The 56,087-nt window shown below is 60.6% G+C and carries 58 protein-coding genes (2 of these 58 cut by a window edge); 6 read left to right on the top strand and 52 right to left on the bottom strand.

Annotated elements, in window-relative coordinates:
- The 7 genes from glgA to JFN93_RS20345 all read right to left on the bottom strand — a co-directional run.
- A protein-coding gene (gene glgA / locus JFN93_RS20375) for a glycogen synthase GlgA (protein WP_199385989.1) crosses the window boundary here: on the bottom strand, window positions 1–239 show its 5' portion. It extends 1,216 nt beyond the left edge of the window; only the first 239 of its 1,455 coding nucleotides appear in the window; the start codon lies at window positions 237–239; its stop codon lies beyond the left edge, outside the window.
- An 85-nt stretch (window positions 240–324) separates the two neighbouring features.
- Entirely contained in the window at window positions 325–1,350 is a 1,026-nt protein-coding gene (galT, locus tag JFN93_RS20370; RefSeq protein WP_199385988.1) for a galactose-1-phosphate uridylyltransferase, read from the bottom strand.
- Window positions 1,351–1,376: 26 nt separating this feature from the next.
- Window positions 1,377–3,560 (bottom strand): glycoside hydrolase family 57 protein, encoded by a 2,184-nt coding sequence (locus tag JFN93_RS20365; RefSeq protein WP_199385987.1) that lies wholly within the window; start codon window positions 3,558–3,560, stop codon window positions 1,377–1,379.
- A gap of 54 nt (window positions 3,561–3,614) precedes the next feature.
- Window positions 3,615–6,125 (bottom strand): mannose-1-phosphate guanyltransferase, encoded by a 2,511-nt coding sequence (locus JFN93_RS20360; RefSeq protein ID WP_199385986.1) that lies wholly within the window; start codon window positions 6,123–6,125, stop codon window positions 3,615–3,617.
- A gap of 169 nt (window positions 6,126–6,294) precedes the next feature.
- On the bottom strand, window positions 6,295–6,666 hold the full coding sequence (locus JFN93_RS20355; protein WP_199385985.1) for a response regulator: 372 nt from the start codon (window positions 6,664–6,666) through the stop codon (window positions 6,295–6,297).
- Entirely contained in the window at window positions 6,644–8,287 is a 1,644-nt protein-coding gene (locus JFN93_RS20350; RefSeq protein WP_199385984.1) for a GAF domain-containing sensor histidine kinase, read from the bottom strand. Before JFN93_RS20350 ends, JFN93_RS20355 begins: the two co-directional genes overlap by 23 nt.
- Window positions 8,288–8,555: 268 nt before the next feature.
- On the bottom strand, window positions 8,556–9,239 hold the full coding sequence (locus JFN93_RS20345; RefSeq protein ID WP_199385983.1) for a Crp/Fnr family transcriptional regulator: 684 nt from the start codon (window positions 9,237–9,239) through the stop codon (window positions 8,556–8,558).
- 154 nt (window positions 9,240–9,393) lie between these two features.
- Here JFN93_RS20345 and lptF point away from each other — a divergent pair, with 154 nt between their 5' ends.
- Genes lptF through JFN93_RS20330 form a run of 3 tightly spaced genes read left to right on the top strand, consistent with a single transcriptional unit; the run spans window position 9,394 to window position 12,610 of the window.
- The gene (lptF, locus tag JFN93_RS20340) at window positions 9,394–10,557 is read left to right on the top strand and encodes an LPS export ABC transporter permease LptF (protein WP_199385982.1); all 1,164 of its coding nucleotides are present in this window, start codon (window positions 9,394–9,396) and stop codon (window positions 10,555–10,557) included.
- The gene (lptG, locus tag JFN93_RS20335) at window positions 10,554–11,630 is read left to right on the top strand and encodes an LPS export ABC transporter permease LptG (protein ID WP_199385981.1); all 1,077 of its coding nucleotides are present in this window, start codon (window positions 10,554–10,556) and stop codon (window positions 11,628–11,630) included. Before lptF ends, lptG begins: the two co-directional genes overlap by 4 nt.
- Before the next feature lie 44 nt (window positions 11,631–11,674).
- A complete protein-coding gene (locus tag JFN93_RS20330; RefSeq protein ID WP_328754469.1) occupies window positions 11,675–12,610 on the top strand; it encodes an IPT/TIG domain-containing protein in 936 nt (311 codons plus the stop codon).
- 179 nt (window positions 12,611–12,789) lie between these two features.
- Here JFN93_RS20330 and JFN93_RS20325 read toward each other — a convergent pair whose 3' ends face one another.
- The 7 genes from JFN93_RS20325 to JFN93_RS20295 form a co-directional block, all read right to left on the bottom strand.
- A complete protein-coding gene (locus JFN93_RS20325; protein ID WP_199385980.1) occupies window positions 12,790–13,212 on the bottom strand; it encodes a VOC family protein in 423 nt (140 codons plus the stop codon).
- A gap of 24 nt (window positions 13,213–13,236) precedes the next feature.
- Window positions 13,237–13,962 carry a cytochrome c biogenesis CcdA family protein gene (locus tag JFN93_RS20320; protein ID WP_199385979.1) on the bottom strand — a complete coding sequence of 242 codons (726 nt, stop codon included), beginning with the start codon at window positions 13,960–13,962 and terminating at the stop codon, window positions 13,237–13,239.
- Between the two features lie 16 nt (window positions 13,963–13,978).
- Window positions 13,979–14,503 (bottom strand): TlpA disulfide reductase family protein, encoded by a 525-nt coding sequence (locus JFN93_RS20315; RefSeq protein WP_199385978.1) that lies wholly within the window; start codon window positions 14,501–14,503, stop codon window positions 13,979–13,981.
- Window positions 14,500–15,864, bottom strand: a complete 1,365-nt coding sequence (locus JFN93_RS20310; RefSeq protein WP_199385977.1) for a sigma-54-dependent transcriptional regulator — start codon at window positions 15,862–15,864, stop codon at window positions 14,500–14,502. The genes JFN93_RS20315 and JFN93_RS20310 overlap by 4 nt, the downstream gene beginning before the upstream one ends.
- A gap of 280 nt (window positions 15,865–16,144) precedes the next feature.
- Complete coding sequence (locus JFN93_RS20305) at window positions 16,145–16,390, bottom strand: hypothetical protein (protein ID WP_236021841.1); 246 nt, start codon at window positions 16,388–16,390, stop codon at window positions 16,145–16,147.
- Between the two features lie 146 nt (window positions 16,391–16,536).
- Complete coding sequence (locus JFN93_RS20300) at window positions 16,537–17,505, bottom strand: polyprenyl synthetase family protein (protein ID WP_199385975.1); 969 nt, start codon at window positions 17,503–17,505, stop codon at window positions 16,537–16,539.
- 361 nt (window positions 17,506–17,866) lie between these two features.
- A complete protein-coding gene (locus JFN93_RS20295) occupies window positions 17,867–18,334 on the bottom strand; it encodes a hypothetical protein (RefSeq protein WP_199385974.1) in 468 nt (155 codons plus the stop codon).
- Between the two features lie 504 nt (window positions 18,335–18,838).
- Between JFN93_RS20295 and JFN93_RS20290 the strand changes: the two genes are divergently transcribed.
- A complete protein-coding gene (locus JFN93_RS20290) occupies window positions 18,839–20,428 on the top strand; it encodes a glucose-6-phosphate isomerase (protein ID WP_199385973.1) in 1,590 nt (529 codons plus the stop codon).
- 196 nt (window positions 20,429–20,624) lie between these two features.
- Here the strand turns inward: JFN93_RS20290 and rsmI are convergent, their stop codons facing one another.
- The 15 genes from rsmI to JFN93_RS20215 form a co-directional block, all read right to left on the bottom strand.
- Window positions 20,625–21,476 carry a 16S rRNA (cytidine(1402)-2'-O)-methyltransferase gene (rsmI, locus tag JFN93_RS20285; RefSeq protein ID WP_199385972.1) on the bottom strand — a complete coding sequence of 284 codons (852 nt, stop codon included), beginning with the start codon at window positions 21,474–21,476 and terminating at the stop codon, window positions 20,625–20,627.
- 138 nt (window positions 21,477–21,614) lie between these two features.
- Complete coding sequence (locus JFN93_RS20280) at window positions 21,615–22,436, bottom strand: NAD+ synthase (protein WP_199385971.1); 822 nt, start codon at window positions 22,434–22,436, stop codon at window positions 21,615–21,617.
- Entirely contained in the window at window positions 22,436–23,287 is an 852-nt protein-coding gene (locus JFN93_RS20275) for a nitrilase-related carbon-nitrogen hydrolase (RefSeq protein WP_199385970.1), read from the bottom strand. The genes JFN93_RS20280 and JFN93_RS20275 overlap by 1 nt, the downstream gene beginning before the upstream one ends.
- 223 nt (window positions 23,288–23,510) lie before the next feature.
- Window positions 23,511–23,948: a DUF4149 domain-containing protein gene (locus JFN93_RS20270; protein WP_199385969.1), complete on the bottom strand. Its 438-nt coding sequence runs from the start codon at window positions 23,946–23,948 to the stop codon at window positions 23,511–23,513.
- 153 nt (window positions 23,949–24,101) lie between these two features.
- A complete protein-coding gene (locus tag JFN93_RS20265) occupies window positions 24,102–24,479 on the bottom strand; it encodes a YraN family protein (protein WP_199385968.1) in 378 nt (125 codons plus the stop codon).
- A 94-nt stretch (window positions 24,480–24,573) separates the two neighbouring features.
- Complete coding sequence (locus tag JFN93_RS20260; protein ID WP_199385967.1) at window positions 24,574–25,266, bottom strand: ribonuclease HII; 693 nt, start codon at window positions 25,264–25,266, stop codon at window positions 24,574–24,576.
- A 199-nt stretch (window positions 25,267–25,465) separates the two neighbouring features.
- Complete coding sequence (gene rplS / locus JFN93_RS20255) at window positions 25,466–25,822, bottom strand: 50S ribosomal protein L19 (RefSeq protein WP_199385966.1); 357 nt, start codon at window positions 25,820–25,822, stop codon at window positions 25,466–25,468.
- A 76-nt stretch (window positions 25,823–25,898) separates the two neighbouring features.
- On the bottom strand, window positions 25,899–26,465 hold the full coding sequence (locus JFN93_RS20250) for an RNA methyltransferase (RefSeq protein ID WP_199385965.1): 567 nt from the start codon (window positions 26,463–26,465) through the stop codon (window positions 25,899–25,901).
- Complete coding sequence (trmD, locus tag JFN93_RS20245) at window positions 26,462–27,187, bottom strand: tRNA (guanosine(37)-N1)-methyltransferase TrmD (protein ID WP_199385964.1); 726 nt, start codon at window positions 27,185–27,187, stop codon at window positions 26,462–26,464. Before trmD ends, JFN93_RS20250 begins: the two co-directional genes overlap by 4 nt.
- Window positions 27,184–27,705, bottom strand: a complete 522-nt coding sequence (rimM, locus tag JFN93_RS20240; protein WP_407931894.1) for a ribosome maturation factor RimM — start codon at window positions 27,703–27,705, stop codon at window positions 27,184–27,186. Before rimM ends, trmD begins: the two co-directional genes overlap by 4 nt.
- Window positions 27,702–27,932: a KH domain-containing protein gene (locus JFN93_RS20235; protein ID WP_199385962.1), complete on the bottom strand. Its 231-nt coding sequence runs from the start codon at window positions 27,930–27,932 to the stop codon at window positions 27,702–27,704. Before JFN93_RS20235 ends, rimM begins: the two co-directional genes overlap by 4 nt.
- A gap of 50 nt (window positions 27,933–27,982) precedes the next feature.
- The gene (gene rpsP / locus JFN93_RS20230; RefSeq protein ID WP_199385961.1) at window positions 27,983–28,249 is read right to left on the bottom strand and encodes a 30S ribosomal protein S16; all 267 of its coding nucleotides are present in this window, start codon (window positions 28,247–28,249) and stop codon (window positions 27,983–27,985) included.
- Between the two features lie 95 nt (window positions 28,250–28,344).
- The gene (gene ffh, locus JFN93_RS20225; protein WP_199385960.1) at window positions 28,345–29,703 is read right to left on the bottom strand and encodes a signal recognition particle protein; all 1,359 of its coding nucleotides are present in this window, start codon (window positions 29,701–29,703) and stop codon (window positions 28,345–28,347) included.
- A gap of 329 nt (window positions 29,704–30,032) precedes the next feature.
- A complete protein-coding gene (gene yedF / locus JFN93_RS20220; RefSeq protein ID WP_199385959.1) occupies window positions 30,033–30,611 on the bottom strand; it encodes a sulfurtransferase-like selenium metabolism protein YedF in 579 nt (192 codons plus the stop codon).
- Window positions 30,608–30,871: a DUF3343 domain-containing protein gene (locus JFN93_RS20215; protein ID WP_199385958.1), complete on the bottom strand. Its 264-nt coding sequence runs from the start codon at window positions 30,869–30,871 to the stop codon at window positions 30,608–30,610. Before JFN93_RS20215 ends, yedF begins: the two co-directional genes overlap by 4 nt.
- Window positions 30,872–30,965: 94 nt before the next feature.
- Here JFN93_RS20215 and JFN93_RS20210 point away from each other — a divergent pair, with 94 nt between their 5' ends.
- A complete protein-coding gene (locus JFN93_RS20210) occupies window positions 30,966–31,223 on the top strand; it encodes a hypothetical protein (RefSeq protein ID WP_199385957.1) in 258 nt (85 codons plus the stop codon).
- Window positions 31,216–31,683 (top strand): DUF721 domain-containing protein, encoded by a 468-nt coding sequence (locus tag JFN93_RS20205; RefSeq protein WP_199385956.1) that lies wholly within the window; start codon window positions 31,216–31,218, stop codon window positions 31,681–31,683. Before JFN93_RS20210 ends, JFN93_RS20205 begins: the two co-directional genes overlap by 8 nt.
- Window positions 31,684–31,801: 118 nt before the next feature.
- On the opposite strand, the gene JFN93_RS20200 is transcribed toward JFN93_RS20205, so the two are convergent.
- The 23 genes from JFN93_RS20200 to resB all read right to left on the bottom strand — a co-directional run.
- A complete protein-coding gene (locus JFN93_RS20200; protein ID WP_199385955.1) occupies window positions 31,802–32,557 on the bottom strand; it encodes a tRNA1(Val) (adenine(37)-N6)-methyltransferase in 756 nt (251 codons plus the stop codon).
- 91 nt (window positions 32,558–32,648) lie between these two features.
- Entirely contained in the window at window positions 32,649–35,090 is a 2,442-nt protein-coding gene (locus JFN93_RS20195; RefSeq protein ID WP_199385954.1) for a YfhO family protein, read from the bottom strand.
- A gap of 84 nt (window positions 35,091–35,174) precedes the next feature.
- The gene (locus JFN93_RS20190; RefSeq protein WP_199385953.1) at window positions 35,175–36,386 is read right to left on the bottom strand and encodes a glycosyltransferase family 4 protein; all 1,212 of its coding nucleotides are present in this window, start codon (window positions 36,384–36,386) and stop codon (window positions 35,175–35,177) included.
- A 313-nt stretch (window positions 36,387–36,699) separates the two neighbouring features.
- Window positions 36,700–37,680 carry a glycosyltransferase family 2 protein gene (locus JFN93_RS20185; RefSeq protein ID WP_199385952.1) on the bottom strand — a complete coding sequence of 327 codons (981 nt, stop codon included), beginning with the start codon at window positions 37,678–37,680 and terminating at the stop codon, window positions 36,700–36,702.
- A 2-nt stretch (window positions 37,681–37,682) separates the two neighbouring features.
- Window positions 37,683–38,831: an acyltransferase family protein gene (locus JFN93_RS20180; protein ID WP_199385951.1), complete on the bottom strand. Its 1,149-nt coding sequence runs from the start codon at window positions 38,829–38,831 to the stop codon at window positions 37,683–37,685.
- Window positions 38,832–38,944: 113 nt separating this feature from the next.
- A complete protein-coding gene (locus JFN93_RS20175; protein WP_199385950.1) occupies window positions 38,945–40,102 on the bottom strand; it encodes a glycosyltransferase family 4 protein in 1,158 nt (385 codons plus the stop codon).
- A gap of 26 nt (window positions 40,103–40,128) precedes the next feature.
- A complete protein-coding gene (locus tag JFN93_RS20170) occupies window positions 40,129–40,980 on the bottom strand; it encodes a glycosyltransferase family 2 protein (protein ID WP_199385949.1) in 852 nt (283 codons plus the stop codon).
- Between the two features lie 87 nt (window positions 40,981–41,067).
- Window positions 41,068–42,252 (bottom strand): glycosyltransferase family 9 protein, encoded by a 1,185-nt coding sequence (locus tag JFN93_RS20165; RefSeq protein ID WP_199385948.1) that lies wholly within the window; start codon window positions 42,250–42,252, stop codon window positions 41,068–41,070.
- A 146-nt stretch (window positions 42,253–42,398) separates the two neighbouring features.
- Window positions 42,399–43,100, bottom strand: a complete 702-nt coding sequence (locus JFN93_RS20160) for a class I SAM-dependent methyltransferase (protein ID WP_199385947.1) — start codon at window positions 43,098–43,100, stop codon at window positions 42,399–42,401.
- A 53-nt stretch (window positions 43,101–43,153) separates the two neighbouring features.
- Window positions 43,154–43,951, bottom strand: a complete 798-nt coding sequence (locus JFN93_RS20155) for a class I SAM-dependent methyltransferase (RefSeq protein ID WP_199385946.1) — start codon at window positions 43,949–43,951, stop codon at window positions 43,154–43,156.
- 12 nt (window positions 43,952–43,963) lie between these two features.
- Entirely contained in the window at window positions 43,964–44,581 is a 618-nt protein-coding gene (locus tag JFN93_RS20150; RefSeq protein ID WP_199385945.1) for a class I SAM-dependent methyltransferase, read from the bottom strand.
- The gene (locus JFN93_RS20145; protein ID WP_199385944.1) at window positions 44,581–45,591 is read right to left on the bottom strand and encodes a glycosyltransferase family protein; all 1,011 of its coding nucleotides are present in this window, start codon (window positions 45,589–45,591) and stop codon (window positions 44,581–44,583) included. Before JFN93_RS20145 ends, JFN93_RS20150 begins: the two co-directional genes overlap by 1 nt.
- Window positions 45,592–45,616: 25 nt before the next feature.
- Window positions 45,617–46,987 carry a flippase gene (locus tag JFN93_RS20140; protein WP_199385943.1) on the bottom strand — a complete coding sequence of 457 codons (1,371 nt, stop codon included), beginning with the start codon at window positions 46,985–46,987 and terminating at the stop codon, window positions 45,617–45,619.
- Window positions 46,987–48,117: a non-hydrolyzing UDP-N-acetylglucosamine 2-epimerase gene (gene wecB / locus JFN93_RS20135; RefSeq protein ID WP_199385942.1), complete on the bottom strand. Its 1,131-nt coding sequence runs from the start codon at window positions 48,115–48,117 to the stop codon at window positions 46,987–46,989. Before wecB ends, JFN93_RS20140 begins: the two co-directional genes overlap by 1 nt.
- A 171-nt stretch (window positions 48,118–48,288) precedes the next feature.
- Window positions 48,289–48,735, bottom strand: coding sequence for a hypothetical protein (locus JFN93_RS20130; RefSeq protein ID WP_199385941.1), 447 nt, complete (start codon window positions 48,733–48,735; stop codon window positions 48,289–48,291).
- 43 nt (window positions 48,736–48,778) lie between these two features.
- Complete coding sequence (locus JFN93_RS20125) at window positions 48,779–49,387, bottom strand: winged helix-turn-helix transcriptional regulator (protein ID WP_199385940.1); 609 nt, start codon at window positions 49,385–49,387, stop codon at window positions 48,779–48,781.
- 9 nt (window positions 49,388–49,396) lie between these two features.
- The gene (locus JFN93_RS20120; protein WP_199385939.1) at window positions 49,397–49,978 is read right to left on the bottom strand and encodes a hypothetical protein; all 582 of its coding nucleotides are present in this window, start codon (window positions 49,976–49,978) and stop codon (window positions 49,397–49,399) included.
- Between the two features lie 172 nt (window positions 49,979–50,150).
- On the bottom strand, window positions 50,151–51,329 hold the full coding sequence (locus JFN93_RS20115) for a glycosyltransferase family 4 protein (protein WP_199385938.1): 1,179 nt from the start codon (window positions 51,327–51,329) through the stop codon (window positions 50,151–50,153).
- The gene (locus JFN93_RS20110) at window positions 51,322–52,266 is read right to left on the bottom strand and encodes a glycosyltransferase family 2 protein (protein ID WP_199385937.1); all 945 of its coding nucleotides are present in this window, start codon (window positions 52,264–52,266) and stop codon (window positions 51,322–51,324) included. The genes JFN93_RS20115 and JFN93_RS20110 overlap by 8 nt, the downstream gene beginning before the upstream one ends.
- Before the next feature lie 122 nt (window positions 52,267–52,388).
- Entirely contained in the window at window positions 52,389–53,390 is a 1,002-nt protein-coding gene (locus tag JFN93_RS20105; RefSeq protein WP_199385936.1) for a glycosyltransferase family 2 protein, read from the bottom strand.
- Window positions 53,371–54,378: a cytochrome c3 family protein gene (locus JFN93_RS20100; RefSeq protein ID WP_199385935.1), complete on the bottom strand. Its 1,008-nt coding sequence runs from the start codon at window positions 54,376–54,378 to the stop codon at window positions 53,371–53,373. Before JFN93_RS20100 ends, JFN93_RS20105 begins: the two co-directional genes overlap by 20 nt.
- A 37-nt stretch (window positions 54,379–54,415) precedes the next feature.
- Window positions 54,416–55,264 (bottom strand): c-type cytochrome biogenesis protein CcsB, encoded by an 849-nt coding sequence (gene ccsB, locus JFN93_RS20095; protein ID WP_199385934.1) that lies wholly within the window; start codon window positions 55,262–55,264, stop codon window positions 54,416–54,418.
- A 50-nt stretch (window positions 55,265–55,314) separates the two neighbouring features.
- Window positions 55,315–56,087, bottom strand: the 3' portion of a protein-coding gene (gene resB, locus JFN93_RS20090; RefSeq protein WP_199385933.1) for a cytochrome c biogenesis protein ResB. The gene runs 589 nt beyond the window's last position; the window shows 773 of its 1,362 coding nt (coding positions 590–1,362); its start codon lies beyond the right edge, outside the window; the stop codon is at window positions 55,315–55,317.

Here is a 56,087-nt window from a genome sequence, read left to right as displayed (position 1 = left end):
CCCAGGGACGCCTGGCGCAGGAACCCCTTCCGCTCGGTGTCGCCGACGACGACCGAGGCGCTCTTTCTCCCCTTGCGGACCGCCATCCCCCCTTTCTCAACCGTGGAGTAGAAAGGCATCATGATCCGCACGTCGTGGCCGTGCGCCTTCAAAGTCTTGGGAAGGGCGCCGGCAACGTCGGCGAGACCGCCGGTCTTGGCAAAGGGGGTCACCTCGGAGGCGACGAACAGGATTTTCATGTAAAACCTCAAAATTCTTGAATTGATCGACCAATGAGAAGCTCGGAAAGAAACTCCTTACCATACTCTCAACTGCAGGGAAATGTCAAATTTCTGCCTCGCGCAGAAAGGTCGCGGCGTCCTCCGGTGAGGTCGGGTTGATGAAGAAACCGGTCCCCCACTCGAACCCTGCGATCTGGGTCAGCCGCGGCACGAGTTCGATGTGCCAATGGTAGTCGTACTCGAGCGAACTCCAGAACTCCGGTTTCCCCTGCCGGGGCTGCCTGGGCGGGGCGGTGTGGAGGATGAAGTTGTACGGGGGATCACGCAGCACCGACTTCAGCCGGCAAAGCATGTCCTTCAAGGCGACGGCAAGATCGGCGAGATCGTGATCGTCCATCAGGGTGAAGTCGTGGACGTGGCGCTTCGGATAGAGCCTAAGCTCAAACGGGAAACAGGAGGCGTACGGGGTGAGCGTGACGAAGTTCGGGAATTCCTTCACCACCCGCTCCCCCTTGGCGAGCTCGAACTCGATCACGTCGCAGAAGATGCAGCGCTCCTTGGCTTCGTAGAACTCGCGGCAGGTTCTGAGCTCGGTCACCGCGACCGGCGGGGTCAGCGGGACCGCGATCAGCTGGCTGTGCGCGTGGGAAAGGGTGGCCCCGGCGCAGCTCCCCTGGTTCTTGAACAGGACCAGGTAGCGCAGCCGGGGATCGCGGCTCAGGTCGGCGAGGCGGGCGCGGTAGACGCCTAAGACCTCGGCGATCTCGTCGGCCGAGAGGTCGGCCAGGGCCCGGCCGTGGTCCGGGGTCTCGATGATCACCTCATGGGCGCCGACCCCCTCCATCACGTCGTAGGGGCCGTACCCCCGGCTTTTGAGCTCCCCTTCGATGCGCAGGGCGGGGTACTTGTTCGGGATCACCCGGACCCGCCACCCGGGCTGGTTCGGCTCCCCCGCCTCGCGCAGGGCCATGATCTCCGGATGGGTCTTCTCCTCGTTACCGTAGCAAAACGGACAACTTTCCCCGGAAAAGGACTCCGGTTCAACCTGGAAATCACGCGGGCGCCGCCCGCGTTCGGTGGCAATGATCACCCAGTTCTGCTTCAAAGGATCCCAGCGTAATTCCGACATCGTCACCTCGTGTTGCCGCCGAACCGTCAGATGAGCCAGGTTTCGGCCTCCAGCTCCGGTCCGGCATAATCCAGGAGCAGCGGCGCGTCCAGAGGCCAGCGCCCCAGCAGTTCGCCGGCCCGGGAGAGGGTGAACTGGGCGAAGAGGCGATCACCCGGGGCAAGTCCCAGCACGGCCAGGGGTACCGCGACCTCGGCGACGCGCACGACGCAGTAGCGGACCTTGGCCCCGGAGGGACGCCAGACGCCGTCCTCCTTCTGCAACAGCTCCGCGCTCATTGCCCCGCCCACCAGGTCGGCCCGGAATTCCAAGCCGGCGATCAGGTTGAGGGTGAAGACGTCGGCGGCGCCAAGGATACGGTCCAGCGGCTGCACCCCGTCGATCCGGAAATAGAAGAACTCCAGGTCGAACCCGTAGTAAAGGGACTGGAGCAGGCTTTCCCCGGCATGCATGGTGGAGGAGCGCTTGGAGAGATCGTAAAGCCCGGCGGCCAGCCACTTGAAGTAGTCGGTCACCGTCCCGGTGAGGGCCGGGGTGATCAGCGCGGCCGGCTCCCGGATGAAGCCCGCCGGCAAAAGCTTCTTGATCGGGGCGAAGAGCTCGCGCGGCACCTCGAGGTCCAACAGACGGTAGACGTTCATCAGGTGGCGCCGGAAGAGGAGGTCGAAGGTCCCGGCGTGGTGCGAGAAATGGTCGTCGCCGTACCACCAGAACCAGTCGCTCCCCTCCGCGGCATAAAGCGAGGTGCAGACCAGCTGCGCGGTTTCATCCCCGTCATCGCCGCCGGCCAGAATCCGCGCCACCTCGGGGCTGGCCGCGACCGCCGCCTGCCGGGCCCGGGCCAGATGGTCCCAGGCGGTGTTCTCTTCCGGGTGGCCGATCCAGATGGCGTAGTTCGCGTTGATCCAGGAGCCGGGATGGATATGATGCAGCGGACGCCGCTCCGGGATCCGCTCCAGGGCCTCGGAGAAGGTCGCCGGAACCAGCCCGTGGGTCTCGGAAAGTGCGCTGTAGACGCGGGAGAGGAAGGGAAGTCCGTTCCCCTCGAAATATTCCCAGGCGTTCTCGCCGTCCATGATGATCGAGGCGACCCGCGGGGCGTGGCAATGGCGCAGGATCTCCTTGAGCCGCCCCAAAAAGTCCGCCGCCGCCCGCTGGGTCTCCCACTGCGAATAGGTAAAGGAGATCGCGTCGGATAAGGCGTGGTCGCGGAAGAACAGGGCGAGTTCGTGGCCGTCGCGCTGGAACTGGTAGGGGCGGTAGAGGTGATCGCGTTCCTTGCCGATCCCGCCGGCAAGCGAGTGGGCGAGCACCCACTCGTCCGAGGCGGCCCACCCGATGCCGCATTCGGCCATGAGGCACAGGGCCTCGTCGCTCACCGACCCTTCCGAGGGCCACATCCCCTTCGGCTTTACCCCGAAGAGTTCCTGGAAAAGGGCGATGGCCCGGGAGATTTGGGCCCGGGCGTCCTCAGGATGGCGAAACGGAAACATCGGAAGGTTGATCTTGGGGAGCGCGGTACGCGCCGCGCCGGTATCGCACAAAAGCGGGAGGATCGGGTGGAAATAGGGGGTGACCGAAAGCTCGACCTTCCCCTCCTCGGCAAGCCGCCGGTAGAGCGGAACGATCTCCCCCAGGAGGGTTCGCTGGGTCGCCAGGAGAAGCGCCTTGTCCTGTTCGGTGTAGTTTTTCCCCTTGGCGATCAACTCGGCAAAGACCGGGAAGCGGCGCCGGGCCATCTCGCCGGTCCAGGTCAGGAAGAACCAGACCTGCAGATCGAGAAAGTCCTGGGGACGCAGGGTGTGCAGCCGGTCCTTAAGCGGCACCCCCGAGCCCCCGCCGGCCAGGCAGTAGAGCTCCAGGTAGCGCGGGTGCGGCTCGATCATCCGCTGCCGGTTCGCCGAGAAGAAGTTCTCCAGGATGAAGAGACGCTCCTCATCGTCGAGATCGGCGGGGGGACGCGCCGCGAGGGTCAGGAAGGGATCGGAAGCGGTACCGGAGGCGTACTCCAGGAGCTGCTCCAAAAGGGAGGGGACCAGGTTGAAGGTAGCCCGCGCGCCTTCCGTCGCCTCGACGATCGCGGGCATGTCGTAATAGTCCTTGATCCCGTGCAGGTAGGTCCAGGGGAGGAGGTATTCCCCCTCCACCGGGTCCTTGTAGTAGGGCTGATGCATGTGCCACAAGAATGACACGTACAGGGGTTCGGCCATGGCTCCCTCGGTTTCATGACGTCTACGGCGCCGAACTCCGGGCGCCGGCCGGCCCTACTGCTGCAGCTCCTTCTTCCACCTTTCCACCTTCTGCATGTACTCTTCGAGGAGCCGCTGGGCGGTGCGCGGCTCCTTCGCCTCGGCCACCACGTGCACCAGCGGGAGGTACTGGTCGGGGAGCACCAGGACCCAGTCGTCGCCGAAGGAGACCTTGATCCCGTCGATGAAGGTCGCCTCCTTCTCCACGCTGTCCTCACTCATCTTGCGCATGATCCCGCCCTTCATCTCCCAGATGCAGGAGACCTTCCCTTCGAGGAAGGTGCGGAAGGGGACCTCTTTCATCACCCGCGACAGCGGCACCCCGGCGGCGGCGCAGAGTTCCAGGGTCTTGGCGATGGTGAAGAGGCCGTCGAAGGCGGCCTGGAACTTCGGGAAGGCGAAGCGCCCCCCCATCGACCCGGCCATCACCACCTCGGGGGAAATGGCCGCCTCGATCATGGAGCGCTCCGCGCTCTTGGTGCGGCGCACCGAGCAGCCGTGGTCCGAAGCCATCTGCTCGATCACCGACGGCGCGGAAACCGGAATGGCGAAGGCGCCGCGGGCCCCGGCCTTCAGCATGAGCGCCACCATGAGGCGCAAGAGCTCGGCGGGCTGGTAGATCTTGCCGGTCTCGTCGATGAGGACCACCTCCTCGGCGGTCGGGTCGAGCCAGAAGCCGGCCCGCGCCTCCAAGGAGACCACGATCTTGGACAGCTGCTGCAGGCTGTGCGGCTTCTCGTCGGCGCTCTTCGCCCCGCGCTGCTCGTCGAGGTAGGTGTTGAGCGCGATCACCTCGCACCCCATGTCGTTCAATATCTGGGGGAGGATCTGCCCCGCCCCGGAATGGTTGAAGTCGATCACGACCTTGGTCGCGCTCTTGCGCAAAAGCGCCTGGTCCAGCCCGCGGAAGAACCCTTCCCGGTAGAAATCGACGACCTGGGGAAGTTCGGTGATCCCGCCGGGCTCGGTGTGGTGGGCACGCCGGAAGTTTTCCTTGTAGAAGATCCGCTCCACGTTCTTGCCCATGGAGCTCGAAAAGTCGAGGCCGTCGGCGTCGAGGAAGACGATCTCGGTGGAGGCGGGATCGTCCATCGCCTGGCGGAAATGGACCCCGCCGACCTCCCCGAAGGTGCGCAGCTTGTAGCGCAAAAGCGGCAGCGAGATCATCCTGAGGTCGCGGACGTTGACCCCGGCGGAGAGACATCCCCCCAGAAAGCTTCGCTTGAGCATCCGGGAGGAAAGGGTCGCGTCGCGCCCGATCAGGACATGGCTTCCCTTGGGGAGCGACGAGCCGTAGGCGCAGCCGAGCTTGGCCACGAACTCCGGGGTCAGCTCGATATTGGTGAGCCCCTTGATCATCTCTCCTTCGAAGAGCGACTTCTTCCAGCGCTCGCCCCAGATGAGGTTGCCGGTCACCGTGGAGCCCGCCTCGATCACCTTGCGCGGCCAGACCTTCACGTCGCGCTTGAGCAAGGATTCCTCGCCGATGGCGGTGTCGTCGGCGACCACCACCCCCTCCTCGGTGACCACGCCCGGGCCGACGCTCACGTTGTTGCAAATGACGCTGTCGTTGATTCGCGCCCCCTTCTTCACGTAGACGTTGTCCCAGATCACGCAGCGGGAAAGCTTGGCCCCCGGCTCGATGGTGCAGTTGCGCCCGATCACGGCGTCGCGGATCTCGGCGCCGCCGAGCACCTGGGTGTTGTCCCCGATGACCACGGTCCCTTCGGTGGTGGTCGCCTCGCCCAGGCGGACGTCGAGCCCCAGGCGGAGATCCTTGCCCGGCACCTCACGCTTGGCCTCGTCGATCTTCACGGTGACCTTCCCCTTGAGGATGTCGTGATGCGCCTCGCGGTAGGAATCGGTGTTGCCGATGTCGCGCCAGTATCCCTTGATGGGGAAGCCGAAGAGCGGGAGCTTCTTTTTCAAAAGGAGCGGGAAGAGGTCCTGGGAGAAGTCGAAGTTCTCCCCTTCCGGGATGTACTTGAAGATCTCCGGTTCCAGGACGTAAAGCCCGGTGTTGATGGTGTCGGAGATGACCTCGCCCCACCCCGGCTTCTCCAGAAACTGGGTGATCCGCTTCTCCTTGTCCGTGACCACCACCCCGAACTGGAGCGGGTCCTTGACCGAGGTGAGGGTGATGGTGGCGAGCGCCTTGCTGGAGAGGTGGAAGTCGAGCACCTTCTGGATGTTGAAGTCGGTGAGGAGGTCGCCGCTGATGATGACGAAGCGCTCGTCCAGGTATTTTTCCGCGTACTTCACCGCCCCGGCGGTCCCCATGTCCTCAAGCGGGGTGACGTAGGTGATGCGGACCCCGAACTCGGCGCCGTCGCGGAAGAAGTTCTTGATCACGAACGGCTGATGATACAGGAGCATCACCAGGTCGGTGATGCCGTACTTCTTGAGGAGCTCCACGATGTGGAGCATGATCGGACGGTTGACGAGCGGAACCATCGGCTTGGGAATATTGCAGGTGAGCGGTTGCATCCGGGTGCCAAAACCACCCGCCATAATCACAGCTTTCATATCAGGAGCTCCTTAGGTGAAACCGTTCAACGTTCGACGTTCAACGTTCAAGGTTTGTGGTTCACGGTTCAAGGGTTTCGTCTGTGCAAGCTTCTGCGGCCGAAGTTCTTGGCAAGTCCGACGTCGAGTGTCTAAGGTTGGACGTCGAACGTTGAACCTTGAACTGCCTCTACCCCACCGCCTTCTGTTTCTTGGTCAGGACCCTCTTGATCTCGTCCTTGAGCTCCTGCATGTCGCTCGACTTCACCACGTAGCCGTCGGCGAGCCAGGCGGAGAAATCGTCCTTGTAGCAGGAAAAGGCGGTGCAGAGGATCACCGGGAGCGAGTGGCGCTCCTTCACGATCTTCTGCAAAAGGTCGATACCGCTTTCGTTTTTCAGCTTGATGTCCAGGACCGCGAGGTCGAAGGTCTCCGCCTGGAGCTTCTCCACCGCGTCGACCGCCGAGGCGGCGGTCACCACTTCGTACCCCTCGTCGCTCAGTTCCTGTGCGTAGAGCAACCTGATGTTCGACTCATCATCAACTACAAGCAGCTTCGCCATGCAGATATTCTCCTTTCGTTGAAAGCCTTATCGCGTAAACGTTCCCCCCCCCGGGAGGGTTGGTGATGGAAAAGGAGCTGCCGTGCCGCTCCAAAATGGTCTTGCACAGGGAGAGACCGACCCCGGTCCCCATCTCCTGAGTGACAAAAAAAGGCGCGGTGAGCGCCTCTTGGGCCGATTCGGTAAGTGGAGCCCCGGAATCGCTGATCCGGACCAGGACGTCGTCCCCCTCCAGCGCAGTCTCCACGGTGAGGTCCCCCCCCTTCTCCATGGCCACCATGGCGGTGCCGATGATGGTCCGGACGCAATAGGAGATCTGCTTGTAGTCGATGCGGACCCGGGGGATGTCGGGGGCAAGCAGGGTGCGGGCCCGGATCCCGACCTGCTCCAGGCTCGGCGCCACGTCGTCCAGGTTCGTCATGACGAGCTCGTTCAGATCCCAAAGATCCATGACCGGAAACAGCGACTCGGAGTAGTCGAGGACCTCGCTCAAGACGTCCTCCAACTGGCGGGTCTCCCGCACGATGGATTCGAGATAGCCGCGCCGTTTGTCGTCCTCGGGGCTCCCCTTGAGCAGGGTGCGGGCGAAGCCGCCGATAACCATCAACGGATTGCGAATGGAATGGGCGATCGAGGAGGTGATCTTCCCCACCAGCGCCATCTTTTCCATCTTCACGATCAGCTCCTGCTGCTCGCGAAGCTTCAGGTTGGCCCCCTTCTGCTTCTCCACTTCCTCCTGGAGCCGCTCGTAGAGCGAGGCCCGCTCCAGGGCGAAGGCGACCGGGAAGGCGAAGGTCTCCAGGGACTGCATGTCCTGGAGGGTGATCGGCTTATGGGTGATGCAGTTGTCGGCGATGATGATCCCGATGCGGCGGTTTCGGGAGATGAGCGGCATGACCAGGAAGCAGTCGACCCCGAGGATGCGGGCGAGCCCCCGGTCGAGGTCCGGGTTGTTGAGGGCGTTTTCGACGAGGATCGGCTTTTTGGTGCGCAGGGCACGGTTGAAGATGTGCCCCTGGTCGGAAAGGGGTACGGTGAGCTGGTTCAGGATGTCGTGGAACTTGACTTTCTCGGAGCTGAGCTTGGTCTTCTGGAAGTTCTTGGCCAACTCCTTGAGGGTGAAGTTGCTGCGCCCGATGTCGTCCCAGGTGCGCCACGCCTCTTCGTAATCGCGGGGACCGACCCCCAGGTAGCCGCGGATGTAGCGCCGCTCCTTGTCGGTCATCAGCAAAAAGGCGCGGTTCATCCCGAACCCCTTGCCGGCGGTGATCGCGGTCATTGCCACCGAGAGGACTTCGTCGATGTCCATCGAGGTCTGCAGGACGAGCCCCACCTCGCGCAGGAATTTGATCTCGCGGGTTCTGCTGTTCAAAAAGCTCAGCATCACCCCCATCTGGCTCTTTTGTTCCTGGAACTCGGTGAGGATGTAGGGGACGACCTCGGCCAGGGGGTTGTCCATCCCCTTCATCCGGGCCAGGTCGTTTTTGAAGCGGGGGCACTCCGCGCACTTCTCCACCACCCGGCGCCGGTGCGAGGTATACAGGTCCTCCTCCCCCTCGCCGATGTAAGGGCACGCTTCGGGGACGATCTCTTCTTTACTCCAACAACATTCCCAATCCAAGCAGCCTCCCCGGGGTCCCACACTTAGGAAAAAAGAAGTGCGGGAAATTATATCAGCCCATTTGTGAATTTCAAGGAGAATTTTCCAACTTTTTCCGATTTATTAATTAACAATTGCTAGAGCGGCTGCACTAAGTCGTCAAAATCAGGCACTGAACCACGCAAAGCATGCGCGACAAAGGTAGGGAGCGGGGCGGGAGCTGGAGCCGGCCCTGCACAGGGGGCAGGGCCGGCGGGTACGGGGAAAGATAGCGGGGTGGAAGCGGGGACTACTTTCCGGCCACCTGGCGGAGGCGCTCGACGTTCAGGATCACGACCTTGCTGCCGTCGACCTCGATGATCCCCTCGTCCTTGAGTTTCTTCAGGGTCCGGGAGAGGGTCTCACTGACGGTGCCCAGCCGGGAGGCGAGCTCCCCCTTGCGCATGTCGAGCTCGACGTAGGTCTTCCCCTGGAACGTGGTCCCTTTCCGGTTCCCCAGCTCGAGCAGATAGGAGGCGAGCCGCGAGGGCGCGTCGGCGAAGGAGAGTTCCTCGATCTGGTGGGCGAAGCGGCGCAAAAGCATCGAGAGGGAGGCGATCAGGTTCATCGAGAAGCGGGGGTTACGCTCCAAGAGCCCCATGAACGACTCGCGCGGGAAGTAGAGCACCTCCCCTTTCTCGACCCCGCGGGCCTCGGCGGGATACCTGCCGTCGCCGAAGAACGCGGCCTCGGCGAACGTCTCCACCGGGTGCACCATGTGGAGCACCTTCTCCCGTCCGTCCGGGGAGATCTTGCAGAGTTTGAGGGCGCCCCGGGCAAGGAGGTAGAAACCTTCCGCCTGTTCCCCTTCGGTGAACAGCGTCTCTCCCTTGGCAAACGGGCGGCGTACCGCGATCTGCGCCACGTCGGCGAGGTGCTCGTCGGAAAGACCGGAGAAAAGAAGTGCCTTCTTAATGATCTCGCTATTTTCCATGCCCTCATATTTACCTGATTGGGGGCGTGGAGGCAATACCTAAATGGGGAGCGATCCGGCGGATCAGGCGGTCGGTCCGATCCGCGCCAAGGACGGCGGGAGAGCCCGCGCCACGCTTTACTTCGCCGATGATCTCGGGTAACATGGCACCTTCATGAAAAAGACCCTCTACCTCTATATATTCAGGGAGATACCTCCCCCGTTTTTGATCGGGATGGCCACCTTCACCTTCATGCTCCTGATGGGGCGGTTTTTAAAGCTGGCCGAGATGGTGGTGGAGAAGGGGGTCCCGCTTTCCGACGTGCTGCGCATGGTCGCCTACCTGCTCCCCTCCTTCTGGCTCTACACCATTCCGATGGCGCTTTTGCTGGCCACCCTGCTCGCCTTCGGCCGGCTTTCCGGGGACAGCGAAGTGACCGCCATGAAAAGCTGCGGCATCAGCCTCTACGGCATGCTTCCCCCGCCGATCGTCTTCGCCCTGATCTGCTGCGTGCTCTGCAGCTGGATCACCATCTATGCCGTCCCCTGGGGGAACCTCGCCTTCAAGAAGCTCATCATCGAGGTGGCCCAGAACAAGGCGGGCGTGGTGCTCAAGGAACGGGTCTTCAACGACGCCTTCCCGGGGCTGGTGATCTACACGGAAAAGTTCGACCCGAAACGCCAGACCATGGAAGGGGTCATCATCAACGACGAGCGCAATCCGAAGGACCCGTCGACCATCTTTGCCAAGGGGGGCGCTCTCGTCGCCGACCCGGGGGAGCGTTCCATCGAGTTCCACCTCAAAGACGGGAGCATCCACCGCAGCTCCGGCAAGGAAGGGTACCGCCTGGTCGAGTTCCAGGGGTACGACCTGCGGGTGTCCCTCGCCCAGGAGGACAAGCAAGCCGAGAAGAGCGAGTCCGAAATGACCCTCGATGAGTTGCGCCACCCCCCGAAGGGGCGCAGCGCCAAGGACGTCATGTCGATGCGTCTGGAATACTACAGCCGGCTGGCGCTCCCCTTCTCCTGCTTCGTGTTCACTCTCCTGGCGATGCCGCTGGGGATCCAGAACCGCCGCTCCGGGAAGGCCGCCGGCTTCTCGGTCAGCATCGGGGTGCTCCTGCTCTATTACATCGCCCTTTCCGGCTTCAAGACCATGGGGGAGCGCGGGGTCATCTCCCCGGCCCTCGCCTGTTGGGCGCCCAACATCGTCTTCCTGGTCCTGGGCGCCTACCTCTTCCGCAAGGCGGCGGTGGAGGAAGAGCTTCCGCTGGCCGCGCCGATCGGACAGGCGCTGCGTGCCGTCAAACGGATGATGGCGCGGGGAGGGCGCGGATGAGGATCCTGACCCGCTACGTCGCCACGACCTACCTGCGCATCCTGGCGCTCTGCCTCGGCGCCTTCATCGCCATCTACCTGGTGGTCGATTTCATGGAGAAGGTCGCCCGCTTCACCAGAAGCGGCGCCTCCTGGTACGTCATCTTCTCCTTTTTCGTCGCCAAGACGCCGGAGATCATCAGCCAGAGCGCGCCGCTTGCGGTGCTGATGGCGACCCTTTTGACCCTCGCCACCCTTTCCATGAACTCCGAGATCACCGCCATGCGGAGCTGCGGCATCGGCCTGGCCCGGATCACCATGCCGATCCTGGTCATCGCCTTCATCTTCAGCGTCCTGAGCCTGGTGGTCGGGGAAATGGTCCTCCCCAAAAGCTACGCCAAGCGGACCTACATCCAGGAGGTGCTGATCGAGAAGAAGAGCCCGAGCACCTTCTTCCGCCAGCAGAACATCTGGTACCGCGAGCCGGGCGCCGTGCTCCGCGCCGCCCTGTTCGACCCGGGGAGCCAGACCCTCAAGGGGATCACCTTCTGGGAACTGGACCACGACCTGAAGCCTTTGCGGCGCACCGACGCCGCCTCCGGGATCCTGGGGGCCAACGGCTGGATCTTCAAAAACGCCGTGGTCTGCGACTTCGCCCCCGGCGAGCCGAAGTTCCACGAGGCAGCCACCCTTCCGGTCCCCCTCAAGCTGAAACCCGCCGACCTCAAGGTGCTCGGCAAGTATTCGGACAACATGACCATCTCCGAGCTGCGCAACTACTGCAAGAAGCTCAGGGAGGGGGGATACGACCCCACCCGCTACCTCGCCCAGATGCACGGACGGTTTTCGCTGCCGTTCGGCGCGGCGGTCATGGCCTTTCTCGGGGTCCCCTTCGCCATGCGCAGCAGCCGCTCCAGCGGCATTGCCCTGGGCATCGGGCTATCGCTTGGGATCGGCTTTCTCTACGTCATCGTCAACAACGTCATCCTCTCCTTCGGGCAGGTGGGCGTGCTCCCCCCGATCGTGGCGGCGTGGGCGACGAACTTCATCTTCCTCCTGGTCGGGATCTGGCTCTGCCTGACGGTCGAAAGCTGACCCACCGGAAGGCTTCAGCATTACCATGCAATAGGAGGTGCGCCGTGAAACCATCCGTGAGCATTCTGGTCCTGTTTCTACTCACCACACTGACGTGGAGCGCCGTGGCGCAACCGCTCCCCCCCCTCCCCACGCCCCGGGAAGGAGTTCCGGCCGCCGGGGGAGCCGCCCGCGGCGAGGCGCGCAGCGCGCCGCTCACCGTGCTCAGCATCATTCCCGCCCAGGGCGAGCCCGGGATCACCGTCACCCTGAACGGCAACGGCTTCACCGACCGCACCGTCGCCTTTCTCGGGGCCACCGAGGTCCGGACCACCCTGGTGGCGGACAAGGTGCTCACCCTGGTGATCCCCGACCTGCAGCCGGGGCTCTACGCGCTCTACCTGCGGCGCGAAGACGGGACCACCTCGCGCCCCTACAACTTCTCGGTGCAACCGGTCCGCCCCGAGATCAGTTCGCTCTCCCCGGAGAAGATCGACGCCTGCGCCGCCGGCCGGGAACGCGAGGTGACCGTGAACGGGCTGAACTTTCAAAGAGGCGCCCAGATCGTTTTCGACGGGGGCGGGATCGGCACCCGGTTCGTTTCTCCCGAGGCGGTCGCCTTCGTCACCCCGCAGCTTCCCTCCGGGCTGCACCAGGTGATGGTGCGCAACCCTTCCGGGGCGGCATCCGATCCCCTGGCCCTGATCATCGACAGCAAGCCGGAGATCAGCAACGTGGCCATCGGCTCCGACTACGTCAGCTATTACGAGCTGATCGTCAGCGGCCGGAACTTCCAGCAGGGGTCCACCCTGGTAGTGGACGGGGTACGGATCCACACCGGCGAGCCCAGGGCCGGAAATCGCGAGTCGCTGATCTACGCCGGCTGCAGCCAGATCATCTACCAGCGCCACCCCTACGACGCCACCCCCAAGGACCTGAGACTCCAGGTGGTGAACCCCAACGGCGAGGAGAGCGGCGTGGTGTCGGTGACGGCACCTTGAGGGCGGGGTCGGGGATCGGGGGTCGGGGGTCGGGGAAAAGCACCGAGCCGCCGGCAACTGCACCGCCGGAAAGGTCGGATCGCCCCTGATCCGTCGGATCGGTCCGAGAACCAGCCAATAAAAGTAAAAGGGGCGAACCATTTCCGGTTCGCCCCTTTTGCATTTGCCTTGGCTATAAGCTACGGCACCGGTGCCCGGCGGCGCGGCTCCTGCAGCACGACGAGGTACCCGTCTGGGTCGAAGCACCAAAGCTCCAGCGCGCCGTAGGGGTTGAGCTTGGGGGGATAGAGGATCTCCAGGTCCTCTTCGAGGATCTCGCCGTGAACGAAATCGAGATCCCGGACCGTGAGGTGCAGGGTCATCCCGACCCCCTTGGGAAAGCTCTCCAGGCGCGGGACCAGGATCGGATGTTCCATTTCCACGGCATCCTCCTCCACGAAGATCACCTGAACGCCCTCCACCGTCATCACCAGGTGTTCCGGCGCCCCCACCGCGGTCAGGGCGCGCTCCACGGGAAGTTCCAGGATCCCCCGGTAAAACGCCTCGGTGGCATCCAGGTCCTCCACCACGAGCTGGATGGTCAGCAGCTGCGATCCGTTCAAGGTCTTGCTCCGGGGGTCATGCGGCTATGCTCCCATGAAGCGGCTGGCGTACCTGCTGAACAGGGAGAAGTAGTTGCCGAAGATTAGGATTCCCACCATGATCAGGAAGATGCCGGTGACCACCTCGAAAACCCGGATGTACTTCTTGAACCGAGAGAAGATCACCAGGAACTGATGCATGGCCAGGGAGGAGAGGAAAAAAGGGATGGCCAGCCCCATGGAATAGGCGAGCAGCAGGAAGATCCCCCGCAGCATGGTCGATTCGGTTGCGGCAACCATCAGGATCGAGGCGAGGATCGGCCCGATGCAGGGGGTCCACCCGGCGGCAAAGGCGAGCCCCACCGCAAAACTCCCGAGATAGCCGGCCGGCTTGCGGTGCAGGGTGACCCTTTTTTCCCCGAGCAGGATGCCGATGTCGAAGAACCCGGCGACGTGGACCCCGAAAACCACGATCAGCACCCCGCCGACCCGCCGGATCGCCGTCATGTGCTCCTGCATGAAGCTCCCGATGAAGGTCGCCGACGCACCCAGCAGCACGAAGACGCAGGTGAAGCCGGCAATGAACAAAAGCGAGTGCAGGATCGTCTGCTGCCGCACCTTGTGGGACGGGTGCTCCGCCTGGAGATCCGAGAAGGAGAGGCCGGTTATGTAGGTAACGTAGGAGGGTATCAGCGGCAGGACGCAGGGGGAGAGAAACGAGAGAAACCCTGCGATGAAGGCGCCGATCAGGCCGACGTGGTTCGTTTCCATGACGTGCTCCGAAGGGTCAAGGTGCGGCTGTTTTTTCCTTACAGAGGGTGTCCAGGGCCGCGACAACCTCCGGATGGATCCAGTCCATCCCGCCGATCACCTTTTTGACGATAACGCCCTGCTTGTTGATGACGAAGGTTTCCGGCACCCCGGTGGTCCCGTACCGCTTGGCGGTCTTGCCGTCGGTGTCGAGCAGCGCCGGAAGGGTCAGGCCGCTCTTGGCGAAAAAGCCGGAGACCGCGTTTTTGCCCCCCTCGTCGATGGAGACCGCCAGCATCTGGAACTCCTTACCCTGCATCGCCTGGTTCAGCTTCACCATGGAGGGGATCTCCTCCCGGCAGGGGGGGCACCAGGTCGCCCAGAAGTTCAGGAGGACCACCTTTCCCTTGAGCTGGGAGAGGGTGACCGGCTTCCCGGAAAGGTCGCTGAGGGTGAAATCCGGGGCATGCTTTCCTTCCACCGGCGCTTCCTCCGGCTTGGTACAGGCCGCCATGGCCAGAAGCACCGTCACGAGCAGCGCCAAACGGATCCAACCCTTCATTTTCCCCTCCCCTGTTGCGCAATTTGATATTTTTCCATCCGATAGATCAGGGTGTGGCGCGGGATCCGCAGGAAACGGGCCGCGGCGGTCTGGTTCCAGCTACAGCGGTTGAGCGCCTCGACCACGATCTCTTTTTCCAGCTGTTCCAGCGAGTACCCCTCCGGGGGAAGCCGCAATACCCCCTCGCCGCTCCGCGCCCCCGGCGCGGCGATCTTCTCGGGGAGGTCGGCAAGTTCCACCCGTTCCCCTTCCCTGAGAATCAGCAGGCGCTCCACCGTGTTTTCCAGTTCGCGCACGTTGCCAGGCCACGGATAACGCTGCAGCGCCTCCAGCGCCTCCTTGGCAAAGGCCACGGACCCGCCGCCGTATTTCCCGCAGAAGTAACGCACCAAGAGCGGGATGTCGTCGGGGCGCTCCCGAAGCGGCGGCAGCCTGAGCGGGATGACCGAGAGGCGGTAGTAGAGGTCATCCCGGAAGTTCCCTTCGGCAATCCCCTTCTCCAGGTCCGCATTGGTCGCCGCCACCACCCGGAGGTCGAGCTTCACCTCGGCGTTCCCCCCCACCGGCTCGACCACCCGCTCCTGCAGCACGCGCAAGAGCTTGGGCTGGAGTTCCAGCGGCAGGTCCCCCACCTCGTCCAGGAAAATCGTCCCCCCGTCCGCCTGCTGGAACTTACCGGCTTTATCACGTATCGCTCCGGTAAAGGCTCCCTTAACGTGTCCAAACAATTCGCTCTCGAGAAGATCGCGCGGGATCGCGGCACAGTTTACCGCCACAAACGGCGCGGCGCGCCGGGCGCTCCCGGAGTGGATGGCACGGGCCACGAGTTCCTTGCCGGTCCCCGATTCGCCGGTGATGAGGACGGTCGCTTCGGTATCGGCGACCTTGCGGACCACCGAGAAAACCCCTTCCATGGCCCGGGAAGTCCCGACGATGTTCTTGAATTCGGCCCGATCGGCGAGCTCTTCCTTGAGCAGCCGGTTCTCCTCGGAAAGCCCCTGCAGTTGGAGCCCCTTGCGGACGGTGAGCTTGAGCTCGTCCCGGTTGAAGGGCTTGGTCAGGTAATCGTAAGCCCCGAGCTTCATCGCCTCGACCGCGGTGTCGATGGCGCCGAAGGCGGTGAGGACGATCACCACCGTTGCCGGAGAGCGCTCCTTGATCGAGGAAAGGACCTGGAACCCGCTCATTCCCGGCATCTTCAGGTCGGTGATGACGACCGGGGGGGCCTCGTCGGTGAAGATCTTCAGCCCGGCCTCCCCGTTGGGGGCGGTGAATACCGAGTATCCCTCCTGCTGCAGGTTGTACTCGAGCACTCTCCGTAGAGAATCGTCGTCATCTATGATCAGTATTTTTGCCGACATGCACACCCGGTCCTGGCAGAAAAATGAGAGAGATATCTCCTCATACTTAACTGATTTGGCAATCCAGTACAACCTAATTTTGAGCGCAGGACCAAGGGGCGAGCTGGGGGGAAAAGGGTGAGAAAAGTGGGGCAAAAGGCAATAGGTGGGGGATGCGCCGCAAGGGGCGCCACTCAATGAGCAATGTGCCATGAGCAATGAGCAGACAATAGCAAGGGCAGAGGGCTGCGTCTCGGGAAACGCTGCTCTTTGCTCATTGCCCTTTGCTCACTGGTTTGGCTTAGGTGCGGCGGGCCTTGCTGCGCCGGGTGAACCCCATGTAGCTCTGGGTGATCTCCCGGGTGCCGACGGCCAGAGGAAGCAGCTCCTCGTGCTTTTTCAACGCGTCGGGCACGGTGGGACCATCGGTGATGATGAAGTCGTCGTTCCCCAGACAGGTAGTCGCGTAGAAGCGACTAGGAGACTTGGAGAACACTTTGATCTGGAAAACTTCCCCGTTCAGTTCGATATCTGATGAATGCAGCAATACATCCTCGTCCATCCTGGCCCCCTTTCATAACAAAACATCAGATTCAGATGACGTTCAGTTAGCAAGAATTGGACCAGACTGAATAAAAGAGGTTTAGCTCCCTTCAGCCCCCGTTTCCCCGTGTTATAACCGTAACCTTCCGGCTATTTGACGCGGGTCACCACGTATTCGGCCAACTCCACCAGGGCATCACGGGCGCCTGACGGGGGGAACGCCTCGAGGTGCTTGCGGCACAGGGCGACGTGTTCCCGGGCCTTCTCCACGGTGTGCTCGATCCCACCGTAGCGGTGCACCAACTCGAAGACGGCAGCAAAATCCTGGTCCGTTAATTCCTCTTTCTCAACGACGGCGGCGATGGTCTCACGTTCGGCCTCAGTGCAGGATCTCAGGGTATGGATGAGCGGCAGGGTGATCTTCCCTTCTTCCAGGTCGTGCCCGATGCTTTTGCCGAACTCCGCCTCTTTGGCGGTGTAGTCGAGGGTGTCGTCCATGAGCTGGAACGCGATCCCGAGTTCCATCCCGTAGGCCGCCATCGCCTCACGCAGCCGCACCGGCACCTCCCCGAGGATGGCGCCCACCTCGCAGGCCGCGGCCAGAAGGATCGCCGTCTTGGAGCGCACCACCTCGATGTAGCGGTCAACGGTGATGTCCAGGTCACTGGTGCAGACGAGCTGCAGGACTTCCCCCTCGGCGATCATGGTGGTCGCGTCGGCAAGCACCTTCAGCACGCGCAGGTCGCCGTCGGCTACCATGAGCGAGAACGACTTGGAGAACAGGAAGTCGCCGACCAGAACCGACGCCTCGTTGCCCCACAAGGTATTTGCGGAGGCCAGCCCCCGGCGCAGGTTGGCGTTGTCCACAACATCGTCATGCAGCAGGGTCGCGGTGTGGATGAACTCGACCACGCTCGCCAGCGGAACGTGCCGGTCGCCGCGGTAACCGCAGAGGTTGGCCGCGAGCAGCAGCAGCGCGGGGCGAATCCGCTTCCCTCCGCTGGAGAGGACGTACTCGCCAACCTTACGGATCAGCGGGACATTCGACTCGAGGTCCTTTTTAAACTGCAGTTCCACATTTTTCAGGTCTTCCCCGATCAGGGCAAGCGCTGCATCCATAACAACCCTCTAATCCGTTTGCACTGGCAGGCAAACTGGTTATGTACTCGAAATAATAAGAGTTTCTTCGGTGTCAAAAGTCCCCCACAGGGGCAGGGACCGACGGCGCACTTTAGCAAATCCCCCGTCATTATTCAAGGTATTTCGTGGCTTTCCGAATGCGGGACGGGCTGAAAGAGCAGGATTGGCGCGGGTCGAGAGACGGGTACCGGCCCCTTGCCGTTGTGACCGGCACGGGGCGCCCGAAGGAAGGGCTCAGCAGAAACGTTCAATGATTTGACGCTAAGAGTGGGTTGAGGTCAATTTTTCGACCCGGAACGCGCCCCGGCGGGGCAGCAGCTGCACCCGCCGGGAATGTCCCTCAGACTGGATCCAGATTGACCAGGCCGCAGCGCTTCAGTTCTTTCTCCAGTTTCGGCCGGGTAAGCCCCAAGGCGCGGCACATCAGGTCGCTGTCGCAGCTGTACCGCTCCATCGCCATGAGCAGCAGGGCCTTGCGCAGGGAGTGGGAAAACTTGTCCAGGATGTGATCCTTGGCGGTCGCCGTGATCAAGGAAAAAAGCGGTTCCAGGTTGCGCTGGAACAGCCGAGCGTTCTCTTCGATTTCTGCCCGCCTCTCGTTCATCTGCTTCACCCTCACCAGATTCCCCACGAACTCCCCCATGTTATTTTGGACAAAGTGCAGCGTCTCCAGATCATCGTTGACCATCAGCACGTCGGGGATTGCCCCTTCGGCGGGTTCACCGTTGCTCTCGACCAGCACCACCTCGATGGCGCTGTAACCGTTGCCTTTGTCCCTGGTATTTATTGTCCTGGCTCGATAGCCCATGGCCGCCCTCCCTGGACGGGGTCTCTTCGTAAGCCGCTGTTACCACAACGCTTTCGAAGCCAAAGCCGTTGACCCCGGTCCGACATTCCGTACTTCGGCGTTACCTGATTCAGCTACTTCAACAGCCGTACCAGCGCCAAAAGAGGAGGCGCCCTTCAGATAAACTGCTGTTTTTACTACCCTTTATCTTCGCCCAGAATCGTCGCGCAACCTTGGCAACGGCGCCGTGGTTGTTCAGCAGTTGCACAACCGCGGCAACAACGCCTGAAAAAGCACGGACAAACAGCACGTTGCACCGGGCAATCTGAATGAGCCGGATTGCACGGTTTGCACAGAGGGCTCTCAGAAGAACAGCTAGTTGAAAAAAATTTAATTTCTGCTAGTATGCGTCGGCACCTGTCCCGGTCAGTGACGTTGCGGTAGACTGGGCACGGCGGCGTTGAAAGGAAAGCATTCGCATTCGGCCAGTTAAAGGTACGATCACGATACTCTGAGGAGGTTCATGTGGAAAAACTGCAACTGTGGGATCGTTACAAGGAGCGCCTCTATGTAAGCAGGAAGATGGCACTGAGCCTGGACACCAGCCGCATCGACTTTCCCGGCGGCTTTTTCACTGAGATGGAGCCGCGCCTGCAAAAGGCTTATGAAGCGATGGCCCTTCTGGAAGGGGGCGCCATCGCCAATCCCGAGGAGCAGCGTATGGTGGGGCACTACTGGCTGAGGGCTCCCGGGCTTGCCCCGCAGCGCGCCCTGACCGAGGAGATCGAGGAGACCGTGAACCGGGTGAAGATCTTTGCCACCTCGGTCCACGACGGCGCCATCGCCGCGCCGGGAGGAAAACCGTTCCGAAACCTCCTGGTCGTCGGCATCGGCGGCTCGGCGCTGGGGCCGCAGTTCGTCGCCGACAGCCTCGGCACCCCCTCCGATCCCATGCGCCCTTACTTCTTCGACAACACGGACCCCGACGGAATGGACAAGGTGCTGGCCGAAATCGGTGCCGGGCTCGACGAAACCTTGGTCGTGGTGATCTCCAAGAGCGGCGGGACCAAGGAAACCCGCAACGGCATGCTGGAGGCCAAAGCGGCCTTCACCGCCAGAGGGCTCGACTTCACCAAGTACGCGGTCGCGGTCACCGGGCTTGACAGCGAACTGGACCAGACGGCAGTGCGCGAAGGATGGATCGAGCGCTTCCCGATGTGGGACTGGGTCGGCGGCCGCACCTCGGTCACCTCAGCCGTCGGTCTTCTCCCCGCCGCTTTGCAGGGGATCGACATCGGGGCCCTCTTGGAAGGGGCCCGGATCTGCGACGAGGCCACCCGGAGCACCGCCACCCGGCAGAACCCGGCGGCACTGCTGGCCCTCTCCTGGTACCACGCCACCGGCGGCACCGGCGCCAAGGACATGGTCATCCTTCCCTACAAGGACCGGCTGATCCTCTTCTCGCGCTACCTGCAGCAGCTGATCATGGAATCGCTCGGCAAGGAACTCGACCTGAGCGGGAAGACGGTCCACCAGGGGATTGCCGTCTACGGCAACAAGGGATCTACCGACCAGCACGCCTACGTCCAGCAGTTGCGCGAAGGGGTGCACAACTTCTTCGTGACCTTCATCGAAGTCCTGAAGGACCGGCAGGGTGCCTCGCCCGAGATGGAGCCCGGGGCAACCTCCGGGGACTACCTCTCCGGCTTCTACCAGGGGACCCGGGCCGCACTGTACGAGAAGGGGCGCGAGTCGTTGACCATCACCGTGGACGAGGTGTCGGCGGCGACCGTCGGCTCGCTGATCGCGCTCTACGAGCGGGCGGTGGGATTTTATGCGACGCTGGTGAACATCAATGCCTACCACCAGCCCGGCGTTGAGGCGGGCAAGAAGGCGGCCGGAAGCGTGCTGAAACTGCAGGGTGAGATACTGGCGCTCCTTGGGAGGCGCAAGGGGGAGGACTTTACCGCCGAGGGTTGTGCCGCCGCCCTGGGAAAACCCGAGGAGGCCGAGACGATCTTCATCATCCTCCGGCATCTGGCCGCCAATCCGGACCACGGGGTCGGTGTCGCCTACGGTGACCAGCTCTGGGACAGCCGGTTCCGGGCCAAGTAACGAAGCGGATGTAACAAGAAAGGGGACACCTCACGACGGTGTCCCCTTTCTTATCTCGCCCATGTTTGTGATGCCGGCTGCTTCCCTCCGTAGGGGCGCGACAGGCTGCGCCCGTAAATCCGATCAAGCGACCATCATTCGCGCCAGGAATGGCGCTCCCACCGGGTGGTGCCACCGCCCCCTGGTTAAATCTAAATCATCCCTCCGCCAGCCCCTCTTCCTTCAGCCGCAGGGCCTCCGCATAGACCGTCCCCTTGGGCAGGCCGGTCTCCTGGGTCACCCGCTTCACCGCATCCTTCAGCGAATGCTCCCCGCTTTCCAGATACCTTTTGAGAAGCTCTTCCATCTGCGGCCCTTCGACGCTCTCCACCTCGGGCGCCGGAGAAACCAGGATCGCCACCTCCCCCCTGATCTCCTCCCGCTCGGCAACCTCGGCAGCGAGACGGGAAAGCGGCCCCCGCATGAACTCCTCGTGGAGCTTGGTCAGCTCGCGGGCCACCACGACCTCCCGGTCCCCCATCGTCTCCAACATGTCGGCAAGCGTCGCTTGCAGCCGTTTGGGTGACTCGTAGAAGATCAGCACCGCTTTCTCGGCGGCCAGGGCCTGGAGGCGCTCCCGCCGTTTCCCCTGCTTGTTGGGCAGAAATCCGGCAAAGGTAAAGAAGTCGGTCGGCAGCCCGGAGGCGGAAAGCGCGGTAACCGCGGCACAGGCCCCGGGAATGGGTACCACCGCCACCCCTTCGGCCGCGGCATCGCGCACCAGTTGATACCCCGGGTCCGAGATGCAGGGCGTCCCGGCGTCGGTGATCAAGGCCACCGACTTTCCGTCCCTAAGCTGCTCCAGGATGTACTCCCCCTTGAGGGCCTGGTTGTGATCGAAGTAGGAGGTAAGCGGGCGGGAGATGCCGAAGTGCGTCAGGAGCTTGCGCGAATGGCGGGTGTCCTCGGCGGCGATCAGGTCGACCTCCTTGAGGATGCGCAGCGCCCGGAGGGTGATGTCCTCCAGGTTTCCGATCGGCGTGGCAACGATGTAGAGGGTAGCAGGCATAGGATCCGTTCGACGTTCGACGTTCGACGTTCGGCGTCAAAACGAATGGTCTTTTATGCTGACCTGCCGGGGGGCTCTCGAAACCGCCTGGCAACCGCCAAAGGCGGCGAAACGTCGAACGCAGAACGTCGAACGGGTTTATTTGCCCCAATCCCGCGAGTAGCGGAAATCGCGGTCGATGGTGCGGTGGGAGACTTTGGCGATTACGGGCAGGCGCCGCTTGAAATGGGAGCCCTGCACCTTGGTGTGGACGACGTCGATGAAATGCGGGTCGAACCCCTCGGCGATCAGCTCGTCGCGGCTCATCCGCTGGTCCACCATCCGGTACAACAGTTCGTCGGCATCGCGGTAGGTGAAGCCCAGCTCCTGCTCGTCGGTCTGGCCGGCCCAAAGGTCGGCGGACGGCTTCTTGTCGATCACCGCGCGGGGCACCCCCATCGCTTCGGACAGCTCCCAAACCTGGCTCTTGTAGATGTCCCCGATCGGGTTGAGCGCGCTCGCCATGTCGCCGTGCAGGGTGCCGTAGCCGAGCAGAAGCTCGGTCTTGTTGCTGGTCCCGAGCACGAGGCCGCGCACTTCGGCGGAGTGGTCGTACAAAATGGTCATCCGCTCGCGGGCCATCTTGTTGCCGCGCCGCATGTTGTTGGCATCGGGGAAAAGGTTGAAGTAAGCGTCGACCATCGGGGTGATCTCGATGACCTGATAGTTGATCCCCAACTGGTCCGCCACGAGTTTTGCGTGCGCCTCGCTCTCCGGATTGCTGGTCCGGTAGGGCATCGTGTAGGCGTAGACGTTCTCCGGGCCGAGCGCCTCGGCGGCGATGAACGCCACCAGCGCGGAATCGATGCCGCCGGAAAGCCCGAGCACCCCCTTGGTCACCCCGACCTTGGTCACCTCGTCCCGGACGAACCCGACCAGGATCTTGCGCAGAAGCGCCGTATTCACGTTGAGAACGCCCATCAGTTACCTCTCTCCCGGTCGATTCGCTTCAGCTCCCGAAAGGTGACGTGGAGGTTCTCGTCGCGCATCATCGGGGAGAAAATCCGCTCCCGGCGCAACGCCCCCTCGTCCACCCGGCCCATGACGAAATCCTCCTCGAGAATGGCGCCCCGCGCGGTGACCTCCCCGTTCGGGCCGATCAGCTCGGAACCGCCCCAGAAGTTGATCCCGTCCTCGTACCCCACGCGGTTGCAATACAGGACGCGGCAGTTGAGGAACATGGCGGTGGTGGAGGTGAGCTTCTGCCAGGCGTTGGCCGAGCCGAGCCCTTCCCCTTCGTTGATGCCGCGCCCCGGGCTGGAGGAGAGACAAAGGAGCGTGGTGGCGCCGTCCATGGCCAGGAGGTAGGAGGCGGAAAGATGCCACATGTCCTCGCAGATCAGGATGCCGATCCGTCCGAAACGGGAGTCGAAGGCGCGGAAGTGCTCGCCGCGGGCCAGGTAGCGCTGCTCGTCGAAAAGGCCGTAGGTGGGGAGGTAGACCTTGCGGTGCACGTGGCGGATCTCGCCGTTTTCCAGGTAGAGGGCGCTGTTGAAGAAACGGTAGTCGGAAGTCACCTCGACCAATCCCACCGCGATGGAGATGCGGCGGGAGAGCTCCTTCAGTCTGGTCAGTCGGGGATCCTCAACGTGGAGGGCGACATCGGGGACGAGGTCCTTGAGGAAATAGCCGGTCAGCGCCAGTTCAGGGAAGACGATGAGGGCGGCACCCTGATCGATCCCTTTCTCTACGGCCGCTTCGACAAGGGCAAGGTTGTCATCCAGGCAGCCGAGTTTCGGCTTTATCTGGGCGAGGGCAACAAGAAAATCCATGTACTTCTCCGGAACTTTTTTGTCTTTTCTAGCACAGCGGCCGTGCCTTTGTAAACCACGGCGGGGGCGTGCGAAGCAACTCACCTCTCGAAACGGCTGGCGGGACGTCCCCTCTCCTTCAAGGAGAGGGACAGGGTGAGGATGGGGTTAGTCGCCGGATATCCGGCTCCGGATCGCGACAAGAATGTCGCTCCTACCGAGCAAGCCACGCTGCAACCTAAAGCTAGAACAGCACCACCAGCGTCACCCCTCCGGCGATGACCGCAAGGTTGCAGGTCGCCGAGAAGGCGTGCAGGCGGGAGAACTGCTGGCGCAGGGGATGATCCTTGGTGGTCTTTTCGAAGGAGCCGATCTGCTGCTTGAGGATCGCCGCGTTCGGTTCGATGTAGAAGGCCTGGAAGGAAACGAAGGCAAGCATCATCGCCAGGATGCCGATGTTCAGGCCGAACTTCTCTCCGCGGAAGAACACGGTGGCCAGGGCGACCACGCCGCAGACCACCCCCCAGCGGAAGTAGCCGGGGAAGAAGAGCCCGACGATGCGGGCCGCGGTGTCGCGGCTTTCCGACCGGAAAAGAATGGGGGTGAGCACGAAGGTGAACAGCGCCGCCCCGCCCACCCAGAGCGAGACCGCCAGATGATAGATGATGTTCAGGATGTTCATTCCTCAAAAACCTCCTTGGGTCAGTTGACCTTGAGCTCCCCCCTTTGAAAAAGGGGGGCTGGGGGGATTTGCCTTTCAGCCAAAAACCTCAGAACCAAATCCCCCTAAATCCCCCTTTTCCAAAGGGGGACTTTAAACCTTGCCCTATTAAACTCAATACGCCAGATCGAAGGCATCCCGTATATGCTCGATCTCGGGGACGTCGTGCTCACGGAGCACGATCGCCACGACATCGAAACGGGCCGGAGCGTCATAGAGCTTCTTCTTTGACAGCCATACCAGGGCCGCCTTAGATATCTGCCTCTGCTTGAACGGGGTCACGGCGAGCTGCGGCGGACCGTAGGCCTTATTGTTTCGGCACTTCACCTCGACAAAGACAATGGTTCTCCCGTCTCTTGCCACGATGTCGATCTCGCCGCAGACACAGCGGTAGTTTCTATCGACAATAGTGAAGCCCTGTCCCCTCAGGAACGTGGCGGCGATGGACTCGCCGACCTTGCCTTTGTCACTGTTGCCGCTCTTATCTTCCATGACGCCCCATGCCTCTACCGATACGACACAGAAAAGAGTAACAGTTTAGCAGCAACTAAAGGAAAATCCCGATCTGCTCTGACAGGGAAATGGTTCAGAAAGAGAAGCTACCGTTGGTGGGCCGCCCCCCGTCGCCAACCGGCGCAGGGGGGAGATGCTCCTTTACCCCGCTGAAGGTTTTGCGGTGAATGGGGCAAGGGCCGAGTTCAGCGATGGCAGCCAGATGCGCAGCGGCACCGTATCCCTTGTGGCTGGCAAAGCCGTACCCCGGATACTGGAGGTCGTATTGGACCATCATCCGGTCCCGGGTGACTTTAGCGATGATGGAAGCCGCGGCAATGGAGAGACTCAGGGCATCACCCTGCTTGACGGTTCGCTGCGGGATGTTCAGGGGAACGCTGGAGATGCCGTCGATGAGGAGAAAATCCGGCGCAGGTGCGAGCTTGCTCACCGCCTCCCGCATGGCGGAAAGGGTAGCCTGCAGGATGTTGATGCTGTCGATCAGGTCATGGTCCCCGATCCCGACGCCAACCGAGACGGCTTCGGCGTGGATGACATCGAACAGCACTTCGCGCTGCTCCGCGGTCAACTGCTTCGAGTCGTTTACCCCCGGCAGCATCAATCCAGGAGGAAGGATCACGGCCGCCGCCACGACCGGACCGGCGAGCGGTCCGCGCCCGGCCTCGTCCACCCCGGCAATACGCTGGTAGCCGCGCCGTGCCGCCTGGACCTCATGGGCCAGCATGTCGATGGGGGATGTATCGTCAGGGAAAAGCCCGGAGGTCATGTAAAGGGTGTCTCCCAGAGGGAAAGTAGCTGCTGGAGCAAGCCACATAGATACTGGGAATCGGAGGGTGAGTCAACTGTAAACACCACTCCGGGGTCTGATCCGCCCACTCAGTCGGTTCAATCAGATCGGACCAGCGCAAAAGAAAAAGCCCCGACCAGAATGATCGGGGCTTTTCTCACTACGTTGGGGCGACCAGTTACTGGCCGGCGACGTATTTGCGCTCTTTGATCCTGGAAGCCTTGCCGCGCAGCTTGCGCAGGTAGTAAAGCTTCGCACGGCGGACCTGGCCGCGGGTCACCACCTCGATCGCCTCGACGGACGGCGAGTGCAGCGGGAAAACCCTTTCGACGCCGACGCCGTTGGAGATCTTGCGAACGGTGAAGGACTCGCGGATCCCGCCGCCCTGGCGGCCCAGGCAGACGCCCTGGAAAGCCTGGATACGCATCTTGTCGCCCTCGACGATCTTCACCTGCACCTTGATGGTGTCACCGGGAATAAACGCCGGGATATTCTTCTTCATCTGCTCCATTTCAATTGCATCAATCTTGTTCATGTGCTTCCTCCCTTATCCGAACTTCTAACCTGCAAGTTTATGTTTATGTGGCACTGCGCCGACGTATAACTCTCTTTTACCTTCCCAGCAGCCGATCCAGCATGATCGCCGCCGCCGAACGCACCGACAGGTGATTATAATCGCTTCCGCCCGAAATGGGTTCCAGGACGTAATCGGCGTCCCGAAAAAACTGCTCGGTAAGCCCCCACCCGGTCCCCAGAAGCAGCAGATAGGGCTGATCCGGCTGGTCGCGCAGCATCTGTTTCATGGCTTCGAAGCCGATGCTGTTGTCGCGTCCCGAGGCGCCGGTCACGACCACCTTCGCCTTTTTCCCGGTGCGCCGCTCGATGTCCGCCAACGTCTCCGGAAGCCCGTCCTCAACCTGCAGGATCTCCAGCGCCATCTTGCGCTTGGGGTTGTAGGTGGATCCCCACCCGGAAAGCCAGTGCTCCCGGATCTTCTCCACCAGCTTTCGCTGCTCGACCACCGGGGTGACGATGTAGTAGCGGCCCACGCCGTAGGTGCGGCAGGAGCGGGAGATATCGTGAACGTCCAGGTTGGTGACCGCGGTTGCCACGATGTCGCGGTGCTTGTCGTACACCGGAAAATGAATGAGCGCCACGCTCAGGTTGGCGCCGCTCATTTGCCTGCCTCGCCGATCAGCTTTTTATCCGCCTTGCTCAACTCGATCCGATCGAGGAGTTCGGGGCGGGAGGCCATGGTGCGCAGGATCGATTCCTTGCGGCGCCACTTGGCGATCTCGGCGTGATTGCCGGAAAGAAGCACATCGGGGACCTTCAGTCCCCGGAATTCCGGCGGTCTCGTGTACTGGGGGTATTCCAGGAGGCCGTCGGCGAAAGAGTCGTAGAGTGCCGAGTCGTTGTGCCCCAAAACTCCAGGGACCAGACGGGAGACGGCATCGACGATAACCATGGCGGCGAGCTCGCCTCCGGTGAGAACGAAGTCCCCCAGCGAGATCTCGTCGTCCACGAACAGGGTGCGGACCCGCTCGTCCACCCCTTCGTAGCGCCCGCAGACGATGATGAGCCCTTCCTCGGTGGAAAGCTCACGGGCCACCTGGTGGTTGAAGGGGCGCCCGCACGGGGTGGTCATGATCACCCTGGACGCAGGACGCTTTTCCTTCACCGCCTCGATGGCTGCGGCGAGCGGCTCGACCTTCATCACCATTCCGGCACCGCCGCCATAGGGAGCATCGTCGGCAGTGGCGTGCTTGTCCAGCGCCCAGTCGCGGATGTTGTGCAGGCCGATCTCGATCGTGCCCGCCTCGATGGCGCGCTTGATGATGCTCTCGGTCAACGGCCCCTCGAACATCGCCGGGAACAGCGTCAGAATGTCGAATTTCATGGTTCCAGAAGCCCCTCGGGGAGCGCGACGGTCATCAGGTTGTTCCCGAGGTCCACCGAAACGACCACATCTTCGAGCGCGGGAATCAGTACCTCGCGCCCCTCCCGCTGTACCACGTAGACGTCGTTGCTCCCGGTTTCGATGATTTCGACGAGCTCGCCCAAGGCTTCGCCCGTCTCGGTCACCACCTGGAGCCCGATCAGGTCCGTCCAGTAGTATTCGTCAGGCTCGAGTTCCGGGAGCATTTCTCGCTCCGCGTACAGCTCGCGCCCGACCAGGTGCAGCACCTGGTTGATGTTGTCAAAGGGTTTCAGGCCGAGAATGATCTTCTTGGCGCTACCCCTGACCGAGAGCACGGGAAAGCTCTCCAAAGCACCGTTCGGCGCCTTCACCAGGATGTTTTCGAGCTTGGAGATGCTGGAGGCGTCGCCCGCAAAGGGAATGACGCTCAGCTGCCCTTTGATCCCATGGGTGCCCTGGATCTTGCCGATCAGTACCTGCTTGCTACCGGACATCACTCAACGATCTTCAGGATCGCCTTCTTGTTGTCCTTGGTAGAGACGGCGTTCAACAGGGTGCGGATCGCTTTGGCGGTTCGCCCTTCCTTACCGATGATCCGGCCCATATCCTCCTTGGCTACTGTGAGCTTGATGACAGTGGTGTCCTCTTCCATCTCTTCGGAAGAGCGTACCTGAGTAGGATCATCTACAAGTGCTTTGGCGATGGTTTCTACAAGCTCTTTCATGTCGCTGCCCTCTGTTCGTTCAGGATATCCGGCGGGCCGGAAGCCGCTTTTTAGGCGGCGGGGGAAACGAACTTGTCCCAGATCCCGGTCTTCTTGAGGATCTGCTTCACGGTGTCGGTCGGCTGAGCGCCCTTGCCAAGCCACTCAAGGGTCTTGCCTTCTTCGAGTTTGTACTCGGCCGGGTTTTTGTTCGGGTCGTAGGTCCCGACGTTCTCGATGAAACGTCCGTCCCTGCGGCTGCGGCAGTCCGCAACAATTACCTGGTAGAAGGGTTTTTTCTTAGCGCCGGCCCGTGCAAGTCTGATCTTTATTGCCATTTCTTCCTCCTGGAATGCTCGGATCGAAGATCCGTAACTGAGTTCGTTTTTAGTTAATTGTACGTGATATGCAAACACATTAAAGCGAAAATCTTTTAAAACGGGAACGATCCCTTCCCCATCCCCTTCATCCCCTTCATCAACCCCTTGGGACCGAGCTTCTGGAGCTGCTTCACCACCTTCTGCGCTTCGCTGAAACGCTTGAGGAGCTGGTTCACTTCCTGGACCGAGGTCCCGCTCCCCTTGGCGATCCGCAGGCGCCGGCTGCCGTTGATGACGGTGTGGTCGGCGCGCTCTTTGCGGGTCATCGAGTCGATGATCGCCTCGATCCGCTTCAGTTCCTTCTCGGAGGGCTGCACCCCCTGCATCTGCTTCATCGCCTTGCCGACGCCGGGGATCATCCCGAGGATCGACTCCAGGGAACCCATCTTCTTGATCTGCTGCAGCTGGGCCCGGAAGTCTTCCAGGTCGAACTGGTTCTTCTTCAGCTTCTGCTGGAGCCGCTCGGCCTCCTTGGTGTCGAAGGTGGCCTGAGCCTTCTCGATCAGGGTGAGGACGTCACCCATCCCGAGGATCCGGGATACCAGTCGGTCGGCGTGGAACACGTCGAGGGCGTCGAGTTTCTCGCCGAGACCGACGAATTTCACCGGCTTGCCGGTTACCGCCTTGATGGAGAGGGCCGCACCACCTTTGGCGTCACCGTCGAGCTTGGTGAGGATCACCCCGGTAATGTCGAGACGGTCGTTGAAGCCGGAGGCGACGTTCACCGCCTCCTGGCCGGTCATGGCGTCGGCGACGAACAGGATCTCGCGCGGCTCGACGGCGCGCTTGATCGCGTCGAGCTCGTCCATGAGGTAGTCGTCGATCTGGTGGCGGCCGGCGGTGTCGAGGATGACCGTATCGAAACCGTTGAGCGTCGCGTAGCGGATCGCGTTGGCGCAGATGTCGACCGGCTTCTGGTCCGACGAGGAGTCGAAGACCTCGATGGAGAGCTGGCGCCCCAGAGTCTTGAGCTGCTCGATTGCCGCCGGGCGGTAGACGTCGGCGGGAACCATCAGCGGCTTTCTCCGCTGGCTTTTCAGATACCGGGCGAGTTTGCCGCACGAGGTCGTCTTACCGGCCCCCTGCAGACCCACCATCATGATCGAGACCGGCGGCTTCGCGGCGAGGTCGAGAGAGTTGTCCTCTCCGCCCCCCATGAGAAGCACCAGCTCGTCGTGAACGATCTTGATGACCTGCTGGCCCGGTGCCAGGCTCTGCAGCACCTCGGTACCGACCGAGCGGCTGCGGACCTTTTCGACAAAGTCCTTGACGACCTTGAAGTTGACGTCGGCCTCAAGGAGGGCCAGGCGCACTTCGCGCAAGGCTTCCTTGATATTGTCCTCGGTCATCACCCCCTGGCCGCGGAGCTTTTTGAATACCGAATCGAGCTTGTCTTGTAGCGTTGCAAACATGTTAAACCCGTTGGGGTAAAGTCCTGTATCTACGCGGAATTTTGCGCCAAAGCCCCAAATGGGCCGGAAAAAGCGCACGGATATCCCGCGGCAAGAGAGTCACTTTAGTTGAAAAAGCCAGATAATGTCAAGGGAAAAAAAGAGCGGGGGTCTGGGATCGGGGGCCGGCGGCCGGGGAAAAACCGACTGGAAATCGAACCGTTGCTCCCGCGCACTGCGTTCCCTCAACCCGGCGTTCCCTCTCCTTCGAGCGTTCCCCCTTCTTCGAGCGTTCCCTCTCCTTCAAGGAGAGGGACAGGGTGAGGATGGGGTCCTCCCACCCTCCGCCCCTAGATCCGCACCACCGACCCTGCCGTCACCAGGCTCTCGGCAATGGTAAGCATGTTGGTCACGATGCCGGCCGCGAGCTTATCCTTTTTTTGGAAGAAGTCCAGGCAGATACCGCAGGAAGCCACCTCGACCCCCCGGTTTCCCAGCGCGGTCAGCGCCTCGATCACCTCGGACCCCTCCGCCGTCAAAAGCACACCGGTATTCACGAAGTACATCCGGTCCGGAAGCTGGGAGGTCTCGACCAAGGTCATAATGAAGTTCTTCATCAGCAGCCGGCCCAGCTCTTCCGGGCCGTCGCCGAGGCGGTCGGTGCCGATCAGCATGACCGTTCCCCTGCCGGACGGGGCGGGCGCGGTCGGCGCCGGGGCAGCTGCACTGCCGGTGATGGTAAAGGCATAGCCTCCCTCGCACGGCGCTTCGGCAACGCTAAACCCACGGTTTTCGGCAAAACGGCGGACATTTTCCCGCGGCGCGCCATCGTCCAGCAGCACCCGGAGGGGGCCGCCTTCATCCAAAGCCTTTTTCACTGCCACCACCGGAAGCGGACAGGCTTGCCCGCGCACGTCGAGATCTTTCATGGTTCCTCCTGTATTTTCAGGTATTCCTCACCCTGCTTTCGAAAAAGCTCCTTGGGAAGCAGCCCCGCTTCGGAAAGCGCCGACTCGACCTCGCGGCGCACCTCTTCGCCGTAGCGGAGGCCCAGTCCGCAATCCGATGCGATCGCCCGGGGAGCGGGAATCATGAGAATAGGAAGCTTCCTGTCCTTAAGAAGCCGCTCCGCCTCCATCACCCGATGCACCGATTTGAAAATCGCCACGTAATCACCGTCTTTTACCACGATAGGGATCCTCCCGGATTGGTATCTCGCGCCCGATGAATGCGCATTGACAAAGAATGCGGACTCTACTATTAATGGCGCAAGAGGAAATTCAATGCAAACAGTTCTTCAGGTAGCCCTCCTCATGATCCTGGCTGCCGCTTTCAACATCCCGATGGGGTATCAGCGCCAGGCCTGCGAGAAGTTCTCCTTTGGCTGGTTTTTTTACGTCCACATATCCATTCCGCTCATCATCTATCTCAGAATCAAGGCTGGTCTTGGCTGGCAGGTGATCCCGTTCACCCTGGCCGGCACCATCAGCGGCCAGATCCTCGGAGGGAGGCTCTACCGCAAGAGGAAGGGGAATGGCTGACAAGCGCCCCAGGATGCGTCGTCCCACCACGGTCAGCTCGATCCTGAGCGGCGTCTTCACCGGCACCCCGGCGGCCGAGCGGCTCCGCGAAGGACAGATCTGGGTGGTATGGGAAGACGCGGTTGGCCCGGGCATCGCCGCCCACGCCCACCCGGTCAGCTTCCGCGACGGCACGCTTACCCTGGCCGTCGAGAGTGCCCCCTGGATGCAACAGCTCACCTATCTCAAGCGCGAGATCATCGCCAAGGTCAATGAGGCCCTGCGCGAGCCGATGGTCCGCGACCTCTACCTGAAGGCGGGACGGGTCAAGCCCGCGCCCCCTCCCCCACCAGAACGAAAGCGGCGTCCCCTTACCGAAGAAGAGATCCAGTGGGCCAACGAGCAGGCCAATTCCCTGGAAGACCCCGAGCTGCGCGCCGTATTCGAACGGCTCATCAAGAGGGACTTGGAGAACCGGTAATCTCTGCAGCCCCGTCTCATCCTCCGAATAACAAGTGGACTGATGGGCGCAGCATGCTGCGCCCCTACGAACTCTGGCCGTCCGATGCAGTCGGCTTCGTGCATCCCGTTGTCAATTGTCAATTGTCAATTGACTCCCGATCAACCTTCCGATATATCCTCAGCTTCTCCTCAGAGTACCGTCCTTCCTCGTCGCGCACCAAAAGCGGCGGTTCCACCTTCAGCTCTCCGCTTCTCCCCTTCGCCAACTCAACCAGGAACATCCGGGCATCGGCACTGCCGCTGCCGTGTACCATCCGCAGCCGCAGCGGCGCGAGCTTCTGCCGGGTCGCCTCGGCCATCAGCTCGACCAGCCGGCAGGTGTGGTAGATGAAACAGATCCGCCCCGACTCCTTCACCAGGTACTTCGCGGCGGCAAGGAAGTCGGCCAAGGCGGCCGTGGTCTCGTGGCGGGCCTCGTCGCGGCCGCGGCGCGGGCTGATCTTCCCGGTCCCGGGACGGCGGTACGGCGGGTTGGATACCACAAGGTCGAAGGTCGATACCGGAAAGTGCGCCTTCAAAGCGACGATGTCCTCGGAGACGATGGACACCCGCTCCTGCAGGCCGTTCAGCACGACGTTGCGCCGGGCCAGCTCCGACATCGCCGGCTGGAATTCGATGCCGGTTGCCGTGCAGAATGGCTCGATCCGGGCGAGCAGGAGCGGGAGGATACCGCAGCCGGTCCCGAGATCCACCGCGCTCTCCCCCGGAGCAATCCCGGCGAAGTCGGCAAGCAGCAGGGGATCGACCGAAAACCGGTAGCCATGCCGCGGCTGCACGATCTTAAGGCCATAGCCGGTGAGTTCGTCGAGGGTTTCGTCGTCTTTTGCCAGCATCGTTTCCCTTAAAGCGAAAACCTGCCTGGAATGCACCAGTGCAGGTCTTCGTACCTTTGCCGTATCAGAATAGCCGGTCGGATCAGACCGATCAGACCGATAATGAACCCTGGCGCCGGAACCGCACCTCGCGCGCCAACATCAGGAGGAAAAAGGCGAACGACGCCAGGGTCAGCCGCTTGCCGATCTTGAACGGAACCGGGTCGAAGACGAAGGACACCTTGTGCTTACCGGCCGGAAGATAAATCCCTCGCAGCACGTAGTCGACCGGATAGATCTCGCTCGGCTTCCCGTCCACCGTCGCCCGCCAGCCGCGGTAGTACTTCTCCCCGAGTACCAGCATCGCGTTCACCGCCGCATCGGCATCGACGTCGATCCGGTCCCCTTCGTAGCGGGTTACCTGGGCCCGGCCCGGATCGGGGTAGGCCTGAGCCCGGAAGTCGGCCAGCGGGATCGGCGGGGGAGACTCCACCAGGGCGAAGACGCGCGGGTTGAAGGCGGGGTTCTGCAGCGCAGTCAGGAGGTTCTGCGGGTTGTCGACCGGAATCGCGGTCGGAGTCAGCCACGCCTTGGGAAGCACGGTCCGGCTCTCCAAAATGACCGTTCCCCCGTCCGGCGAAGTGAAGACCGGGGCGAATTTCCCCTTCAGCGTTGCCACGTCTTGTGCCGCCTGACCTTTCGGCTCGACGAGATAACGCACATTCAAGATATCCGGCATCGCAGAGGCGAGGTTGAAGTTGTCGAGGTAGTCCTGCCAGCGCCGCTGCTGCACCGCGTTCGAGGTAAACATGACCGGAATTCCGGCTGCGGCATAGGGCATCGGGTCGCCGGCCATCGGCAGCGTCCGGAACTGCTTCGACTGGTTCAACAGGTAGCTGATATCCGGAGTTTTGGCAGCACTCTCCCGGTGCGGCGGGTCCACCAGGAACATGAACTTCGCGTTCACCCGGCTCACGTCGATCAGAAACAGCGCCAGCAGCACCACGGGAAGGAGCTTCGCGCTCAGCTTGCCCCGCTGGTACAGGAAAAAGGTCGTGGCAAAGAGCGCGGCGAGTCCGGCCGCAAACCCGGTCTCGACCATGAGATTGACGTAGCGCTGCACGATGAGCTGCTCGGAAGTCTGCTCGTAGCGGGTCGGCTGCCCCAACTGGTCGATGAAGGTCTGAATCCAGTACCCCTTTCCGAACGCCTCGATCCCCAGCAGCACCAACAGCGCGGCCGGGAGGATGCCGATCCCGGTGAGATAGCGCCGGAACGCCTTGGTCTGGCGCACCTTCTCGTCCAAAAGCAGATCGAGCCCCAGCGCCCCCAGCACCCCAAGCCCCAGCACCGGAATGAACATCATCATCTTGGGCACCCGGAACCGGTTGATCCCGGGGAAGTGATCGAACAACAGGTTGTAGAAGAGGGTGTATTTCCCCATGGAAAAAAGGACGCCCAACACGATCGCCGCGGTGGCGAGCCAGGTGTAGCGGTCGCGTCGGAAAATCAGCGGCAGCGGGACCAGGAGCCACGGGAGAAGCCCCATGTAGGAGAGGGTCTGCGAGAAGTTCATCCGCCCCCAGTAGTATGCGGTGATGTTCTTGGGGTTCTCGCCGGCCTCCTGGCGAGAGGTCCCGAAGAACCCGGGAATGATGAAGGCGCCGAGCTCTTCGGGGGGGAGCGACCACGCCATCGCCTCATCCCGGTTGAGTCCCCCCTTGGACTGGGCGGCCGCACCGACGGAAGCCACCGTGGCGGCGCCGCGGTTGGTGTCTTTGGACCAGTTCGCCAGCGGAGCCAAAGAGATGGCGACCGAGGTAAGGAAGAACAGGAGCAGCGCCACGTTCAGGCCGAAGAGCCGCGCGCTCTCCTTCCCGCTGGCCTTCTCGGTGCGGATGATGGCAACAGTACGGGCGATGCCGTAGATGGCCACCGCCAGGCAGGTGTAGAACGCGATCTGCCAGTGGGTGTGGAAAAACTGGTAGGTCAGCACCAGGGCCGTGGTCAGAAACCAGAAAAGCCGGCGGGTCTTGAACCCTTTTTCGAAGAAATAGAAGACCCAGGGGGTGAAGGAGATCGTGGCGATCTTCATGACATGGCCGGCATTGATCAGGGAGGCGTGCTCCGGCGCCAGGGCGAAAACGAGCCCGGCAAGAACGGCGGCCACACGGCTCGTGCCGATCAGCCGGCAGAAATAATAGGCGCCGACCGCCCCGAAGAAGAGGTGCAGCACCATGTACCAGGCGATGTTCGCCGGCGAGGGAAACAGCCACAACACCAGGTTCCGGAAGAAAAGGAACTGCGAAGAGACGCCCCCTCCTTCGGTGGTGAACCCGGAATTGATGTGGAGGTCCCATCCCGCCGAGGCGAGGTCAACCCGGAACAGGGACCAGAAGGAGCGTGCCGAAGTGTCCTTCACCGCCCAATAGAACTCGTTGATGATGTCCGGTGCCCGGACGATCTGGTGGGTGAAAAGGATTTTGGCGAACAGGATGATGAAAAGCGTCAGCAGCCCGACAAGGAGAAGTCCGTCTTTTTTGCGTTCCGTCATGAAAACCCCACGCTGGGAATAAAATTCGAAAAGCTGGTTAAGCATCAACTTACCACCCTCTCCCGGGGGCGAGGGTATCAAGATTCACCCACGGGGCAGCGGCGTGTCCAATGAAAACGAAGCGTAGAAATCCTGCAGCCGGCGGGAAGCGAGCAGCCAGTTGAAATGGTCGAGCAGATACTGCCGCGCCGCACTCCCCAGCCGGCGCTGCCGGTCCGGATCGTTCAGCAGGGCCACCGTCTCGGCCGCCATCTCCTTCCAGTCATCGGGGTCGCACAGCACGCCGGAGACCCCGTCCCGAATGTATTCAGCCAACTGCCCCACCCGGTCCGCAACTACCGCCCGTTCGGCGCGCAAAAGCTCGGTCGCCTTGGCTGGGCACTTGGTGCGGTTCACCAAGGTATTGGCAAACGGATAGATCGCCACGTCCCCTGCGGCAAGGTAATCGGGAATCGCCGCGGGCTCAACCCACCCCGCAAAAGCCAGCGCTTCGGCAAAGCCCGACTCCCCGGCGACCCGCTGCAGGAGCTCCTCTTCACCCTGGCGCCCCTTTCCGACCACGACAAAGCGCACCCCCGGCACCTGCCGGTAGATCTCGGCAAAGAGGTAATGCAGCTTCTCCTGGCTGAACTCGAAAAACCGCGTGTAGAGAAGGACCACCGGCGCCTCGGCTGCAATGCCGAGCCGCTCCCGTGCCGCGGCTCCGTTACCCGGCGGGGCGGCGGAGACCGAATTGGGGAGATAGAGCAGCCGTTCCGCAGCGATTCCCATTCCCGATACCAGCTGTTCCAGCCCGCGGCTGGCCACCGTTACACCGGCGGCGCGCCGGGTGATCCACTGTTCCTGAAATCGGTAGAACCGTTTCTCCGGGCCGGAGTAGGCATGCAAGTCGTTCATGCCGCCGTCCCCCTCCCAGTCGTCGGTATCCAGGAAAAGCGGAGCGAGCCGGATTCCGGTGCGCCGAAGCGCCAGATGCAGCATCGCCGCGAGGCCGCCGTATCCCTTCGGTTTGAAGAGGTGGACCAGGTCGGGCCGCTCTCCGAGCGTCGTGCGAAACATCCGCCCGGCGAGGATCGGGGCGGCGAGCACCTTGTTTCGGGGACCAAGCTGGACGTTTACCAGCCGCACCCCCTCGACGATCTCGGTCTTTCCTGAATCCTCCGGATTGGTGTAGGGGGGAGCGACGATGACCACCTCGTGGCCATCCTTTTGCAGCTCCGCCGCCAGCGGCACCATCCGGGCCAAGACGGTCCCCTTGGGACGGATCCCAAACGGTGCGAGAAAGACTATCTTCATAACGCATCTGCTCCTGCAGGCGATGACACGAACGCAGACCACCAGAGTTATCTGGAATGCCCGGAAATTGCAAGCGTGAACTTCGACAACGGGACAGCCCCTGTTGTGCTCAGGCGGCTCCCCCATTAGGAGTGACATTCTTGTCGCGATACCAGCAGGAACTCGCGGTGCCGAACACCTTCACGGTACGAGCAGCCACCAATGTGGGAGCGCCTTTCCAGGCGCGATTACCGTCCGCAGCAATGAATGTTGCGACAGAATCAGACTTGGGTTCCACACCGGTCAACCTGCCACCCTCACCGCGGCCAGACTCCTACTCCCGCGCCTTCCTTGCGAAGGTGGCGACGGCGCTGTTCGCCGGCTGCAGCAGGGCGGCAAGCTCGGGAGGCGTAAGCCGGCGCAGCGCGGCGACCTCTTTTCGCTTTTGCAACAGCAGTGGAAGGGAACGCACGACGTCCCAGCGCGCCCGCAGCGCGGCTCCGGCCCGGTGCCGCAGGACAGCCAGCGCCAGAGCACCCAGGTCGAAACAAAGGATGCGAAACAGGTGGCGTCCCAGAAGGGAAGCCGGCCAGTTCTTGACCAGGACGAACCACTTGTTGCGGTGCACGTGGTAGACGGTGAACGGGCTCATCTTGCCGCTGGTCGCCGAATGGACGTGGAGCACCACCGCCCCCGGAGCGCTCACCGCCCGCCACCCCGCCAACCGCCCCCGCCAGGCGAGATCCAGGTCCTCATAATAGGCGAAGAAGTCGTCATCGAAGAAGCCGACCTCGTCGAGCATGGCGCGGCGGTACAGCGCCGCGCCGGCGCAGGGGCCGAAGACCTCAGTGGGGGTATCGTACTGTCCGACATCGGTCTCCCCCACCCCGACGTTGTAGCCCATCCCGTTCGCCGCGACCTTCACCCCCGCCGAATCGATCCGCCCCGGTTGGTAAAAGTTCAGCATCTTGGCCGCAACCATGCCGATCTTCGGGTCGGCCTCGGCGGCGGCAACCAACTCGGAAAGGAAATCGGGGGAAACCTTGGTGTCATTGTTGAGAGTGACGATGAATTCGCCTTGGCACTCATCGAAGGCACGGTTGTTCCCCCCCGCGAAGCCGAGATTTTGCGGCACAGCCACCAGGCGCACCCAGGGAAACCGCTCCCGGACGTATTCGGCGGAACCGTCGGTCGAGCCGTTGTCGAAAAGGACCGTCTCGAAATCCCGGAAGCTTTGCAACGCCAGCGACTCCAAGCAGCCATCGAGATGCTGTTTCCCGTTCCAATTGAGGATGATGACAGAGAGCCGTGCCATGGTTAGCCTACGCTTGGGGCCGTTTCCCCGATTTTTTCCCGGCAGCGCAACTCATGTTGGAACAGACGTTTCAATCCGCTTCGCGCCGGGCGCTCGATAAAGAGATAGGAAAGCACCGATAGAAGGATCACTGCCATCACATAGATATGCAACACGGCGACTTTTGAAAGGGTGCCGTGGTATGATGCCGTCACTTTCTGGAAGGCAAGAAAGATCGGGACGTGCAGAATGTAGATCGAGTAACTGGCATCTCCCAGCAAGAGACATAGCCGGGCGGATAGCACCCTTGAGATGATGGTGCGATCACAGGAAAGAGAATAAATGAATATGAGAAACAGCGGCGCCATTGCCCCGTTGGTAAGAGCCAGCTTGAGGGGGAGGTGCTCCAAACTCTGGCGCCCTAGCAGTACGGCTACGATCAAAGCGAGGGTACCGATGAGAAGGGCCACGTTGAGCTTTCGTCTTTCGGACAGCCATCGGCCATGGCTCAGAAAAAGTAGACCACTCAACATGCCGCACAGGAAAGTGTTCAAATGTAGGCAGGGAAGGTAATAGAGCAGATCGAAGAGAACAGAAGATGGTTTAACCGGCAAAAAGGTGCTCAATGACACGTGGACCATGCTGCTGGAAACCCAGAAAAACAGTGCCGTCAGCGAAAGTTTTCTCAGGCTGGCCTTGGCAAAGGCGGTGATCAAAAAAGGGAAAAGCAGATAGAAGAAGGCCTCGACAGAAACGGACCACCCCGGGTAGTTATAGGCCATCGGATAACCCGGAATCCACGACTGGACCAGCAAGGCACTGAACAGCTGCTTTCGCGAGGCATCGCGCTGCGGATCAAGGAGCAGGACAGTCGCCCCAAGCCCCAGAAGGTATACCGGGTAGATGCGGGCAAACCGAGCCTGCCAGTACTGTTTGCGGTCGAAAGGACCGCCCCCCTTCTGGGTGTAGACCACCGCCATAATAAATCCGCTAAGGGCATAGAAGAAGCTAACAGAAATGGGTCCAACCAGGAAGAGTCGATCAAGCGTGGCGTAATTGAACGGAAAAATGCCAGAGCCATAGTGGTAGTAAACGACACTCAAGGCCGCGACGAACCGGGTGAAGGTCAGCTGATCAATTTGTCTAGATGGTTGTACTGAATCAACCGACACATCGGCTCCTGATCTCCGACTCAAGCCGGAGGGAAGTTCATTTAGTCAATGCTCCCCATCGAACCAGCGGGGGCGCCCGGCAGCGCCGCTGTCATGGACTACCGGCGCTACAGCTATTTTCCCTGGAGCGCCGCCCGGTACACGTCGACCGTTTTTCGGGCCACGCGGTCCCACCGATATTCCGGGACTCGGGCGAATCCCAACCGGCGCAACCGGTCCCGCTCCGACCGGTCGTTCCAGACGCTCCAGACCGCTTCGGCAATCGCCTCGGGGGACTTTGGATCAAACAACAGAGCGGCATCCCCGGCGACCTCAGGTAACGATGTGACATTCGAGCAAACAACCGGGCACCCGCAGGCCATCGCCTCCAGGACCGGAATGCCAAATCCCTCGAATAGCGATGGGAAAGCCAGCATCTCTGCCAAGTTGAAAAGGACGGGAAGGTCCTCAAGAGGCAGGTACCCCAGCACCTTGACGAATCCATGCAGGCCCAGCTTTGCGATCTCCGAAAGGAGCGCATCGTGGGATTGCTTCGCGATGCCGGTCAGCACCAGACACCCGTCAAAGCCCCACCGCTCCCTCAACAGTCGCAACGCCGCAAGGAGGGCCTTGTGGTTCTTGTGGGGCCACGTGGCCGCCGGGTAGAATAGGAACGGCCGGTCCAGGGTGTACTTTTTCCGAACCGCTTCCAAAACAGCGGGTTCCTCGATAGGACGGTACTCCGCTCCGCATCCCACCGGTACGACATCGATCTTCTCCGGTGCAACGTCGTACCGCTCCATGATGCAGGACCGAGTGAAGTCCGAGATGCTGATGATGCGCAGCGCCTCTTTGCAGGAAGGCCCAAACAGTCTTTTCCGCTTGTGCAGATCAGCAGCGGAGAAGAACTCGGGACAGTACTCGTGCTGGATATCATGGACGGTCAGCACCGATGGAACCGACAGCGAGACGGGATTCAAGACGTTAAACGGATGGTGCACGAGATCGAAGCCCAGGTCGGCGATCTTGCGTCGGAGCGGATCCACGTTCAGCACGTTGCGCAGCACGCCGCGGACTTTCCAGTTCCAGGAATTCAGCTCGTAATGAAACGGCTTCAGCGTAAAGGAGGGGTTCGGTAGCGGAAAGGAGTCAACGTATCCCTCATTGAGGATGACGCCGTAACTGTTCTCCCGGTCAATCACCTGCAACCAGTACAGCAAATTCCGGAAATACGTTTCCATCCCGCCGATCTTGCCGGGATACAGGCTGATGCCGTTGAGCCCAATATTCATGCGTGGAGACAACCTCACTGACTTTCTCAGGCGATACGTTTCACCTTACGGATCTTCCGTTCTATCTTCCGTGACAACACCTCGAAAAAACGTTTCGGATCGACCACATAACCGGACCAGTGCCGGAGTTTCTGCCCCAGCCGGTAAACCGGAAACCCATGCCGGAGCAGGGGAGGAAGGTCTTTGCGGTATCTAAGCAGTAGGGTCTGGCAGCGACCGACATTGCTCCCCGCTTCCCAATCGGAAAAGGTCTTGGTACCACGAATCAGCCGAAAATAGCCAAAAGTTTCATCTACGTAGCGCACCTGCGCCTTCTGGACCGCCCGCAATAGAAATTCAAGATCCAGAGCGTAGTGTTCATTCACGTCGTAGGGGCCGACCTGGCCGTGCAGCGAACGGTGGTAAAAATAGGCGGCGGGGTTGATAGGCCAAGGGTTGACCTCGGGTCCCACAAGGAGCTCCGCAAGCTTGAGGCGAGCCGGCTTGTTGATAAAGAGGAGCGCACCGTCGTCATCGATAACCTTACAATTACCGACCAGCAGGGATGGTTCCGGCAGAGTGCGGAACAGTTCCACGACGCGCCGCAACGCTCCGGACTCGTAAAAGTCATCCACATTGAGAAAACTGATCACCTCACCAGCAGCGAGCCGGATCCCCTTGTTCATGGCGTCGGACTGCCCCTGATCCGGTTCCGAGATCCACCTCAGGTGCGGGTACCGGGTCGCGTACTCCTCGAGGATGGCGACCGTCCCGTCCTTGGAACAACCGTCCAAGACCAGATGCTCAACTCCGGGACAGTCTTGAGCAATTACATTGTCCAGGCATTGCCTGATGAACCGCTCACCGTTGTATACCGGTGTGATTACCGTCAGCTTCATGCAACTATGCCTTTTTTTGACCTGTGTTTCACAAGCGATCACCCTCCGACACACATAAAGACAGCATTCTGCTATCGGCCCCGTACGTTAAGAACGGAACCCAGTTGGCAGAATCTCTTTTACGGCACACCAAACCTCCTCAACCGAGATCCCTTCGATACAATCAGCGACTCTATTAGGTGCGCAGGAAGGACATTTCCAGTTGCACCCAAAACACTCCGACCGCCGGGAAACGACAATGGGAGAGGGCTTACTGCTCTCCTCCATCACAGGGTAAGGGAGGAAATTGCCATAATGGCCTCCTCCCAGGATGCACACCGACGGGGTCGATACTGCAGCGGCAATGTGCACGGCACTAGTCTCATTTGCCAAAACCAAATGGGCTCCAGCAATAATTGACACCAATTCCGGAAGAGTTGTCTTCGCCACCAGATTTTTGAGACTCACTCCAGCCTTGTCCTCCAGCAACGCACCCAGCGTTTCTTCACCGGGCCCCCCACAAATAACCCCGGTCCAACCTGTGGCGGAGGAGATACGGTCGGCGACCTCCGCGAATCTCTCAATAGGCCATTGCCGCAGTACTGCACCGGCCCCCGGAAAGACAACGAAGTAATCGGGGATATCCAAATCAGGGACGCTCTCGGTCGATACCGGCAAATCTGGAATCTTAGGCTTAGCATGGGTTACACCCAGGCCTCTGAGAAATTCCGCATTCTGCTCCAGCACGTTTAGCCCTGGGGTCGCCGCCACGAGACTTGTGTACCAGCGGTCACTGATCCTTTTTTGCCACACGCCCAAGTTCAGAAGGTTTCCTTTTGACCCGATTCGCTGATCGGCGCCGGTGGCAAAAATGACACTATCTCCGTACATAAACTCCCGAGCTTGCGTCGGATTGATCGCAATACCGAAAGATGCTTTCTGGATTTTTCGTAACTGTAAAATCCTGTAAGTGAGATTTTTCGAGAACTTTCGTCGATCCAGATGCCAGATTTCGTCGAAGATGCCGAGGCTAACAGCAAGATCGCCAACGATTTGGTTGCACAAAAGCGTCAGGCAGAACTTATCGGAAGGGTATAACTTCCTCAAAGCCTTGGCGCTCTCGACCCACAAAACGAAGTCACCGATGGCGTCGAGGCGGACAACTAGAACGCTCTCGGGGCGGTCTCCTCCTTCCTCAGAGACAGCAAGCACAGCTTGTTGCACAAAGAAGAAAAAACAGGCCCTCACATTGTTGAAGACCTTTTCAAGCAGAGTTTTGATGGATCCAGGCATATGCTTGTTCTCTAGCGAAAGGCAGTGAGACGCGGACCATTGACTAGGATATCGTTACGAATTTTCTTATCTGGCATGATCAAAAATATAAGGAAAAAGCAACCATAAACGCCAAAGCTAGAACCCATTGGCATTCACTTAGAAAACTAGTCATGGTATGCCACGGCATAGAAAACTGGATTCAGTATTTCAGGGTTGAGGTTCCCAGTAAGGCGCCGAGAAAATTTAATATATTTCCAATATGCCGCACGTAAAGATTTCCAGCAATACTTTGACCAATGTTCCGATATGAACTCTTCGAAACCATGCATCTTAATATTTTTGAAACCTGCAGTCACTAAAACCTGATGTAGGCTATGCTCGACGTAACCAACTTCGTGGGTGATGTCGTTGTATCTGTGTAGCTGAGCGTCGGGCGCCTGCATATTCGGGACTTGTACTATTACCTTGCCTCCGTCAGAAAGAGCGTTTCGGAGAGATGAAAGAAATGAAATCACCTTGTCCTTTGGAAAATGCTCCAATACATCTAGTACAGTTATAAGTGCAAACTTTTTATCGCACTCTGCCAGCCAAGTGGCTGAGTCTTGTACTACTTCACACTCTAGACCTAAAGATAAACAAAATTCTATTGTGCTAGGCGAAATATCAATGCCTTGGTAATTTTTATAGCCCCAGGTTTTCATGCAGGTCAGCATCTCCCCTCTGCCAACTCCGATGTCAAGCACGTGATCATTTAAATTGGACGGGAAAAGAGTCCGATAGTTATTCTCGAACTGCTTGATCTTGAAACATGCCTGCTCTCTTCCATCAAAAGCCGTATCCAGGTAGGTATTAAAGATTTCCTTCATTTCGTAACCCCAAAGATAAAATAACTACAACCTGCGATGATCCTGCCACCTATCTAGTCATGAAGCCTGGTTGGTCCAGCTTTGGCTATCTCTTGAAAGTCGTCAGCCAACCGTGATGTCCGACGCAATATTAAGTTGACCACAGCTGCCACCAACTGCCTGCTGACGGCTTTGAAAAGAAGCGGTGAGATCCTGCGCCGAGAAAAAAGGTGCAGTGACCTGCCATCTGAGCACAAATGCAAGCCGAAGCGCTGGGCGATCTTCGACAGGGCGTCCATCGTATAAAACGAGATGTGCTGGCCGTAATCCGGGATGTAGTACCACCACTGGTCCGGCTGCGGGGGACCGGGGGGAAGGATCTCTGTGGTGAATAGAATGTTGTCCGAATGAGAGAGCATCCGGTCGATCTCTTCCAACGGGTCAGCCAGGTGTTCGAAGACCTCAAAGGCGCAGAGAAGTTCGTACTGCTGCCCCGAGGTCGGGTCTGCCTCGAAATCGGGGGCGAACAAGTTAGCACAGTACTTGTCGTGGCGGTAGAAATCGAAACCGGCGTCCCGCATGAGGCGAACAAAGAGACCGTACCCTCCGCCGTAGTCGACGAACTTTCCATTACCGTCGAAAAAGGAAGAGATAATGGCCCGCGTGGCCTTCGCCAGCCTCAGGTTTCTGCCGACCAGGCCGATATCATTGCGGTTGATCGCCTCCGAATACGCCTCCGGCAGCCAGTACGGCGGCTCGGTTTGGACGAAACCGCAGCCGTCGCACCGATAATAGTTGACTTGGTATTTCTTAAGCACCAGCGCCTTGGCAAAGGGCGACAGGGGAGATTGGCAGAGCGGGCACGACATCATGGCGCCTCTTCTTTACCTAAGGTCAGCAAGATTCCCGAATATATGAGCGGGAGCCTTCGCAGGTTTTTTCACAAACAGGGCGAAGTGCACGTCCCCCATTTGAAAATCGTGGTAGCAGATATACTCGCTCATGATATTCAAGATATCTTGCAGACAGAAGTCCTGTACGTGGTACGGGTTGAAGTGACTCGATTTCTTGTTGGGATAGGAGATGATGACGTTGTCGATTTTGCATCTCGCGGCAAGACGGGGAATTAAGCTCAGATCTTCAAAGTGCTCGATCGCCTCCAGACTCACCAACGTATCGAATTTCTCGCTCAAGTCTTCGATATCCTGGCAGCGGAAATCCGTCTTATTAGTCTGGTATTCGGTTTTAGCCCATGCTATTGCCGAGTCATCCTTATCGATGCCGACGACGACTTCGACCTCAGGATTTACCGAAAGGAGATAGGAGCCATAACCGCAACCCGAGGCAAAATCGAGTACTTTGCCGTAGCAAAACCTCCGCACCGCAGCATAGCGACGCAGGTGCTCGTGAAAACGTATTTCCGACTCGACTTCGGAGAACTTTTCCCGGGTGATCATGATCCGTTCCAAAACAGGCTTTTTTGCCATCTCTTCCTCCAGCATTACAGGTTTTCTTCCAAGATATTCAGAAAGTTGTTCCAACCGTATCGTTCTTGCAACCGGTTCCGGTTCCCCTCACTCATGCACTTCAGTTCACTTTCCGGAAGCTCCTGAAGCGCCTCCAGCCTTTTCAGGTTGCCCTCGGCGTCATCCAAATCAAGATATGTGAAGTCTTCTTTGGTATATCCGCTCTCCCTGGTGCATGCGACGGGGAATCCCCAGCTCATCGCCTCGAGGATGGTCGTCGCCTGGGCATCGGCCCGGCTCATGTTGATAAAGATGTCGTACTCCCGAGCCACCGCCGCCATGAAATCCGGCGTCAGTTTCCTTGGCACAGAGATCCGTTTCCACCCTTTGATATCCCCGCCCGAACAGATAAATCCCCCAGAGAACCCGCGGCCCGACGCCGCAAAGCCCTCCAACAGGTCCACCCCCTTTTCGGTCCCGAGCCGCCCGATGTAAAAAAACTTCCGCTTTCCTGGCGGGTTGAAAGTCGTCTTGAGCAGCGGGTAATCGGCCGGATCCAAGGCCATGTTCAGATGGACCAGCTTATCCCGCAGGCCCAAAAGGGGCGAGCGGTCCAGGGTGTCGATCCAGTAATTGCCGCAGATAGCAAAGAACTTGTCACACTGCTCCACCGCTTCCGCCAGCCAGCCGACCTGGCGAGGGTCGTGATTGTAGGGCGCGATGAGGTACTTGCGGTGAAACCGGTTGTCAGCGAGAGCCCGCCAAACCACGGAGTCGCAGTCGTTCACGGGATGCCCGAGCAGGATGTCCCCATCCTCGGGACGGAGATCGATCCGCTCGTGCAGGTTGTAGAGCTTTACCGGAAACCGCTCCGATAACCGACGCGCCACGTGATAGGTGATCGACAGAGGCGCCTGGACCGGGGCCGGCCAGCGGTAGCGGTCCCAACTCTGGTGCCAGAGCTTTCGCCCCAACAGCTTTAGCTGGTACTGGTCGACCTTGCTGTAAGGGGTCGCATATACGAAATGGACGGTTGGCTTCGTCATCACACCTACTCTGGCTATTCAGGAATCACTGCTGTTTCAGCAACCGGCGCATCGGCGAGATCAACAGGAGAGCTTTGGTCTGCATGACGAAGATCGATCTCGTCTTGGGATGCCAGGCGTTGATGAAATAGCTCCCGGTAAAAAGCGCAATCAGGGTCGCCCAGGCTGCGCCGATATTTCCGAAACGCGGAATGAGTATAAGATTCAAAACTACGTTGATCCCCGCTCCGACCCCCGTGGAGTACAGCGAGTACCGGGTGAAATTCTCGACGGTTACCCAATACTCCCGAACGTGACCAATGAAGACGAAGACGCCCGAGAGAACGTAAATCGCCAACACTCCTCCCGCCTGCAGGTATGCCTTACCGTAAAGCAGCCGGATAATCTGATCCGAGAACAGGAATAGCGGCAGGACGAACCCCAGGGACACCATCGCCATAAGGTCGAAAACGCGTTGCAGTCTGCGGTAGTAAAAATCTTCACCGGCCGCTTTGGCCTCCACAATCGTCGGCAGGATCGAGTTGAGGATGAGCGCCGGAAAGACGTACCAGAACTCGGAGAGTTTTACCGCCACCGAGTAGATACCTACGGACCGGTCCCCGAGCATCTGACCGAGCATGACCTGGTCGATCCGGTTGTAGATCATCAGCATCAAACCAGCGAAAATCAGCGGCCAGCTGTCCCTCAGGAGCCTCTTTGCCCAGTCCAGGCTGATCCGGAGATACGACATACGTTTGGTCACCATCTGGTAGGCGACGAGCAGGCCGAAACTTCCCACCAAGACTTCCAAAGTCCCTGCCCACGCAAAGGCAATCAGGGGTGCTTTGATCAGGATCAGGACGATTTTCGCAATAGTGATGAGGACGAAGCCCACCAGATTGGCCGAAATCGCCCGTTTGGACAGCAACTGCGACTGAAACCAGAAATCGAATACCTCAAACGACTGAAAGATAAACCCGGCAGCCGTGATACCGACCAGCCAGTGAGTTAGAGACTGGCCCGGCTGAAGGATAAGAATGGCCCCCATTGAAAGCAGCAGTGCGAGCACCCCTCCGCAGAACTTCAGAAGCATGGCGGTGCCGAGGATTTCGTCGGTCGATTCCGGGTGACGCACCACATCGCGCACAACGATGCCGTAAAGACCGATGTTGGCAATTGCGGTAAAAAGACCGACAAAGGCACTGGCATAGCTCAATAGGCCGTAACGCTCTGGCCCAAGGTAGCGCGTCACCCACACGGTGATCAGAAATCCCACCCCCATGCGAAGCGCCTTGTCAAAGAAGAGCCAGCCGGTGTTGTGGATTACCCGTTGCAGGAGTTGGCTTTTTTCCAGCTTTCCTCTGAGAAATGCCGGGAGGTATTTCGTCCACCCTTGGTTTGTCGCCGCCTCAGGCATCAAAGAGATCCCAGACAAGCAACAATCCGTTCGGACGCCTTGCCATCACCGTAGGGGTTATGTGCCATGGACATTGCCGCGTAGGCTGCCGGATCGGTCAGGAGCACGGAGGTTTCCTGTATGATCCGCTCGGGATCGGTCCCGACCAGGCGGACCGTGCCGGCGGTGACCGCCTCGGGGCGTTCGGTGGTGTCGCGCATGACCAACACCGGCTTGCCGAGGGACGGGGCCTCTTCCTGTACTCCGCCCGAGTCGGTGATGATGAGATGCGAGCGGTTCATCAGGTAGACGAAGGGGAGGTAATCGACCGGCTCGATGAGGTGCACGTTCGGGTGCTCTCCTCCCCCCAGGATCCGGCGCACCGGTTCCTGGACGTTCGGGTTGAGGTGCACCGGATAGAGGATCTCGGCGTCCCGGTAGGACCCTGCGATCTCGGCAAGCGCCGCACAGATGTTCTCGAAGCCGGCCCCGAAGTTCTCCCGGCGGTGCCCGGTCACCAGGATCAACCGCTTGCCGGCATCGAGGAAGTCGAACTGGCGGTCGAACTGGCCGCGCAGGGCGACGTCATCGGCGAGCCGTGCCGAAACGGAGAGAAGGGCATCGACGACCGTGTTTCCGGTGACGAAGATGGTGTCGGCTGCGATCCTCTCGGCCAGGAGGTTGTCGCGTGCCGCGGTGGTCGGGGCGAAGTGCAGGTCAGCCACCGCACCCGTGACGCGACGGTTGATCTCCTCGGGGAAGGGGGCGTGCTTGTCGTGGGTCCGCAACCCCGCCTCGACATGCCCCACCTTCGACTTGGCGTAATAGGAGGCGAGGGTCGTTGCCATCGTGGTGGTGGTGTCACCGTGAACCAGGACCACGTCCGGCTTAACCTCGGCAAGTACCCCCTTGAGCCCCTGCATAACATTGCAGGTGACGTCGTAGAGGTCCTGCTTGGGCTTCATGATGTCCAGGTCGAAATCGGGCCGGATCTCGAAAAGGTTCAGGACCTGGTCCAGCATCTGGCGATGCTGTGCGGTGACGCAGACCAGGCTCTTGAAACTCTTGGGGTGCTTTTGCAGTTCCAACACAACCGGGGCCATTTTGATGGCCTCGGGGCGGGTGCCAAATACAGAGAGTATCGTCAGCATAGGTTCCTTCTTCAGAGGCAAGATTTTTTAAGAGCGCGGGAAGGTGCCATCATTTGATCGAGAAAGCTATCCACGTCATCAAGCCGTGCCAGGATTCCCTCACATCGATATCACGTATGGGCGTCGCGTCGCAGTTGGCGTGGGAGCCGAAAAGTTCAAGCCCCACAAAAGCTACTCAAATTTCTCCTCTTCTTCCTTGATACTGAAACCTCTTTTATGAGCCAGAGGATCGGATTTGTGCGCAACAAAATCGGCTGTCAACGCGGTAACACGGTTGTCGAGCTTGTCATAATCTTCATCCTGCCTAAGCTCCATTCGATCCATTCGCTCGACCATCGCCTGCTGTCCCTCAATCACCATATCTACTTTCTGTTCCAATCGTTCAATCAGGACACCGGTGCGACGCTCCGACGCTTCTATTGCTTCTTCCATTCGGCGAGTGAGATCGCGGGTCAAATCCAGTTTCAGCTGGTCCATCTTCTGGTCCATCTTCCGGTCCAATTCCGCAGACAGTGACGCAGACAGTGACGCAGACAGTGACGCAGACAGTGACGCAGACTGTTCGTCGAGCTTCCTGGTTAGCAGTTTTTCTATTAACTCAAGGTCTTGCTCGGTCATGGCGTCTCCTCCATAGGCAGAATGAGCTCCCAGTTATTCAGAGTCAGCCCCGCTCCCCGCCGGTCTGGTAGATGCTGGACGGCTCCGCCCCCAGGCGCAGGAGTTCGTTGCGCAGCTCCTCGCCCTGTTTGAGCGAGGTGATCACGATGCGGTGCTTGCCGGAGAGAAGGCCGATGGCCGGGGTGACGATCGTTTTGTCGAAGAACTTCCCGCTGGCCTTCGGGTCCATCACCAGGTCGAGAGTGAGGCCGACCTCCTTGAGCGAAAGGTAGGCGATCTCGGCGACCTCGTCGACGCCGCAAAAGGCGACACCACGCACCCCCTCCGCGGCGATCTTGCGGAAGAGCTTCAGGTAGTCCTGCCGGGCAACCGTGTAAAGCCCGGTGAAGTAGCTTAAGTGCTGGTAGGCGAGGCGGCTTTTTTCAGCGAAACCTTTGGGGGTGAGAAGGTAACCGTAGCGGTTCTTGGGGAAGGTGGTGACCCGGACGAAGCCCTTTTCGACCAGGTTTTTCAAGTAGGAGTTTACGAGCCCGAGGGCGATGCCGAGGCGTTTGGAAAGTTCGCGCTGGGAGAGTTGCTGGTCGCCGGAGATCTCGGAGAGGAGCAGAAAGGCGCGGTAGGTATCAAGAACCTTTTCGTTGTCACCGTTCATGCGATGAACTTACAGGAAACACCCCAGGATTTCAACACAAAAGCGGTCGAACCGTTTTCCTTGCAGGCCGAACCGCTTTCCTTGCTGGCCGAACCGCTTTCCTTGCTGGCCGAACCGCTTTCCTTGCTGGCCGAACCACTTTCCTTGCTGGCGGAACCACTTTCCTTGCAGGCGGAACCACTTTCCTTGCAGGCGGAACCACTTTCCTTGCAGGCCGAACCACTTTCCTTGCGGGCCGAACCGCTTTCCTTGCGGGCCGAACCACTTTCCTCGCAGGCGGAACCACTTTCCTTGCGGGCCGAACCGCTTTCCTTGCGGGCCGAACCACTTTCCTCGCAGGCGGAACCACTTTCCTTGCAGGCCGAACCACTTTCCTTGCAGGCGGAACCACTTTCCTTGCAGGCGGAACCACTTTCCTTGCAGGCCGAACCACTTTCCTTGCAGCCGGAACCGCTTTCCTTGCAGACGGAACCACTTTTCTTGCAGACGGAACCACTTTCCTTGCAGGCCGAACCACTTTCCTTGCAGGCGGAACCACTTTCCTTGCAGGCAGGACCGCTTTCCTTGCAGCCGGAACCGCTTTCCTTGCATGCCGAACCACTCCCTTGCAGGGGGTGTAAAAAGGTTTGTGGTGGAAATGGTCAAGTCGGCCAGGGACGTATTTAATACTTCGGGAATTGGCCGTTTAGGAGCGAGACGACAACTTAATTGCGGTGGGCTGATGACAGTCGTACTTCATAAGGAGAATGAACGCTGAGGTTTTCTATCCCTCGATATTGACGATCCTTCGGTAAATCTGCGTCAAGCGTTTGCCCCGGACGGTCCACGAGTGTTCCTTGATCGCCATTTCTCTGGCAGCGGCGCCGACCTCGGCACGAAGCTCCCGGTCTCCTGCCAGCCTTCCGATGGCCCCCGCCAAGTCCGCCGCGTCACCGAATTTGGCGTACAGCGCGGCTTCCCCCAGAATCTCCCGATTCACCGGGGTGTCGAAAACTACCGTCGGGAGCCCACACGCCATGTAGTTGAAAAGCTTCCCGTTGGCTTCGGTGAGCGATACCTTGGGCGAAACCGCCAGGTCCCCGGCACACAGGTACTGCGGCGCCTCGTCGTAGGGTACCCTCCCGGTGAAGGTCACCAGGTCGTCGATCCCCATTTCCTTCGCCTGGGCGCGGTACTTTTCTTCGGGAAACCCCATCACCAGGAAATGAACCCGCGCCCCCTGTTGTTTGAGGTATTGGGCCGCCTCAAGGAGCAGATCCACCCCCTGGTAGCGGTTCAAAACCCCCAGATAACTCACCACCGGCCGGTTCAGGGGAAGGCCGAGCCGCTGCCGGATCGCTTCTTGGGGGTGCGGCGCAAAGCAATCGGTGTCCACCCCGTCGATCAGCGGGCGAATGCGATCTTTCGGGACCCCTTGGTTAACCAGGAGTTCCGCGGTCGGCCCCGAACTGGTCACGATGAACTCAGCCCGCGCGTTGATCCACCGCTCCAGTCCGGCGAAGAACCGCTGCAAAAGTGATCCCTCCTTCACGAAACCGTGGTCGGTGATCTCGGCGGTCAGGCTTCCCTGGCAGTCAAAGAGCATCGGAATACGCAAAAGCGGCTTCAAAAAGGCGCCGATGAACGCTCCCTCGTGGAGATGGGCATGGATCAGGTGCGGCTGGAAACTCCTCGCCACCTTGAGGGCCTTAAAGAAAAGGAGTATATCGAGGTAGGGCTTGTGCCAGGAGGGTCCCGCGGCGAGCTTTCGGTACCAGGGGATGGTCGGAATCCGTTCGGTGGGAACGCCGGGGACGTCCCGTCCGATGTGGTAGGTGACCAGCCGGACCTCCACCCCCTGTGCCTGGGCCGCGCGCGCCTCTTCCAGGATGCGGACGTGGCAGCCGCGGTCCGCAAAGAAGGGGGTCGGGGCCAGGATGAGGACGCGAAGCGGCTCAGCCAAAGTTGAGCTTTTCCTTGATCTTGTAGATCTGCTTTCCCTGCGCCTCGTAGTAGGTCCGCGCGCTCAATTCCGCCAAAAGCCCCATGACGATGAACTGGACCCCCATGAACAGAAGGAACGCGGTGAGGATGAGCAGCGGGTTGCGGTTCATGCTCGTATTCTCGAAGAATTTCATATACAGGGTCGCCAGGCCGGTGAGGACCCCGAAGCCCGAAGTGTAGATTCCCCACTTGCCGAAGAGCTGGATCGGCTTGGTGGAGAAGTTGAGCAGGAACTTCACCGTCATCAGGTCGAGGACGACCCGCATGGTGCGGGAGATGCCGTATTTGCTCGTGCCGTGGAGCCGTTCGTGGTGGCGCACCGGCATCTCGGTGACCCGCGCGCCGACCTGAGAGGCCAGCGCCGGGACGAAGCGGTGCATCTCGCCGTAGAGGTTCACGTCCTCCAGGACGTCGCGCCGGTACGCCTTCAAGGTGCAGCCGTAGTCATGCAGATGGACGCCGGTCATCTTCGAGATCATCGCGTTCGCCATGATCGAAGGGAGGCGCCGGTTGATGAAGGTGTCCTTGCGGTCCTTGCGCCATCCGGAAACGACGTCGTACCCCTCGTCGATGCGCTCCATGAGCAGTGGAATATCCAGGGGATCGTTTTGCAGGTCGCCGTCCATCGGTATGACGACGCGGCCGGTGGCGGCATCGAACCCGGCCGACATGGCGGCGGTCTGGCCGAAGTTACGGCGCAGGCGGATCACCTTGACCCGCGGGTCCTCGGAAGCGGCCAGCTTCAGGGCCGGGTAGGAATTATCGGAGGATCCGTCGTCGACCAGGATAAGTTCATAGTCGAAGCCGGACGGCTCCAACGCCTCGCTCACCCGCCGATGCAGGATCGGGATGTTATCTTCCTCGTTATAAATGGGAACAACTACACTTAAATCCACAAACACCTCTTTTCAATGATCAATGATCAAAGAACAATTCGGCCTGGCAACCCAGCGTCTCGCAGCAAAGTTCCCAGACCTTTCTTCAGTAACAAAAGACGTCAATAATCATTGTCCATCGATCATGACCACGTTCTTCCCATCGGTTTGACTTCCGCCACCTCAACGTTGGGCGCCGTCCGTCCCTTTTGCCGGAAACGTGGGAAAAGCAGCCCCCGGAAAACACCGGCGCCGTACAACAGGTGCAGGGTCGGATAGACGTAGAGCAGGCGCACCCCCAAGGCCGGATCGCAGACCCGGGCCGCCTCGACAAAACTGGCCATCCCCACCCCAAGCAGGTAGGCAAGCAGCGGGAGCGCCAACAGGGGAGCCGGATGAAGCGCCAGCACCCCGAGATAGATCAGGAAAACGGAGGGCGCAAACGCCCCGACCCGTTTCACCCCTTTGGCGAGCACGGTCTGTTCGCCGCGCCCGCGGCCATAGCCGAACATCTGCTTCACAAAGGCCCGGTAGGTCGGCCGCTGGCTCCGGGTGACCGCCAGCTCCGGGTCGTGTACCAGCTTCAGCCCCTGCCGTTGCAGCCGATCCATCAGCTCGTTTTCCTCGTTCGGGTAGAGCCGCTCGTCCAGCCCCCCGTTTTCCAGGAAAACCTCGCGCCGAAAACTCAGGTTGCAGAGGATGAGCTCGCTGTCATCGGTGCTGCGCGCCTCCCCGAACTTGAGATACCGGGTGCGCGCCCCTCCTCCGCCGAAGCGGGAAGCAAAGGCGGCGGCGAAGGTCTTTTGCAGCGGAGTATCGGTCTCCGGGGTGAGCGACGGCCCTCCCACGGCTGCGACAGCGGGATCGCGGTACTGTTCCAGCGCCCGTTCGATGAATCCGGGAACCGGGCGCGAGTCGTCGTCCAGGAAGAAAAGGATCTCCCCCTGTGATTGCCGCGCCGCCCGGTTGCGCTGGGTGCTGGGCGCCGAACCGTAGGCGACCAGGACTTCCATCAGCTCCGGAGGATAGGTTGCGGCACGCAAGGCCGAGAGTGCCCGCACCTCCCCCCCCGGCTTCACCGGTATGATGACGCTTACCGGGATGGAGGCGTCAGCGCGGCCGGCATCACTTGAACTGCGGTCCAACCGGTTTCTCTCTGTCGTAGTAGAAGGTCTTGTGGCAGCCGACGGAGCACTTCCCGCCGGTCGGGGTCTTGGTGAAGTTGATCGGGATCTGCCAGGCACCGAAATTCGGAGACTTGGGATTGATCAACCGCTCCTGGGATGCCGCGTGCGGATTGTGGCAGATCTTGCAGTTACGCCCTTTCCCGGCCTTGTTCACGTGAACATAATGCAGGTTGCGGGTGCCGTTGCGGAAACCGGTGGCGCTGTCGGTGGTGGCCGCCGCTGCCAGATCCTTGTTGTGGCAGGAGAAGCAGAGCGGGAACGCGTCATCGCCGAACGGCCGGTACGGAGTGTCCGGGAAGTCCGCCTTGAGGAGCTTGCGGTTGTCCGACACGTGCGGCCGATGGCAGTCGAGGCATTTCCCCTCGGCCACCGGTTTGTGTACCGATTTCCCCTCGGCGAGTTTCGCGTCGTGGCAGGAGAAGCAGAGCTGCGCGCCCGGCTTTCTCAGGAGCATCCGGACGTCAGCTTGGTGGGCATCATGGCAGGACAGACACTCCCCCCGGGTGACGGGGGGATGTCCGTGTTTTCCGTTGAATTTCTCGGTGCCGTGGCAGCCGTAGCAGAGCTTGGGCGGCGGCGCCTTGAGGAGCTTGCTGAACTCGCCGCTGTGGGCGAGATGGCAGGCGGTGCACTCGCCCTTTCCGACCGGGCCGTGCAAAAACTGCTTCTTCACGATGTAGCCATGGCAGGTGGCACAGAGCTTTTTCTTCTCGGTGATGAAACCGATCGAACCTTTCGCGAGCGGGTGCTCCAGGGAGAACTGCTCGTGGCACCGGAGGCACTGCCACGCGCCGACCGGCTTGTGCACCACCTTCCCGTCCATGAGGTTCTTATGGCACATGGAGCACTTGAACGGCTCCGATACCCCCGCCGATGCAACAGAGGGGAGCATCAGGGCGCATACCAGAAAGACCGCGGCCAGGACCAGGTTGCGATGGTGGTTCATGGTGGAGAAACGCTCCTTTTATACTGCCGTTGGCCGCCTATTTGCCGTAGCTGTGCAGGCCGGACAGGAAGAGGTTGACGCCCAGGTAGCAGAAGATGGTGGCAGCAAACCCGATGACCGACAGGATCGCGGCGCGGCGGCCGACCCAGCCGCGGGTGATGCGGGCGTGGAGGAAAGCCGCGTAGACGAACCAGACGATGAGGGACCAGGTCTCTTTCGGGTCCCAGCTCCAGTAGGTGCCCCAGGCGTAGTTCGCCCAGGCCGCCCCGGTGATGATCCCCAGGGAGAGGAGCGGGAAGCCGATCATGATCGCCTTGTAGTTCAGGTCGTCGAGGACCTTCACCGCCGGGAACATGGAGAGCATCCCCCCCGCGGCGGCGCTCCCCCCGTTTTGTTCCATCTTGTCCCGGATCAGGTACATGATCGAGATGCCGCAGGCGACCGCGAAGGCGGCGTAGCCCAAAAAGCAGGTGATGACATGGTACATGAGCCAGCTGCTCTGCAGCGCGGGGACCAGCGGCTCGATGCCGCTGTCCAGGCTGAGCTGGGCCCAGGCCAGGCCGAAGAGGGCGAAGGGAACGACGAAGGCGCCGACCGCCCGGTACTTGTACTTGAAGTCCATGATCAGGAAGATCAGGATGATGGTCCAGGAGAAGAAGACCACCGACTCGAACAGGTTGGAGAGCGGCGCGTGGCCGTGTCCCTGGTCGTAGGATTCCTTCCAGCGCAGCCCGATGGCTGCGGTTTCAACGAGAAAACCGAAGAGCGCGGCGTAGGTGCCGGCCAGGCCGACCGCCTTGCTACGGGATGCAAGAAATGCGAAGAATATGCAGGTGGACACCAGGTAGGTGACCATGGCGACGTTAAAAAACATGGAACTGGACATCGATGACCTCCGGTCGGTTCAGTTAAGACATGGTAAAGAAGGGGCCGGTGCTACCCCTTGTTCAGCTTCTGCATCAGCTCGTCGAAGGAGAGCTCAAACCCGGCAGGGTTTTTCGAAGCGGAGCCGCCGAAGGTGACCGAACCGTCGGTAACCCTCGCCCAGAGCCGCTTGTGCGACATGAAAAACGCCATGCAGATCCCGACCACCATGAGCGCGCAGCCGAGCCAGACCACGAGGACCCCCGGGTCCTTCGCCACCTGGAGACCGGTGTAGAACTTCTGGTCCAGGCTGGCGAGGGTGAGGACCAGGTCGCCACCGTGCTGCTCGTTGAAGGACTGGTACTTGTCACCCAGGATGACGAACGGCTGGGGCTGTCCACCCGGCGGAGTGAATTCCACCTGGGCTCCCGGGCCGTCGAAGTCCTTCATGAAAGGACGGACGTCAGCGGTCCCTTCCATGACCGAGAGGAAGGCTCCTCCCGGAAGTGCCACCCGCTCCCCTTGGCGCGCCGTGATCTGGGTCGCGGCACCGGTTTTGCGGTTTTTGACCGAGATGTGGTAGCTAGCGCCTTCGTCGGAGGGGCCGTAGCTCGACTGGTAGAAGGTCACCCCTTTGTAGGTAAGGGGCTCGTTAACGATAACGGGGATGTTCTGCTTGCCGGCAACCGGCTGGCCGTTTTCGAGGACGGTCAGAAGGCTCTTGAATTCCTTCGGAGCTCCGGTGTCGTAGAAGGCGACGGAGAATTTCTCGCAGCGGACGGCGAAACCAAGGTCAACGGCCTTGCCGTTCCTTGTCACGACCCTGGAGATGCTCCCACCTTCCG

The sequence above is a fragment of the Geomesophilobacter sediminis genome (genome assembly GCF_016458275.1).
Taxonomy (GTDB): Bacteria; Desulfobacterota; Desulfuromonadia; order Geobacterales; family Geobacteraceae; genus Geomesophilobacter; species Geomesophilobacter sediminis.
Note: the sequence above shows the minus strand (reverse complement) of the source record. Positions and strands in the feature narration are given on the sequence as shown.

Excerpts from the sequence above, each read along its gene's own strand:
- yedF (WP_199385959.1), bottom strand. The coding sequence starts at position 30,611 with ATGAAAGATCTCGACGTGCGCGGGCAAGCCTGTCCGCTTCCGGTGGTG.
- JFN93_RS20155 (WP_199385946.1), bottom strand. The coding sequence starts at position 43,951 with ATGATGTCGTGCCCGCTCTGCCAATCTCCCCTGTCGCCCTTTGCCAAG.
- JFN93_RS20295 (WP_199385974.1), bottom strand. The coding sequence starts at position 18,334 with ATGGGCTATCGAGCCAGGACAATAAATACCAGGGACAAAGGCAACGGT.
- JFN93_RS20100 (WP_199385935.1), bottom strand. The coding sequence starts at position 54,378 with ATGAACCACCATCGCAACCTGGTCCTGGCCGCGGTCTTTCTGGTATGC.
- JFN93_RS20170 (WP_199385949.1), bottom strand. The coding sequence starts at position 40,980 with ATGAAGCTGACGGTAATCACACCGGTATACAACGGTGAGCGGTTCATC.
- JFN93_RS20345 (WP_199385983.1), bottom strand. The coding sequence starts at position 9,239 with ATGGAAAATAGCGAGATCATTAAGAAGGCACTTCTTTTCTCCGGTCTT.
- JFN93_RS20280 (WP_199385971.1), bottom strand. The coding sequence starts at position 22,436 with ATGGGCGTTCTCAACGTGAATACGGCGCTTCTGCGCAAGATCCTGGTC.
- JFN93_RS20250 (WP_199385965.1), bottom strand. The coding sequence starts at position 26,465 with ATGAGCGGCGCCAACCTGAGCGTGGCGCTCATTCATTTTCCGGTGTAC.
- JFN93_RS20175 (WP_199385950.1), bottom strand. The coding sequence starts at position 40,102 with ATGAATATTGGGCTCAACGGCATCAGCCTGTATCCCGGCAAGATCGGC.
- JFN93_RS20205 (WP_199385956.1), top strand. The coding sequence starts at position 31,216 with ATGGCTGACAAGCGCCCCAGGATGCGTCGTCCCACCACGGTCAGCTCG.
- JFN93_RS20260 (WP_199385967.1), bottom strand. The coding sequence starts at position 25,266 with ATGACCTCCGGGCTTTTCCCTGACGATACATCCCCCATCGACATGCTG.
- JFN93_RS20210 (WP_199385957.1), top strand. The coding sequence starts at position 30,966 with ATGCAAACAGTTCTTCAGGTAGCCCTCCTCATGATCCTGGCTGCCGCT.
- JFN93_RS20195 (WP_199385954.1), bottom strand. The coding sequence starts at position 35,090 with ATGACGGAACGCAAAAAAGACGGACTTCTCCTTGTCGGGCTGCTGACG.
- JFN93_RS20150 (WP_199385945.1), bottom strand. The coding sequence starts at position 44,581 with ATGCTGGAGGAAGAGATGGCAAAAAAGCCTGTTTTGGAACGGATCATG.
- JFN93_RS20355 (WP_199385985.1), bottom strand. The coding sequence starts at position 6,666 with ATGGCGAAGCTGCTTGTAGTTGATGATGAGTCGAACATCAGGTTGCTC.
- JFN93_RS20130 (WP_199385941.1), bottom strand. The coding sequence starts at position 48,735 with ATGACCGAGCAAGACCTTGAGTTAATAGAAAAACTGCTAACCAGGAAG.
- ffh (WP_199385960.1), bottom strand. The coding sequence starts at position 29,703 with ATGTTTGCAACGCTACAAGACAAGCTCGATTCGGTATTCAAAAAGCTC.
- JFN93_RS20120 (WP_199385939.1), bottom strand. The coding sequence starts at position 49,978 with ATGCAAGGAAAGCGGTTCCGGCTGCAAGGAAAGCGGTCCTGCCTGCAA.
- trmD (WP_199385964.1), bottom strand. The coding sequence starts at position 27,187 with ATGAAATTCGACATTCTGACGCTGTTCCCGGCGATGTTCGAGGGGCCG.
- lptG (WP_199385981.1), top strand. The coding sequence starts at position 10,554 with ATGAGGATCCTGACCCGCTACGTCGCCACGACCTACCTGCGCATCCTG.
- JFN93_RS20200 (WP_199385955.1), bottom strand. The coding sequence starts at position 32,557 with ATGCTGGCAAAAGACGACGAAACCCTCGACGAACTCACCGGCTATGGC.
- JFN93_RS20310 (WP_199385977.1), bottom strand. The coding sequence starts at position 15,864 with ATGTCGGCAAAAATACTGATCATAGATGACGACGATTCTCTACGGAGA.
- rpsP (WP_199385961.1), bottom strand. The coding sequence starts at position 28,249 with ATGGCAATAAAGATCAGACTTGCACGGGCCGGCGCTAAGAAAAAACCC.
- JFN93_RS20265 (WP_199385968.1), bottom strand. The coding sequence starts at position 24,479 with ATGGAAGATAAGAGCGGCAACAGTGACAAAGGCAAGGTCGGCGAGTCC.
- JFN93_RS20300 (WP_199385975.1), bottom strand. The coding sequence starts at position 17,505 with ATGGATGCAGCGCTTGCCCTGATCGGGGAAGACCTGAAAAATGTGGAA.
- galT (WP_199385988.1), bottom strand. The coding sequence starts at position 1,350 with ATGTCGGAATTACGCTGGGATCCTTTGAAGCAGAACTGGGTGATCATT.
- JFN93_RS20275 (WP_199385970.1), bottom strand. The coding sequence starts at position 23,287 with ATGGATTTTCTTGTTGCCCTCGCCCAGATAAAGCCGAAACTCGGCTGC.
- JFN93_RS20185 (WP_199385952.1), bottom strand. The coding sequence starts at position 37,680 with ATGGCACGGCTCTCTGTCATCATCCTCAATTGGAACGGGAAACAGCAT.
- JFN93_RS20235 (WP_199385962.1), bottom strand. The coding sequence starts at position 27,932 with ATGAAAGAGCTTGTAGAAACCATCGCCAAAGCACTTGTAGATGATCCT.
- JFN93_RS20315 (WP_199385978.1), bottom strand. The coding sequence starts at position 14,503 with ATGAAGGGTTGGATCCGTTTGGCGCTGCTCGTGACGGTGCTTCTGGCC.
- lptF (WP_199385982.1), top strand. The coding sequence starts at position 9,394 with ATGAAAAAGACCCTCTACCTCTATATATTCAGGGAGATACCTCCCCCG.
- JFN93_RS20270 (WP_199385969.1), bottom strand. The coding sequence starts at position 23,948 with ATGAACATCCTGAACATCATCTATCATCTGGCGGTCTCGCTCTGGGTG.
- JFN93_RS20140 (WP_199385943.1), bottom strand. The coding sequence starts at position 46,987 with ATGCCTGAGGCGGCGACAAACCAAGGGTGGACGAAATACCTCCCGGCA.
- JFN93_RS20365 (WP_199385987.1), bottom strand. The coding sequence starts at position 3,560 with ATGGCCGAACCCCTGTACGTGTCATTCTTGTGGCACATGCATCAGCCC.
- JFN93_RS20190 (WP_199385953.1), bottom strand. The coding sequence starts at position 36,386 with ATGAAGATAGTCTTTCTCGCACCGTTTGGGATCCGTCCCAAGGGGACC.
- JFN93_RS20360 (WP_199385986.1), bottom strand. The coding sequence starts at position 6,125 with ATGAAAGCTGTGATTATGGCGGGTGGTTTTGGCACCCGGATGCAACCG.
- JFN93_RS20125 (WP_199385940.1), bottom strand. The coding sequence starts at position 49,387 with ATGAACGGTGACAACGAAAAGGTTCTTGATACCTACCGCGCCTTTCTG.
- JFN93_RS20320 (WP_199385979.1), bottom strand. The coding sequence starts at position 13,962 with ATGGAAACGAACCACGTCGGCCTGATCGGCGCCTTCATCGCAGGGTTT.
- JFN93_RS20145 (WP_199385944.1), bottom strand. The coding sequence starts at position 45,591 with ATGACGAAGCCAACCGTCCATTTCGTATATGCGACCCCTTACAGCAAG.
- wecB (WP_199385942.1), bottom strand. The coding sequence starts at position 48,117 with ATGCTGACGATACTCTCTGTATTTGGCACCCGCCCCGAGGCCATCAAA.
- rplS (WP_199385966.1), bottom strand. The coding sequence starts at position 25,822 with ATGAACAAGATTGATGCAATTGAAATGGAGCAGATGAAGAAGAATATC.
- JFN93_RS20160 (WP_199385947.1), bottom strand. The coding sequence starts at position 43,100 with ATGAAGGAAATCTTTAATACCTACCTGGATACGGCTTTTGATGGAAGA.
- ccsB (WP_199385934.1), bottom strand. The coding sequence starts at position 55,264 with ATGTCCAGTTCCATGTTTTTTAACGTCGCCATGGTCACCTACCTGGTG.
- rsmI (WP_199385972.1), bottom strand. The coding sequence starts at position 21,476 with ATGCCTGCTACCCTCTACATCGTTGCCACGCCGATCGGAAACCTGGAG.
- JFN93_RS20165 (WP_199385948.1), bottom strand. The coding sequence starts at position 42,252 with ATGCCTGGATCCATCAAAACTCTGCTTGAAAAGGTCTTCAACAATGTG.